This window comes from Streptomyces sp. NPDC107522, from assembly GCF_055657525.1.
In genome coordinates this window covers 171,574-228,013 of sequence record NZ_JBVKAU010000008.1, presented here as the reverse complement: position 1 = coordinate 228,013, position 56,440 = coordinate 171,574, and the positions used below count along the sequence as shown (strand labels likewise).

Annotated in this window: 48 protein-coding genes and 1 tRNA gene (2 of these 49 running past the window's edge); 20 read left to right on the top strand and 29 right to left on the bottom strand. The window is 70.4% G+C overall.

All coding sequences use genetic code 11. The features are described 5' to 3' along the window. The 6 genes in view from ACZ7L6_RS26215 to ACZ7L6_RS26190 are tightly spaced (at most 8 nt apart) and all read right to left on the bottom strand, a layout consistent with a single transcriptional unit that may run on beyond the window. Positions 1 to 1,045 carry the 5' portion of a CaiB/BaiF CoA transferase family protein gene (locus ACZ7L6_RS26215; RefSeq protein ID WP_471927874.1) on the bottom strand. 194 nt of this gene lie to the left of the window's left edge, so the window shows 1,045 of its 1,239 coding nt (coding positions 1–1,045); its start codon is at positions 1,043 to 1,045; the stop codon falls past the left edge of the window. After that, positions 1,042 to 1,935: a ribokinase gene (gene rbsK / locus ACZ7L6_RS26210; RefSeq protein WP_471927872.1), complete on the bottom strand. Its 894-nt coding sequence runs from the start codon at positions 1,933 to 1,935 to the stop codon at positions 1,042 to 1,044. The genes ACZ7L6_RS26215 and rbsK overlap by 4 nt, the downstream gene beginning before the upstream one ends. Continuing rightward, the gene (locus ACZ7L6_RS26205; RefSeq protein WP_471927870.1) at positions 1,932 to 3,419 is read right to left on the bottom strand and encodes an ADP-ribosylglycohydrolase family protein; all 1,488 of its coding nucleotides are present in this window, start codon (positions 3,417 to 3,419) and stop codon (positions 1,932 to 1,934) included. The genes rbsK and ACZ7L6_RS26205 overlap by 4 nt, the downstream gene beginning before the upstream one ends. Continuing rightward, entirely contained in the window at positions 3,407 to 4,582 is a 1,176-nt protein-coding gene (locus ACZ7L6_RS26200; RefSeq protein WP_471927868.1) for an ADP-ribosylglycohydrolase family protein, read from the bottom strand. The genes ACZ7L6_RS26205 and ACZ7L6_RS26200 overlap by 13 nt, the downstream gene beginning before the upstream one ends. Positions 4,583 to 4,590: 8 nt before the next feature. Next, positions 4,591 to 6,126 carry an ADP-ribosylglycohydrolase family protein gene (locus ACZ7L6_RS26195; RefSeq protein WP_471927866.1) on the bottom strand — a complete coding sequence of 512 codons (1,536 nt, stop codon included), beginning with the start codon at positions 6,124 to 6,126 and terminating at the stop codon, positions 4,591 to 4,593. Then, positions 6,123 to 7,190, bottom strand: a complete 1,068-nt coding sequence (locus ACZ7L6_RS26190) for an ADP-ribosylglycohydrolase family protein (protein WP_471927864.1) — start codon at positions 7,188 to 7,190, stop codon at positions 6,123 to 6,125. The genes ACZ7L6_RS26195 and ACZ7L6_RS26190 overlap by 4 nt, the downstream gene beginning before the upstream one ends. Before the next feature lie 281 nt (positions 7,191 to 7,471). Between ACZ7L6_RS26190 and ACZ7L6_RS26185 the strand changes: the two genes are divergently transcribed. The 3 genes from ACZ7L6_RS26185 (at position 7,472) to ACZ7L6_RS26175 (ending at position 14,624) form a co-directional block, all read left to right on the top strand. Beyond that, a complete protein-coding gene (locus ACZ7L6_RS26185; RefSeq protein ID WP_471927862.1) occupies positions 7,472 to 8,203 on the top strand; it encodes a VIT1/CCC1 transporter family protein in 732 nt (243 codons plus the stop codon). A gap of 372 nt (positions 8,204 to 8,575) precedes the next feature. Next, positions 8,576 to 13,168, top strand: coding sequence for a glutamate synthase large subunit (gene gltB, locus ACZ7L6_RS26180; protein ID WP_471928121.1), 4,593 nt, complete (start codon positions 8,576 to 8,578; stop codon positions 13,166 to 13,168). Continuing rightward, positions 13,161 to 14,624 (top strand): glutamate synthase subunit beta, encoded by a 1,464-nt coding sequence (locus ACZ7L6_RS26175; RefSeq protein WP_471927860.1) that lies wholly within the window; start codon positions 13,161 to 13,163, stop codon positions 14,622 to 14,624. The genes gltB and ACZ7L6_RS26175 overlap by 8 nt, the downstream gene beginning before the upstream one ends. 119 nt (positions 14,625 to 14,743) lie before the next feature. Here ACZ7L6_RS26175 and ACZ7L6_RS26170 read toward each other — a convergent pair whose 3' ends face one another. The 6 genes from ACZ7L6_RS26170 to ACZ7L6_RS26145 form a co-directional block, all read right to left on the bottom strand. Continuing rightward, positions 14,744 to 15,079 (bottom strand): YbaY family lipoprotein, encoded by a 336-nt coding sequence (locus tag ACZ7L6_RS26170; RefSeq protein ID WP_471927858.1) that lies wholly within the window; start codon positions 15,077 to 15,079, stop codon positions 14,744 to 14,746. A 14-nt stretch (positions 15,080 to 15,093) separates the two neighbouring features. Further along, positions 15,094 to 15,354, bottom strand: coding sequence for a hypothetical protein (locus ACZ7L6_RS26165; protein ID WP_031483461.1), 261 nt, complete (start codon positions 15,352 to 15,354; stop codon positions 15,094 to 15,096). Then, positions 15,351 to 15,632 carry a hypothetical protein gene (locus ACZ7L6_RS26160; protein ID WP_471927856.1) on the bottom strand — a complete coding sequence of 94 codons (282 nt, stop codon included), beginning with the start codon at positions 15,630 to 15,632 and terminating at the stop codon, positions 15,351 to 15,353. The genes ACZ7L6_RS26165 and ACZ7L6_RS26160 overlap by 4 nt, the downstream gene beginning before the upstream one ends. 25 nt (positions 15,633 to 15,657) lie before the next feature. Further along, positions 15,658 to 16,749 (bottom strand): Dot/Icm T4SS effector Zinc-dependent metalloprotease LegP, encoded by a 1,092-nt coding sequence (legP, locus tag ACZ7L6_RS26155; protein WP_471927854.1) that lies wholly within the window; start codon positions 16,747 to 16,749, stop codon positions 15,658 to 15,660. A gap of 116 nt (positions 16,750 to 16,865) precedes the next feature. Beyond that, positions 16,866 to 17,771 carry a chitosanase gene (locus tag ACZ7L6_RS26150; protein ID WP_471927852.1) on the bottom strand — a complete coding sequence of 302 codons (906 nt, stop codon included), beginning with the start codon at positions 17,769 to 17,771 and terminating at the stop codon, positions 16,866 to 16,868. Continuing rightward, positions 17,768 to 18,706, bottom strand: coding sequence for a rhomboid family intramembrane serine protease (locus tag ACZ7L6_RS26145; RefSeq protein WP_471927850.1), 939 nt, complete (start codon positions 18,704 to 18,706; stop codon positions 17,768 to 17,770). Before ACZ7L6_RS26145 ends, ACZ7L6_RS26150 begins: the two co-directional genes overlap by 4 nt. A gap of 148 nt (positions 18,707 to 18,854) precedes the next feature. Between ACZ7L6_RS26145 and ACZ7L6_RS26140 the strand changes: the two genes are divergently transcribed. Both ACZ7L6_RS26140 and qcrB read left to right on the top strand, forming a co-directional pair. After that, positions 18,855 to 19,577 (top strand): vWA domain-containing protein, encoded by a 723-nt coding sequence (locus ACZ7L6_RS26140; protein ID WP_471927848.1) that lies wholly within the window; start codon positions 18,855 to 18,857, stop codon positions 19,575 to 19,577. 131 nt (positions 19,578 to 19,708) lie between these two features. Then, the gene (gene qcrB / locus ACZ7L6_RS26135; RefSeq protein ID WP_471927846.1) at positions 19,709 to 21,355 is read left to right on the top strand and encodes a cytochrome bc1 complex cytochrome b subunit; all 1,647 of its coding nucleotides are present in this window, start codon (positions 19,709 to 19,711) and stop codon (positions 21,353 to 21,355) included. Here qcrB and ACZ7L6_RS26130 read toward each other — a convergent pair. Both ACZ7L6_RS26130 and ACZ7L6_RS26125 read right to left on the bottom strand, forming a co-directional pair. Beyond that, positions 21,333 to 22,325 (bottom strand): acyl-CoA dehydrogenase family protein, encoded by a 993-nt coding sequence (locus ACZ7L6_RS26130; RefSeq protein ID WP_471927844.1) that lies wholly within the window; start codon positions 22,323 to 22,325, stop codon positions 21,333 to 21,335. The genes qcrB and ACZ7L6_RS26130 overlap by 23 nt on opposite strands. Then, the gene (locus tag ACZ7L6_RS26125; RefSeq protein ID WP_471927842.1) at positions 22,325 to 23,464 is read right to left on the bottom strand and encodes an acyl-CoA dehydrogenase family protein; all 1,140 of its coding nucleotides are present in this window, start codon (positions 23,462 to 23,464) and stop codon (positions 22,325 to 22,327) included. Before ACZ7L6_RS26125 ends, ACZ7L6_RS26130 begins: the two co-directional genes overlap by 1 nt. A 72-nt stretch (positions 23,465 to 23,536) precedes the next feature. Here ACZ7L6_RS26125 and ACZ7L6_RS26120 point away from each other — a divergent pair, with 72 nt between their 5' ends. The 3 genes from ACZ7L6_RS26120 to ACZ7L6_RS26110 are packed head-to-tail and all read left to right on the top strand — an operon-like array spanning position 23,537 to position 26,165. After that, complete coding sequence (locus ACZ7L6_RS26120; RefSeq protein WP_471927840.1) at positions 23,537 to 24,319, top strand: SDR family oxidoreductase; 783 nt, start codon at positions 23,537 to 23,539, stop codon at positions 24,317 to 24,319. Between the two features lie 15 nt (positions 24,320 to 24,334). Next, positions 24,335 to 24,973, top strand: a complete 639-nt coding sequence (locus ACZ7L6_RS26115; protein WP_471927838.1) for a TetR/AcrR family transcriptional regulator — start codon at positions 24,335 to 24,337, stop codon at positions 24,971 to 24,973. A gap of 34 nt (positions 24,974 to 25,007) precedes the next feature. After that, positions 25,008 to 26,165, top strand: coding sequence for an acetyl-CoA C-acetyltransferase (locus tag ACZ7L6_RS26110; RefSeq protein WP_471927836.1), 1,158 nt, complete (start codon positions 25,008 to 25,010; stop codon positions 26,163 to 26,165). A 41-nt stretch (positions 26,166 to 26,206) separates the two neighbouring features. Here ACZ7L6_RS26110 and ACZ7L6_RS26105 read toward each other — a convergent pair whose 3' ends face one another. Genes ACZ7L6_RS26105 through ACZ7L6_RS26090 form a run of 4 tightly spaced genes read right to left on the bottom strand, consistent with a single transcriptional unit; the run spans position 26,207 to position 29,690 of the window. Continuing rightward, a complete protein-coding gene (locus ACZ7L6_RS26105; protein ID WP_471928119.1) occupies positions 26,207 to 27,349 on the bottom strand; it encodes an NAD(P)H-dependent flavin oxidoreductase in 1,143 nt (380 codons plus the stop codon). Beyond that, positions 27,349 to 28,092 carry a CoA-transferase subunit beta gene (locus ACZ7L6_RS26100; protein WP_471927834.1) on the bottom strand — a complete coding sequence of 248 codons (744 nt, stop codon included), beginning with the start codon at positions 28,090 to 28,092 and terminating at the stop codon, positions 27,349 to 27,351. Before ACZ7L6_RS26100 ends, ACZ7L6_RS26105 begins: the two co-directional genes overlap by 1 nt. Beyond that, entirely contained in the window at positions 28,089 to 28,925 is an 837-nt protein-coding gene (locus ACZ7L6_RS26095) for a CoA transferase subunit A (protein WP_471927832.1), read from the bottom strand. The genes ACZ7L6_RS26100 and ACZ7L6_RS26095 overlap by 4 nt, the downstream gene beginning before the upstream one ends. After that, the gene (locus ACZ7L6_RS26090; protein WP_471927830.1) at positions 28,926 to 29,690 is read right to left on the bottom strand and encodes an enoyl-CoA hydratase family protein; all 765 of its coding nucleotides are present in this window, start codon (positions 29,688 to 29,690) and stop codon (positions 28,926 to 28,928) included. 54 nt (positions 29,691 to 29,744) lie between these two features. Between ACZ7L6_RS26090 and ACZ7L6_RS26085 the strand changes: the two genes are divergently transcribed. Continuing rightward, a complete protein-coding gene (locus ACZ7L6_RS26085; RefSeq protein ID WP_471927828.1) occupies positions 29,745 to 30,485 on the top strand; it encodes an SDR family oxidoreductase in 741 nt (246 codons plus the stop codon). Position 30,486: 1 nt separating this feature from the next. Next, entirely contained in the window at positions 30,487 to 31,581 is a 1,095-nt protein-coding gene (locus tag ACZ7L6_RS26080; protein ID WP_471927826.1) for an SDR family oxidoreductase, read from the top strand. Between the two features lie 229 nt (positions 31,582 to 31,810). On the opposite strand, the gene ACZ7L6_RS26075 is transcribed toward ACZ7L6_RS26080, so the two are convergent. Next, positions 31,811 to 32,713 carry a hypothetical protein gene (locus tag ACZ7L6_RS26075; RefSeq protein WP_471927824.1) on the bottom strand — a complete coding sequence of 301 codons (903 nt, stop codon included), beginning with the start codon at positions 32,711 to 32,713 and terminating at the stop codon, positions 31,811 to 31,813. Positions 32,714 to 32,906: 193 nt separating this feature from the next. Between ACZ7L6_RS26075 and ACZ7L6_RS26070 the strand changes: the two genes are divergently transcribed. Next, entirely contained in the window at positions 32,907 to 33,698 is a 792-nt protein-coding gene (locus tag ACZ7L6_RS26070) for a S1 family peptidase (RefSeq protein WP_471927822.1), read from the top strand. A gap of 103 nt (positions 33,699 to 33,801) precedes the next feature. On the opposite strand, the gene ACZ7L6_RS26065 is transcribed toward ACZ7L6_RS26070, so the two are convergent. Further along, the gene (locus ACZ7L6_RS26065; protein ID WP_471927820.1) at positions 33,802 to 35,577 is read right to left on the bottom strand and encodes a glycoside hydrolase family 35 protein; all 1,776 of its coding nucleotides are present in this window, start codon (positions 35,575 to 35,577) and stop codon (positions 33,802 to 33,804) included. Between the two features lie 87 nt (positions 35,578 to 35,664). Between ACZ7L6_RS26065 and ACZ7L6_RS26060 the strand changes: the two genes are divergently transcribed. The 6 genes from ACZ7L6_RS26060 (at position 35,665) to ACZ7L6_RS26035 (ending at position 43,682) form a co-directional block, all read left to right on the top strand. Further along, the gene (locus ACZ7L6_RS26060; protein ID WP_471927818.1) at positions 35,665 to 36,552 is read left to right on the top strand and encodes a helix-turn-helix domain-containing protein; all 888 of its coding nucleotides are present in this window, start codon (positions 35,665 to 35,667) and stop codon (positions 36,550 to 36,552) included. A gap of 24 nt (positions 36,553 to 36,576) precedes the next feature. Further along, a complete protein-coding gene (locus tag ACZ7L6_RS26055; RefSeq protein ID WP_433038929.1) occupies positions 36,577 to 36,927 on the top strand; it encodes a chorismate mutase in 351 nt (116 codons plus the stop codon). 204 nt (positions 36,928 to 37,131) lie between these two features. Continuing rightward, positions 37,132 to 37,692, top strand: coding sequence for a response regulator (locus ACZ7L6_RS26050; RefSeq protein WP_471927816.1), 561 nt, complete (start codon positions 37,132 to 37,134; stop codon positions 37,690 to 37,692). A 195-nt stretch (positions 37,693 to 37,887) separates the two neighbouring features. Continuing rightward, positions 37,888 to 40,392 (top strand): aminopeptidase N, encoded by a 2,505-nt coding sequence (gene pepN, locus ACZ7L6_RS26045; RefSeq protein WP_471927814.1) that lies wholly within the window; start codon positions 37,888 to 37,890, stop codon positions 40,390 to 40,392. Between the two features lie 252 nt (positions 40,393 to 40,644). After that, positions 40,645 to 42,183 (top strand): pyridoxal phosphate-dependent decarboxylase family protein, encoded by a 1,539-nt coding sequence (locus tag ACZ7L6_RS26040; protein ID WP_471927812.1) that lies wholly within the window; start codon positions 40,645 to 40,647, stop codon positions 42,181 to 42,183. Positions 42,184 to 42,233: 50 nt separating this feature from the next. Next, a complete protein-coding gene (locus ACZ7L6_RS26035) occupies positions 42,234 to 43,682 on the top strand; it encodes a lysine N(6)-hydroxylase/L-ornithine N(5)-oxygenase family protein (protein ID WP_471928117.1) in 1,449 nt (482 codons plus the stop codon). A 61-nt stretch (positions 43,683 to 43,743) separates the two neighbouring features. Here the strand turns inward: ACZ7L6_RS26035 and ACZ7L6_RS26030 are convergent, their stop codons facing one another. Next, positions 43,744 to 45,558 (bottom strand): bifunctional metallophosphatase/5'-nucleotidase, encoded by a 1,815-nt coding sequence (locus tag ACZ7L6_RS26030; protein ID WP_471927810.1) that lies wholly within the window; start codon positions 45,556 to 45,558, stop codon positions 43,744 to 43,746. Positions 45,559 to 45,711: 153 nt separating this feature from the next. Between ACZ7L6_RS26030 and ACZ7L6_RS26025 the strand changes: the two genes are divergently transcribed. Together ACZ7L6_RS26025 and pyk are read left to right on the top strand one after the other, a co-directional pair. Continuing rightward, positions 45,712 to 46,425: an SIMPL domain-containing protein gene (locus tag ACZ7L6_RS26025; RefSeq protein WP_471927808.1), complete on the top strand. Its 714-nt coding sequence runs from the start codon at positions 45,712 to 45,714 to the stop codon at positions 46,423 to 46,425. Positions 46,426 to 46,580: 155 nt separating this feature from the next. Next, positions 46,581 to 48,017 carry a pyruvate kinase gene (gene pyk / locus ACZ7L6_RS26020; RefSeq protein WP_471927806.1) on the top strand — a complete coding sequence of 479 codons (1,437 nt, stop codon included), beginning with the start codon at positions 46,581 to 46,583 and terminating at the stop codon, positions 48,015 to 48,017. A gap of 42 nt (positions 48,018 to 48,059) precedes the next feature. Here the strand turns inward: pyk and ACZ7L6_RS26015 are convergent, their stop codons facing one another. Then, positions 48,060 to 48,836, bottom strand: coding sequence for a helix-turn-helix domain-containing protein (locus tag ACZ7L6_RS26015; RefSeq protein WP_471927804.1), 777 nt, complete (start codon positions 48,834 to 48,836; stop codon positions 48,060 to 48,062). 86 nt (positions 48,837 to 48,922) lie between these two features. Further along, a tRNA-Leu gene (locus tag ACZ7L6_RS26010) sits at positions 48,923 to 49,006 on the bottom strand. 103 nt (positions 49,007 to 49,109) lie between these two features. On the opposite strand from ACZ7L6_RS26010, the gene ACZ7L6_RS26005 reads away from it, so the two are divergent. Then, positions 49,110 to 49,766: an ANTAR domain-containing response regulator gene (locus ACZ7L6_RS26005; RefSeq protein WP_471927802.1), complete on the top strand. Its 657-nt coding sequence runs from the start codon at positions 49,110 to 49,112 to the stop codon at positions 49,764 to 49,766. A 70-nt stretch (positions 49,767 to 49,836) separates the two neighbouring features. On the opposite strand, the gene ACZ7L6_RS26000 is transcribed toward ACZ7L6_RS26005, so the two are convergent. The 6 genes from ACZ7L6_RS26000 to ACZ7L6_RS25975 form a co-directional block, all read right to left on the bottom strand. Next, the gene (locus tag ACZ7L6_RS26000) at positions 49,837 to 50,553 is read right to left on the bottom strand and encodes an ABC transporter ATP-binding protein (protein ID WP_062142875.1); all 717 of its coding nucleotides are present in this window, start codon (positions 50,551 to 50,553) and stop codon (positions 49,837 to 49,839) included. After that, positions 50,550 to 51,422 carry an ABC transporter ATP-binding protein gene (locus ACZ7L6_RS25995; protein WP_471927800.1) on the bottom strand — a complete coding sequence of 291 codons (873 nt, stop codon included), beginning with the start codon at positions 51,420 to 51,422 and terminating at the stop codon, positions 50,550 to 50,552. Before ACZ7L6_RS25995 ends, ACZ7L6_RS26000 begins: the two co-directional genes overlap by 4 nt. Before the next feature lie 5 nt (positions 51,423 to 51,427). Beyond that, positions 51,428 to 53,239 carry a branched-chain amino acid ABC transporter permease gene (locus ACZ7L6_RS25990; protein WP_471928115.1) on the bottom strand — a complete coding sequence of 604 codons (1,812 nt, stop codon included), beginning with the start codon at positions 53,237 to 53,239 and terminating at the stop codon, positions 51,428 to 51,430. Positions 53,240 to 53,262: 23 nt separating this feature from the next. Then, positions 53,263 to 54,192 (bottom strand): branched-chain amino acid ABC transporter permease, encoded by a 930-nt coding sequence (locus tag ACZ7L6_RS25985; protein WP_471927798.1) that lies wholly within the window; start codon positions 54,190 to 54,192, stop codon positions 53,263 to 53,265. A 114-nt stretch (positions 54,193 to 54,306) separates the two neighbouring features. After that, positions 54,307 to 55,536, bottom strand: coding sequence for a branched-chain amino acid ABC transporter substrate-binding protein (locus ACZ7L6_RS25980; RefSeq protein WP_471927796.1), 1,230 nt, complete (start codon positions 55,534 to 55,536; stop codon positions 54,307 to 54,309). 491 nt (positions 55,537 to 56,027) lie between these two features. Then, positions 56,028 to 56,440: the 3' portion of a hypothetical protein gene (locus ACZ7L6_RS25975; protein ID WP_471927794.1), read on the bottom strand. 1 nt of this gene lie beyond the right edge of the window; the window shows 413 of its 414 coding nt (coding positions 2–414); its start codon straddles the right edge of the window (only 2 of its three bases are visible, at positions 56,439 to 56,440); its stop codon occupies positions 56,028 to 56,030.

The following is a 56,440-nucleotide window of genomic DNA, read 5'->3' as shown; positions in this document are numbered from 1 at the left end:
CGAGGGCCGCGTACTGCGGGTCGGTCATCACGTCCCGGACGTCCTGGATCGGGGCCACCGCTGCCTCCGCCTTCTCGAAGGCCGCGAGGACGTCGGCGCGGGTGTGGCGGGCGATCCAGTCGCCGACCGCCCGGTCCAGGACGTCGGCGTGGCGCGCCCGGTCTGCGCCTGTCGCGAACCAGGGTTCGTCGATCAGGTCGGAGCGTCCCACGAGGTGCATCACGCGCTCGGCGATCGACTGGGCGGAGGTGGAGACGGCGACCCAGGTGCCGTCCGCGGTGCGGTAGGTGTTGCGCGGGGCGTTGTTGGCGGAGCGGTTGCCGGTGCGCTGCTGCACATAGCCCAGTTGGTCGTACCAGGTCGGCTGGGGGCCGAGGGCCAGCAGCATCGGCTCGATGAGGGACATGTCGACGACCTGGCCCTCGCCGGTGCGCTCGCGGGCGGCCAGTGCCGTCATCACCGCGTACGCCGTCGCGAGGGCCGCGATCGAGTCGGCGAGGCCGAAGGGCGGGAGCGTCGGGGGCGCGTCCGGTTCGCCGGTGAGCGCGGCGAAGCCGCTCATCGCCTCGGCGAGGGTGCCGAAGCCGGGGCGGTGGGCGTAGGGGCCGAACTGGCCGAAGCCGGTGACGCGGGTGAGGACCAGGCGGGGGTTGGCGGCGGAGAGCTCCGGCCAGCCGAGGTCCCACTTCTCCAGGGTGCCGGGGCGGAAGTTCTCGATGACGACGTCCGCGGTCGCGGCCAGGCGGAGCAGCGTGGCGCGGCCGCCGGGCTTGGAGAGGTTCAGGGTGATCGTGCGTTTGTTGCGGCCCAGGACCTTCCACCACAGGCCCACGCCGTCCTTCGACGGGCCGTGGCCGCGGGAAGGGTCCGGTTTCTCGGGGTGCTCGACCTTGACGACCTCCGCGCCGAAGTCGCCGAGCATCGTGGCGGCCAGGGGGCCGGCGAAGAGGGTGGCGAGGTCGAGTACGCGGAGGCCGGTCAGAGGAGCGGGGGGACGGGGCCGGGGGTCGGGCGCGGTGCGGGGCTCGGTGTCGGGGGCGGTCATGAGGCGTACCGTTCCTCGATCTCGGGGCGGTACGGCATCGACGCCGAGGCGCCCTCGCGCTGGACCGACAGGGCGGCCGCTGCCGCCGCCCAGGCCAGTGCCTCCCGCATCGCCCTGCCTTCGCCCAGGGCCACCGCGAGGGCGCCGACGAAGGTGTCGCCGGCGCCGGTGGTGTCGACGGGGGTGATCTGTGGGGCGGGGACGGTCAGGGGTTCGGCGCCGCGGGCGACGTACAGGCTGCCGGCGGCGCCCAGGGTGACGACCACCTCGGGCACCAGGTCGAGCAGCCCGATGGCCGCCTCGCGGGGGTCGGTGCGGCCGGTGAGGGTGGTGGCCTCGCGCTCGTTGGGGACCAACAGGTCGACGGCGACGAGGAGTTCGTCCGGCAGCGGCTGGGCGGGGGACGGGGTGAGGAACGTACGGACGCCGTGCCGGCGGGCCGCCTGGGCGCCGGCGACGACCGCGGGCAGCGGGATCTCCAGTTGGAGCAGCAGGATGTCGGCGGAGGCGATGACACCCTCGTCGCCGGGGCTCAGGTGGTCGACCGTGCCGTTCGCGCCGGGGATCACGACGATCGCGTTGCCTCCCTCGTCGTCCACGACGATGTGCGCGGTGCCGGAGGGGCCCTCGACCGTGCGGAGGTCGTCGGTGTCCACGCCGGAGTGTTCGAGGGTGGAGCGCAGGTGGGTGCCGAAGGCGTCGTTGCCGACGGCGCCGATCATCAGGACGTCGCCGCCCGCGCGGGCCGCCGCGATCGCCTGGTTGGCGCCCTTGCCGCCGGGGATCGTACGGAACTCCCGTCCCGTCACGGTCTCGCCGCGCTGTGGGGCCTTTTCGACGTAGGTGACGAGGTCCATGTTCGTACTGCCGAGCACGACGATGTCGGTCATGGGCGAGTGGCCTCCCGGTGGGTGTGTCGGTGGGCGGGTTCGTGGGTGAGTTCGTGGGTGAGCCCGGCCAGCGTGTCGAAGCCGGTGCCGTTGAAGTCGGCGACGGAGGTGGCGAGGCGGTTCTTGAGCGGGGCCGTCCAGCGGTCGGGCAGGGCGGTGGGCGTGCCGGCGAGGAGGGCGGCGATGCCGCCTGCGGTCGCGCCGTTGGAGTCGGTGTCCCAACCGCCCGATACCGCGCGGCAGATGGAGCCGGTGAAGTCGCCGTTCGCGTGGGTGAGGGCGGCGGTGATGAGGGCGGTGTTGGGGATGGCGTGGACCCAGTGGTGGGTGGGGGAGTAGGTGGCGTGGAGCGCGTCGACGATCGTGTCGAAGTCGTCGTGGGTTTTTGCCAGTTGGATGGCGTGGCGGATGGCCCGGGACAGGCGGGAGTCCGGGGGGAGCACCGTGAGGCCGGTGTTCAGGCAGGTGTGGATGGCGTGGGGGCCGGTCGCCGTGGCTGCCTGGGCGATGACCGCCGCCGTGAACATCGCCGCGTAGACGCCGTTGGCGGTGTGGGTGAGGGTGGCGTCGCGGTGGGCCTGTTCGGCTGCGGCGGCCGGGTTGCCGGGGTTGGTCCAGCCGTGGACGTCGGCGCGGATGAGGGCGCCGATCCATTCGCGGAAGGGGTTGCGGTGGCGGGCCGTGTGCGGGGGTTCGATGCCGAGGAGGAGGTTGCGGTGGGCGATGCGCTCGGCTGTGAAGGTGCGGCCGGGTGGGAGTTCGTCGAGCCAGAGGCGGGCTACGTCGGTGGTGGTGAAGGTTTTGCCGTGGCGCTGGAGCAGGAGGAGGTTGAGGAGGGGGTAGTTGAGGTCGTCGTCCTCCGGCATGCCGTCGATGTTCTCGGCGAGGGAGGTGGTGGCCGAGCGGCGGTTCCAGGGGTACTTCGCGGTGAGTTCTTCGGGGACTCCCTTGGCTGTGAAGTACGTGGTCAGGGGCCAGTTGCCGGTTGATCCGGCCAGTTGGCGGATGGCTTCGAGGGGGAGTTTCTCGACGGGTTTGCCTAGGAGGCAGCCGATTGCCCTGCCCAGCCAGGCGGCTTCGTAGTGGGCCGGAGTGGGGGCTGCTGTGGGGGTGGGGACGCTCGCCGGCGCCGGCCGGGTGCCGCCTCTCTTGCGGTCGGGTGCCGCCCCAGCGGCACGACTGCCCGCAGCTGGGGCCGGCGCCGGCCAGGATGGGCAGCTGGACTTGATCTTGGCGAGGTCGGTCGGTTCCTTGTCCTCCAACTGGCTTGGCAGGTCCGTCAGTTCGTCCAGCAAGTCCTCTGCCAGCTGGCGCAGATAGCGCGACGCCGGTTCCGGTGAAGCTCCCGCCCGCAAAGGGGCCTCGCTGCCGCCCGCCGACCTCCACCTCTGCGCGATCCTCGACGGCTCCCGGCCGTCCAGGGACGCCTGGCGGAGTTCGTGGCCCAGGAGGTCCTCCGGTTGGACCCACGTCAGTCGGAGCATCCTGGGCCTCCCAGCTCCCTGAACGCCGCCTCGTGTGCGCGGCGGCGGCGTACGTCCCGTTCGTGGATCTCCTTCGTCACCTCGGTCAGGACGCGGGGCGGTTCCCACAGGTCCAGGCGGCTGGCTTCCGCGACCGTCTTCGACCAGTCCTCGGGGACCGGTGAGCCCAGGGCGCCGGCCAGGGCGCCTGCCATCGTGGCGATCGAGTCGCAGTCGCGGCCGTAGTTCACGGCGCCGAGGACCGCTGCGCGGTAGTCGCCGTTCGCCACGACCAGCATCCCCAGCGCGACGGGGAGTTCCTCGATGGCGTGCAGGCGGGAGGGGCGGCGGGCGCCGAGGGAGGGGCGGCGGTAGTCGGGGCCCACCGTGTCGTACGGGGTCACCGCCGCACGGAGCGGGGACAGTGCCGATTCGAAGTCCGTACAGCGGGTTGCTGTCTCACAGACCGTCTCGATCGCCGCCCTCGTGCCGTCCTTCGCCAGGGACAGGCAGGCCGAGACGACCGAGTCCGGGGTCGCCCCGGGGGTGCACGCCGCCGCCACCGCCGCGGCGAAGACGCCCGCCGCCTCGCGGCCGTACGACGACTGGTGGGCGCCCGCGATGTCCAGCGCCTCGGCGTACGCGGCCCTCGGGTCGGCCGCGTTGATCAGGCCGACCGGGGCCATGTACATCGCCGCACCGCAGTTGACGATGTTGCCCACGCCCGCCTCGCGGGGGTCCACATGGCCGTAGTGGAGGCGGGTCACCAGCCATTTCTCCGCCAGGAAGACGCGGTGGAGGGGGAGGGCCTCCGCCTCCAGCTCGGGGATCCAGCGCGGGTTCGTCATCAGGTCCGGGACCAGGTGGTCGGCGATCGCGTACGCGTCGAGGTGGTCGCGGACCGTCGCGTAGACACGGACCAGCGCGTGGGTCATCAACGTGTCGTCCGTGACGTGGCCGTCGCCCTTGTGGTACGGCGCGATGGGACGGGCCGTGCGCCAGGCGTCGCCGTTCCAGGGGCCGACGATGCCGTGGACGCGGCCGCCGTGGCGCTGGAGGATCTGGTCGGGGGAGTAGCCCTCCACCGGGCCGCCGAGGGCGTCGCCGACCGCCGCGCCGACCAGGGCGCCGGTGATCCGCTCGTCGAGACGCGGGCCACTGCTTTCTTCTGCTTTGGGCGTCATGTCCCGAATCATCCTCCTGGTCGGGCCGGTTGTGCGGCTTCCAGGAGTTCGGCGAGTTCCACCAGGTCGGTGCCGGTGAGGCGGGGGAGTACGCAGCCCGAGAGGGTGCGGCAGGTGTCGCGCCAGGACGCCGGGATCGACGTACCGCCGCCGAGTGCGCCTGTGAGCGCGCCCGCCAGAGCCGGTGCCGAGTCCGCGACCCGGGAGAGGCAGGCGGCGGCGGGGACCGCCTCGGCGATACGGCCGTCCGCGGCGACCGTGAGGGCCAGGGCCACCGGGACCGTTTCGGCCGCGGCGATGCCGTAGCTGTAGACGTGGTCGACGATCTGGTGTTCCAGGAGGGGGATCAGGGCGAAGGCGCTGTCGGTCTCCCGCGCGAGCTTCAGCGCGTGGCGGGCGTTGCGGCCGATCTCCGTCTCCTCGGGGAGCTCGGCGAGTGCGGCTGTCACGCAGGCCTCGGTGTTCGCGCCGGTCAGGGCGAGGGCGAGGGCCGCCGCCATCGCTCGCGCGCCGTGGACGCCGTCGCCGTCCTGGGTGTAGCGGGCGTCGAACTCGGCGAGGTCGGCGGCGCCTTCGGGGTCGCCGGGGTGGGCTACGGCCAGGACGCAGGCCCGTACGCAGGCCGCGTCGTCGAAGTAGTGCGGGTTGTCGTGGCCGGTGGCGGGTGGGCGCAGGCCGGTGGCGAGGTTGCCGAGGCCTGCGCGGACGGAGATGCGGGCGCGCAGGGGGATGATCGCCGACTCGACCTCGGGGGCGCGGTCCGCCGCGGCGGCGACTTCGTCGGCCACGGCGGTCCAGGTGAGGTCGATGGCGGCTCGGGTGCGGCGTTCTCGGCTGAGGTCGCCGAGGGCGGAGTCGTCGCCGGCGCGGAGCACGGCCTCTGCGGCGAAGGCCGCCCATTCGGCGTCGTCGGAGGGGCCGAGGCGGAGGGGTTCGGGGGGTTGGTTGAGGGCGATGGGGACGGGGAGGGTGGTCGTCGCGTTGTGTTCGGCGAAGGTGTCGAGTTCCCGGGTGAGGCGGCGGGTCCAGTCGGGCATGCGGGCGGCGCGGTGGCGGGCGGCGGGCCAGCCGGCGGCGTCGCCTGCGGCGAGCCCCAGGAGGAGGCCGAGGACTCGTTGACCGGCCTCGGCTTCGGCCGGTTGTTTCCCATCCGCACCACCCGTGCGACTTTCGTCGTCGGGTGCGGGTGGCGCCAGTGGGGCGTTCTCGCCCTTGGCGGGTGCGGGTTGGGTGTCGGGGGTGGGCGGGTCTGGCGGGGTGTTCTCGCCGTTGTCGGGGGTGGGCAGGCCTGGCGGGGTGTTCTCGCCGTTGTCCGGTGCAGGCGGGTCTGGCGGGGTGCTCTCGCCGTTGGCGGGTGCGGGTTGGTTGTCGGGGGTGGGTGGGGTGGGTGCGGTGTCTTCGTCGGTGGAGGGTGTGGGTGGTCCCTGTGGGGGCTCCTCGCTGCCGGCGGCCGCGGGTTCGTTCGGGTGTGTGAGGGGCAGGGGATCGGCGTCCGGCGGTGCCGCCGTCGGTGTGCCCTCGTCCCACGGCGTGGGCGGCCTCATCGTCGTACCCCCTCGCGCGGTGCCGGAGCCTCACCCCGTACGAATCCCCCCACTCCCCACTTCCCGCCCTCCCCCGGCACCAGCAACTCCGCCACGTCCAGCACGTGATGCCCGGCCATCGACGGCAGGCAGCTCCCCCGCGCCGGCGCGATCGCCGCCGCCCACTCCGTCGGGATCGCCGACTCTCCCTGGGTCGCGCCGGCCAGGGCGCCCGCCACCGCCGCCGTCGTGTCCGCGTCCCGGCCCATGTTCACGGCCGTCAGTACCGCCTGGACGAAGTCGCCGTCCGCTGCCGCGTAGGCGCCGAAGGCCAGGGCGACCGCCTCGGGGGCCAGGTCGGTCCAGGGGTAGCCGCCGATGACGACCGCGGAGCGGACCGCGCGTTCGCCTCGGTGGGCCACCGCCACGGCGCGGCGCAGCGACCGGGCCGTCCAGGAGTCGTCGGGGACGACGGCCAGCGCCGAGGCCACCACCGCGATCGTCGGTGCCCCTGCCATGGCCGCCGCCACGCCCGCCGCCACCGCCTGACCGCCGTAGATGCCCTCGCCCTCGTGGCTGACCGAGCCGTCGATGGCCACCAGGCGGGCCGCCTCCGCCGGGCGGCCCGCCGCGAAGACGCCGAAGGGGGCCGCCCGCATGGCGAGGCCGTCGCTCCAGGCGTGGCGGTGCTGGGCCGAGATGGGGGCCGCGAGGCCGCGGCGGAGGTTCTCCAGCGTGCCGCGTTCGCTGAAGCCCGCGCCCCGGAAGGGGCCCTCCGCTCGGTCCGCGATCCACTCGTGCCAGGCCGTCTCCACATGGGCCGGGGTGAGGGCCGAGCCGTGGCGGGCGAGGAGGAGGCCGGAGAAGATCGCGTACTCGGTGTCGTCCGTGCCGGCTGGGCTCTCGGTGACGAATCCCGTGATGCGGCCCCAGCGGGCGCGGATCTCGGAGGGCTTCATGTTCTCCGCCGGGGCGCCCAGCGCGTCGCCCACCGCCAGGCCCAGGAGGGCGCCGCGGGCCCGTTCGCGGAGCTCGGCGGCGTCCCCGGGCGCCGGGACCGAGGGGATGCAGGCGATCGATGGCATGCGTGGCCTCTCCTCCGGGGGCTCCGCCCAGGGCGCGGAACCCTTTGCGGATGTGTCCCACCGTCGGCGGTTGACCAGAGCCCCGGAAGCCTCACTGTCACCCGGTCGGCATCTGAGCGGTAGGAGCTACGAATGAGCGTTCTAGGTAAAACCGCAGGTTAGCCCAGCCTTTCCTTGCTGGCGGGGAGGAATTTCGGGGCGTAGCTTTGGTGTTGTCCAAGAGTAGAAACTGTCTAAAGGCAGCCTTTCCTAAGCTTCCTGATCTTCCTGGGGGACCCCTGATGGCCATCATCGAGACCGAGGCGCCGCTGCACGAGGCGCACCGTGACAACCACACCCACCGGGATGTGAACGGCGGCTGGCTGCGCCCCGCCGTCTTCGGTGCCATGGACGGCCTGGTCTCCAACCTCGCTCTGATGACCGGTGTCGCGGGCGGGTCGGTCAGTCACCAGACCGTCGTGCTGAGCGGGCTCGCCGGACTTGCCGCCGGTGCCTTCTCCATGGCCGCCGGTGAGTACACCTCCGTGGCCTCGCAGCGGGAACTCGTCGAGGCCGAGCTGGACGTCGAGCGGCGGGAGCTGAGGAAGCACCCGGAGGACGAAGAGGCCGAGCTCGCGGCGCTCTATGAGGCCCGGGGGGTCGAGCCGAAGCTCGCCCGGGCCGTGGCGGCGCAGCTCTCCCGTGATCCTGAGCTGGCCCTGGAGATCCACGCCCGCGAGGAGCTCGGCATAGACCCCGGCGATCTGCCCTCGCCGCTGGTCGCGGCCGTGTCGTCGTTCGGGTCGTTCGCGCTGGGCGCCCTGCTGCCCGTTCTGCCGTATCTGCTCGGCGCGACCGCGCTGTGGCCGGCGGTACTGCTCGCGCTGGCCGGGCTGTTCCTGTGCGGTGCCGTCGTGGCCAAGGTGACTGCGCGGACCTGGTGGTTCAGCGGACTGCGCCAGCTCGCGCTCGGTGGTGCCGCGGCCGGTGTGACGTACGCCCTGGGCAGCTTCTTCGGAACGGCCGTAGGATAGTTCGGCTGGCACTTATGCGTTGGGCCGCATAAGTAGCCGTTACTCGCTGGTTTCGAATGCTTAACCACCGGGCATGAGCCGTAAGCGCTGTGGGCAATGACGCCTGTGGCGCACTCGCGGGGTGGGCGACGGCGCCCTCTCCGCCCCCTCGGACCGACGGACATCGACCTGTCCCGCTCGGTCCCCACATACTTCAAGCCATGTGCGCGGAACCCCCGCCGCAAGCCGTGGCGTCCGCATGCTGGAACGGACTATCCCGGTTCCCGAGAACCGCTCCATCATGTAACCTGCACGAAATTTTGCGATCACGCAGAGGGCCAACGTCGTCCCTCGGCACCTTGCATATGCCACATGACGACGACGGGAGAGCCGATGCGTACGCCGCGCCAGCCGTCCCAGCACTCCGCGAATGGCCAGAACTGGTCGTTCATGGATGCTCGCCCTGCTGCGCAGGGTATGTACGACCCCCGCAACGAGCACGACGCCTGTGGCGTCGGCTTCGTGGCCACCCTCACCGGCGAGGCGAGCCACGCGCTGGTCGAGCAGGCGCTGACCGTTCTGCGCAATCTCGAACACCGCGGTGCCACCGGCTCCGAGCCCGACTCGGGTGACGGCGCGGGCATCCTCTCCCAGGTGCCGGACGCCTTCTTCCGCGAGGTGGCCGGATTCGAGCTGCCCCAGGCCGGTGCCTACGCCGTCGGTATCGCCTTCCTGCCGGAGGAGGGGACGGCCGAGGCCGTCTCGCAGATCGAGACGATCGCCGGCGAGGAGGGCCTGACGGTCCTCGGCTGGCGTGAGGTGCCGGTCGCGCCCGAACTGCTCGGTGCCACCGCCCGCTCGACGATGCCGACCTTCCGGCAGATCTTCGTCACCGACGGCGCCTTGGAGGGCATCGCCCTCGACCGCAAGGCCTTTGTGCTGCGCAAGCGCGCCGAGCGCGAGGCCGGCGTCTACTTCCCGTCGCTGTCGGCCCGCACGATCGTCTACAAGGGCATGCTGACGACCGGTCAGCTGGAGCCCTTCTTCCCGGACCTGTCCGACCGCCGCTTCGCCTCCGCGATCGCGCTCGTGCACTCCCGGTTCTCCACGAACACCTTCCCGTCGTGGCCCCTCGCGCACCCGTACCGCTTCGTCGCGCACAACGGTGAGATCAACACCGTCAAGGGCAACCGCAACTGGATGGTCGCCCGCGAGTCGCAGCTGGTCTCCGACCTGTTCGGCGAGAAGGAGCTGGAGCGCATCTTCCCGGTGTGCACGCCGGACGCCTCCGACTCCGCCTCCTTCGACGAGGTGCTCGAACTCCTGCACCTGGGCGGCCGTTCGCTGCCGCACTCCGTGCTGATGATGATCCCGGAGGCGTGGGAGAACCACGACTCCATGGACCCGGCCCGGCGCGCCTTCTACCAGTACCACTCCACGATGATGGAGCCCTGGGACGGCCCGGCCTGTGTCACCTTCACCGACGGCACCCAGGTCGGCGCCGTGCTCGACCGCAACGGCCTGCGCCCCGGCCGCTACTGGGTCACCGACGACGGCCTCGTCGTCCTCGGCTCCGAGGTCGGCGTCCTGGACATCGACCCGGCCAAGGTGGTCCGCAAGGGCCGTCTGCAGCCCGGCCGCATGTTCCTCGTCGACACCGCCGAGCACCGCATCATCGAGGACGACGAGATCAAGGCGGAGCTCGCTGCCGAGGCCCCCTACGCGGAGTGGCTGGAGGCCGGCGAGATCGAGCTCTCGGACCTGCCCGAGCGCGAGCACATCGTGCACACGCACGCCTCGGTCACCCGCCGCCAGCAGACCTTCGGTTACACCGAGGAGGAGCTGCGCGTCATCCTCGCGCCGATGGCCAAGGCCGGTGCCGAGCCGATCGGTTCGATGGGCACCGACTCGCCGATCGCCGCGCTGAGCGACCGCCCGCGGCTGCTCTTCGACTACTTCACCCAGCTGTTCGCGCAGGTCACCAACCCGCCGCTGGACGCCATCCGCGAGGAGCTCGTGACCTCGCTGCGCTCCTCGCTGGGCCCGCAGGGCAACCTGCTCGACCCGACGGCCGCGTCCTGCCGCTCGGTCACCCTGCCCTTCCCGGTGATCGACAACGACGAGCTGGCCAAGCTCATCCACATCAACGCCGACGGCGACATGCCCGGCTTCAAGGCCGCGACCCTGTCCGGTCTGTACCGGGTGCACGGCGGCGGTGATGCCCTCGCCGCGCGCATCGAGGAGATCTGCGCCGAGGCCGACGCCGCCATCGAGAACGGCGCCCGCCTGATCGTCCTGTCGGACCGCCACTCCGACGCCGAGCACGCGCCGATCCCGTCGCTGCTGCTCACCGCGGCCGTCCACCACCACCTCATCCGCACCAAGCAGCGCACCCACGTGGGCCTGCTGGTCGAGGCCGGTGACGTCCGCGAGGTCCACCACGTCGCCCTGCTCATCGGCTACGGCGCCGCCGCCGTGAACCCGTACCTGGCGATGGAGTCCGTCGAGGACCTGCTGCGCGCGGGCACCTTCCTCAACGGCATGGAGCCCGAGCAGGCCATCAAGAACCTGATCTACGCCCTCGGCAAGGGCGTCCTGAAGGTCATGTCCAAGATGGGTATCTCGACCGTCGCCTCCTACCGCGGCGCCCAGGTCTTCGAGGCCGTCGGTCTCGACGAGGCCTTCGTCGAGAAGTACTTCAACGGCACGGCCACCAAGATCGGCGGCGTCGGCATCGACGTCATCGCCAAGGAGGTCGCCGCCCGCCACGCCAAGGCGTACCCGGCATCCGGCATCGCTCCCGCGCACCGCGCGCTGGAGATAGGCGGCGAGTACCAGTGGCGCCGTGAGGGTGAGCCGCACCTGTTCGACCCGGAGACGGTCTTCCGCCTCCAGCACTCCACGCGCACCGGTCGCTACGACATCTTCAAGAAGTACACCGAGCGCGTGAACGAGCAGTCCGAGCGGCTCATGACGCTCCGCGGGCTCTTCGGCTTCAAGTCCGACCGGCAGCCGATCTCCATCGACGAGGTCGAGCCGGCCAGCGAGATCGTCAAGCGCTTCTCCACCGGCGCCATGTCGTACGGCTCCATCTCCAAGGAGGCGCACGAGACCCTCGCCATCGCCATGAACCAGCTGGGCGGCAAGTCCAACACCGGTGAGGGCGGCGAGGACCCGGAGCGTCTGTACGACCCGGCGCGCCGGTCGAGCATCAAGCAGGTCGCGTCCGGCCGCTTCGGTGTCACGTCCGAGTACCTGGTCAACGCGGACGACATCCAGATCAAGATGGCCCAGGGTGCCAAGCCCGGCGAGGGCGGCCAGCTGCCCGGCCACAAGGTCTACCCGTGGGTCGCGAAGACGCGTCACTCGACGCCGGGTGTCGGTCTGATCTCCCCGCCGCCGCACCACGACATCTACTCCATCGAGGACCTGGCCCAGCTGATCCACGACCTGAAGAACGCGAACCCGCAGGCGCGGATTCACGTGAAGCTGGTCTCGGAGGTCGGCGTCGGCACGGTCGCCGCGGGTGTGTCCAAGGCGCACGCGGACGTGGTGCTCATCTCCGGCCACGACGGCGGTACGGGCGCCTCCCCGCTGACCTCGCTGAAGCACGCCGGCGGCCCCTGGGAGCTCGGTCTCGCCGAGACCCAGCAGACCCTGCTGCTCAACGGCCTGCGCGACCGCATCGTCGTGCAGACCGACGGCCAGCTGAAGACCGGCCGTGACGTCGTCATCGCCGCGCTGCTCGGCGCCGAGGAGTTCGGTTTCGCGACCGCGCCGCTCGTCGTCTCCGGCTGCGTCATGATGCGCGTCTGCCACCTGGACACCTGCCCGGTCGGCATCGCCACGCAGAACCCGACCCTCAGGGACCGGTTCTCCGGCAAGGCCGAGTACGTCGTGAACTTCTTCCAGTACATCGCCGAAGAGGTCCGCGAGATCCTCGCCGAGCTGGGCTTCCGCTCCATCGAGGAGGCCGTCGGCCACGCCGAGGCGCTGGACGTCACGCGTGCCGTCGACCACTGGAAGGCGCAGGGCCTGGACCTGGCCCCGCTGTTCCACGTGCCCGAGCTGCCCGAGGGCGCGGTGCGCCACCAGCTGATCGAGCAGGACCACGGCCTGGAGAAGGCGCTCGACAACGAGCTGATCAAGCTCGCCGCCGACGCCCTGGCCGCGGACTCCGCGACCGACGCCCAGCCGGTGCGCGCCCAGGTCTCCATCCGCAACATCAACCGCACGGTCGGCACCATGCTCGGCCACGAGGTGACGAAGAAGTTCGGTGGCGCGGGCCTGCCCGACGACACCATCGACATCACCTTCACGGGCTCCGCCGGCCAGTCCTTCGGCGCTTTCCTGCCGCGCGGTGTCACGCTGCGCCTGGAGGGCGACGCCAACGACTACGTCGGCAAGGGCCTCTCCGGTGGCCGGGTGATCGTCCGTCCCGACCGGGGCGCCGACCACCTCGCCGAGTACTCGACGATCGCGGGCAACACCATCGCGTACGGCGCGACCGGCGGCGAGCTGTTCCTGCGCGGTCGTACGGGCGAGCGGTTCTGCGTCCGCAACTCCGGTGCCACGGTTGTCTCCGAGGGCGTGGGCGACCACGGCTGCGAGTACATGACCGGCGGTCACGCGGTGGTCCTCGGTGAGACGGGCCGTAACTTCGCGGCCGGTATGTCCGGTGGCGTCGCGTACGTGATCGACCTGGACCGCGACAACGTCAACGTCGGCAACGTGAACGCCGTCGAGGCGCTGACCGACGACGACAAGCAGTGGCTGCACGACGTCGTGCGCCGCCACCAGGAGGAGACGGGCTCCACCGTCGCCGAGAAGCTGCTGGCCGAGTGGGACACCGCCGTGGACCGCTTCAGCAAGATCATCCCCAGCACGTACAAGGCAGTGCTCGCCGCCAAGGACGCCGCCGAGCGAGCCGGTCTCTCCGAGACCGAGACCCACGAGAAGATGATGGAGGCGGCGATCAATGGCTGACCCGAAGGGCTTCCTGAACCACGGCCGTGAGGTCGCCAAGACCCGTCCCGTCAGCGAGCGCGTCAAGGACTGGAACGAGGTCTACGTCCCGGGCTCCCTGCTGCCGATCATCAGCAAGCAGGCCAGCCGGTGCATGGACTGCGGCATCCCGTTCTGCCACAACGGCTGTCCGCTGGGGAACCTGATCCCCGAGTGGAACGACTACGCCTACCGCGAGGACTGGGCGGCCGCCTCCGAGCGTCTGCACGCGACCAACAACTTCCCGGAGTTCACCGGTCGCCTCTGCCCGGCGCCGTGCGAGTCGGCGTGTGTGCTCGGCATCAACCAGCCGGCCGTCACCATCAAGAACGTCGAGGTCTCGATCATCGACAAGGCGTGGGAGACCGGGGACGTCGCCCCGCAGATCCCGGAGCGCCTGTCCGGCAAGACGGTCGCGGTCGTCGGCTCGGGCCCGGCGGGTCTCGCCGCCGCCCAGCAGCTGACCCGGGCCGGTCACACCGTCGCCGTCTACGAGCGCGCGGACCGCATCGGAGGCCTTCTCCGGTACGGCATCCCCGAGTTCAAGATGGAGAAGCGGCACATCAACCGCCGTATCGAGCAGATGCGCGCGGAGGGCACCCGCTTCCGTACCGGTATCGAGATCGGCCGCGACCTCAAGGCGACCGACCTGAAGAAGCGGTACGACGCGGTAGTCCTGGCCGTCGGTGCCACGACCGCCCGCGACCTGCCGGTGCCGGGCCGTGAGCTCAAGGGCATCTACCAGGCCATGGAGTACCTGCCGCTGGCCAACAAGGTCCAGGAGGGCGACTTCGTGGCGCCCCCCATCTCGGCCGAGGGCAAGCACGTCGTGGTCATCGGCGGTGGCGACACCGGCGCGGACTGCGTGGGCACCGCCCACCGCCAGGGCGCGGCCTCGGTGACGCAGCTGGAGATCATGCCCCGCCCGAACGACGAGCGGAACAACGTCTCCCAGCCGTGGCCGACCTTCCCGATGCTCTACAAGGTCACGTCCGCGCACGAGGAGGGCGGCGAGCGGGTCTACTCCGTCTCCACCACCCACTTCGAGGGCGACGAGGACGGCAACGTCCAGTGGCTGCACCTCACCGAGGTCGAGTTCATCGACGGCAAGCTGACCCCGAAGCCGGGCACGGAGCGCAAGATCCCCGCCCAGCTCGTGACGCTGGCGATGGGCTTCACCGGCACCGACCGCGAGAACGGCCTGGTCGAGCAGTTCGGCCTGGACCTCGACGAGCGCGGCAACATCGCCCGCGACGCCGACTTCCAGACCAACGTGCCGGGCGTGTTCGTCGCCGGTGACGCGGGCCGCGGCCAGTCGCTCATCGTGTGGGCGATCGCGGAGGGCCGCTCGGCCGCCCGGGGCTGCGACCGGTTCCTGACCGGCGCGAGCGAGCTGCCGGCCCCGATCCGGCCGACCGACCGCGCGCTGATGGTCTGACGGCCGCACCACAGGTGACCTGACGGTCACTCAAGAACGTCCCGTACAAAGGCGTACGGAACACTGACGGCGCCTGCCCACAGTCCCCGACCGGACAATGGGCAGGCGCCGTCGCTTTCTCAGATGGCGCGCAGCCGCACGGTCACCGGAGCGGGTTCCTCCGGCACCGGCAGCGACTCCACGGTCAGGGCGTCCCCGCTCTCCACGACCCCACTGCCGGACCGGTCGAGATGGGCGTCCACCACGACCCGCTGCCGTGGTCCCCAGCCTGCCGACAACTCGAAGCTCACACTGACCGTGCCCTGTCCGTCGTACGAGACGTCCTGCACCGTCCCCGCGAGTTCCCGTGCGGGAGCGTCGGCCACCGTCACATCGAGCACCCGCACCCGGAGCACCGCCTGTTCGAAGGCGCCGAGGTCGGGGGTGAGGAGCACCCGCCCGGAGACAGTGGCCATGTCACGCCCGATTGCTAGGAATTGAGCACGGCGTACCGCGCCTCGATGTCGACCGGACCGCCCGTGAGGTTGCGGATCTCGATGAAGTACTTGATCAGGTTGCTGGCCTGACGGTCCACCTGGACCTTCCACTCCACCTGGGCGTTCCCGTCCACCATGGGCCACGTCGGCACGACCGTCCAGTCGACCCGCCACGCCTCCGGCCAGCTGTGCGTGAACCACCGGCGGCTGGTGTTCGCCGGTACCTGTCCGCGGAACTGCACTCCCAGAATCACGACTCTCCCCCTTCTTTCGGGGCCTCGGGTGCGACCCCTCCGTCCTGCAGATTCTCGGCGGCCGGGACGCCCGCGACGCCCCCGCCGTCCTGTGCCGCGCCCAGCGGCGCGTACCCGGCGCCCGCGAACTCGGGCCCCCCGATACCACTGCCGGTCCCGGTGACGACCGCGCCCGCCGGCGCGCCCGGCGCCCCGCTCAGGCTCGGTGCCGGACCGGCGTCGACCGCGTCGGCCCAGCCTGTGGGCGTGGACTCGCCCTGCATTCCCATCGGTTGCATGGTTCCCCCTGTTGCTCGGACCCCGTCAGGTCGCGTTGGCGCCCCAGCCCAGCACGTCGTAACGGGCCTGGATGTCGACCGGACCGCCGGTCAGATTGCGGATGTTGAGGAAGTACTTGAGCAGTCCACCTGACTGCCGGGTCACCTGGACCCACGACTCGATCTGCGCCTCGCCGTCCACCACGGGCGCGGTCGGCACGACCGTCCAGTGCACGTACCAGTGCGCCGGCCAGCTGTGCGTGAACCAGCGTCCGATCTGCCCGGCCGCGACCCGTCCGGTGAACTGCACACCGGAGAACCGCGCCGGCGACTCCAGGTTCGCGTACATGGTGCGTACGGCGAGACAGTCGCCCGGGCTGAGGCCCGCCCGCTGGCCGATCTCGACGTTCTGCCGGGGCACGATGGTGTCCTGGCCGTTGTTGGAGAACGCCCAGCGCGGATAGTGCATGATCGAGTGGTAGTCGTACGCGCCGACGTCGTCGCCGTCGGTGATGTGCTGGTTGAAGTTGTGGGCCATGCCCTGCTGGATGTTGGCCCAGTTGATGGTGACGAACTGGTCCCGGTCCTCCCGGCTCTGCTCGTGCCAGAGCCCGACGGCGTGCCCGATCTCATGGATGGCGGCGCCGAGTTCGCACCCCTGGCCCAGCGTGATCTGCTGGACGTTGCCCCGCCGGCCCACGGCCGAACTGCAGCCGCCGCCGGGGACGAAGCGGATGAAGTCCGGGTGCTGCGCCGCGTTCTGGGCCGTGCGCTGCACGAAACGGATGCGGGTGTTGCGCTGCCAGTGGTCGATCGCGCCGGTCACCCGGGCCTGGTCGGGCAACGTGGGATCGATCTCGTACGGCACGAGGCCGTTCGCCCAGCGGAACTGCTGGCCGGGGAGGATGACCCCGTTCTCCTCGAGCGCCACCGCGTGCTCGGCGGTGACCTGCTTGGACTCGATGAGGTCGAGGATGATGTCGCCCTCGAACACGGGCCGTCCCTCGACCTCGGTGTACTGCACCGCCTTCGGCCCCTTGCCCGCCAGTTGGACGAGGCCTGCCTGCACCTCCGGTCCGACCTGGTAGGGCCCGAACCCCGAACCGGCGGCGGCCGGTTCGGCCGTATCGGTTGCCATGGCGTCCCCCTTGTTTGACGTTGTTCCCCCTTGGGGTGATTAACGTCGATGAGACGCCATCTTTCGTCAATGGAGGGCGGAGGCGGCTTTTGTCTCGTACGTCTGGCCCAGGGCGACTAGGGCACCTTGTACGTCTCCCCGTACACCTGCCACACCAGGGGCGTGGCGAGCTCGAAGTTGCCGTCGTAGAGGAAGCGGCGCTGGCCGGTGTCGATGCGGGTGGTGTCGATGCCCTTCCTCTTCTCCCGCATGGCCTTCTTGCGGATGTCGAGGAAGATGTCCAGGTACGCCTTCTCCGAGCCGCCCTCGGAGGGGGTGTTCGCCTCGCGCAGGGCGCGTTCGCGCAGGCCGTAGAAGCTGGTGGCGTTGGTGCCGGGGCCGTGGAAGACCATCGCGTCGTAGTAGACGAACTGGCCCAGCGTGCCCAGGCCGTCGAGCTTGGCGAGGCGGACCGCGGGGTTGAAGTACACGCGGTCGCGTTCGGTGTCCTGCGCCTCGCGGAAGGCGGCGACCTTCGCCTCGGCCTTCCAGGCGGCGGTGAAACCGGGGTCGAGGCCCTCGTGGGAGTCGGTGCCGTCGACCTTGCGCAGGGCGGGCAGGTACTTCGCGAGGCCGTTGTCCGGGTGGGCCTTGGTGTAGTTCTCGACCAGGGTGAGCATGTCGTGGGTGCCGGAGCAGAAGCCGATGATGCCGGCCGTGTAGCCCTGGCCGTCGCCGATGTCCTCGATGTAGCCGTAGGCGCCGCGCCAGTCGAGGGTCGAGTTCTCGGCGCTGGCCACGATCTGCTGCGCCAGCTCCTTCTTGGGCGGCGCGGCGAGCCCCGGCGGCAGGCTCGCGATCAGCTTGTCGTCCTCGGCCCGTTCCTGCTCGGCCCGGCTCTTGGCGTCCTGGCGGGCCAGCTGCTCGGCGGAGACGGGTGGCTTCGCCGGGCTCTCGGCGGAGTCCGTGGGGGCGAGGAAGTAGGCCGCCGCCGTGATGACCACGGGGACGGCGGCGAAGAGCAGGAGGCCTCGGCGTCTCACTGGGCGACACCTCCGCCGGTCAGTTCGGAGACCTTGGCGAACGCGAGCACCGCCAGCACCACCAGCACGCCCACGCAGGCGATCACCTGGATCACGGCTTGGCGCGGCCCGCGCGGGGCGTATGCGTAGGCGAGCGTCACCGCACCTCCCGTCAGCAGGCCGCCGAGGTGGCCCTGCCAGGACGTGAGTCCGGCGGACAGCAGCAGCCACAGGAGCAGGAACGCCATGAAGCGGTTGACGGAGCGCATGTCGGCGCCGACCCGGCGGGCGAGGACGTAGTAGGCGGCGCCGAGACCGAAGATCGCGCCCGACGCACCGACGGACTCCGCGTTCACGTCGGTGAGCAGCAGCTCCAACACCGAACCGCCCAGCGTCGCCAGCAGGTAGAGCGCGAGGTACCGGGCCCGGCCCAGCATGGGCTCCACGACCCGGCCGAGTTGCCACAGCGAGAGCATGTTCATCACGATGTGCAGCAGCCCGAATGTGCCCTCGGTCGGCGGCGAGTGGAGGAAACCGCTGGTCAGCAGCCGGTCCCACTGCCCGGCGACGACGCCCTCGGCGTGGTAGTCCGACGGGTACCCGGGCTCGTAGACGTAGTAGCCGCCGTCCGGTCCGACCAGCCGGGCGCTCAGCATGGCGAACCGGTCCAGGATCTCGGGGCGCACCACCTCGGCCACGTAAGCGAGGACGTTCAGCCCGATGAGCACGGAGGTCACGAGCGGCGTCGCCGAGATCCGGCCCCCGACGATCGTCCGGGCCTGCCGCACCGACCGCGCGCCCTCCTTCACGCACTCCACGCACTGGTGGCCGACGGCCGCCTCCCGCATGCAGTCCGGGCAGATGTACCTCTCGCAGCGGGTGCAGCGGACGTGGGACTCCACCTTGGGATGGCGGTAGCAGGTGGTGACGGTGGACTCGGTGGACTCGGGTTCCACGGCAGCCGGCTCCTCGAAGGGACTGGACGGACGGTGAGCCGGTGGGGACGGCGGCGAACAAAATAGCGAACAGCTGTGGAGGGAGGGATGGGCGGGGCCCATGGTGCCGTAATCTCGGCCACCGGCAGAAGCACGAGGGGGACACCATATGGCCGCGATCAGTCTCAGCAAGGTGGAGGAGACCGCGCCCGCGCTGGTCAGCCTGTACAAGAGCGCCGGGGTGTCGCTTCGCAAGCACGGGCTGGACGGAGTGCGGGCCGCGGTCTACCTGGTGGTCGACTACTCCGGGTCGATGAAGCCGTACTACAAGGACGGCAGCGTGCAGGCGCTCGCCGACCGGGTGCTCGGGCTGTCGGCGCACTTCGACGACGACGGGACGGTGCCGGTGGTGTTCTTCTCCACCGACGTCGACGCCGAGACCGAGATCGCGCTGGCCGACCACCGGGGGCGGATCGAGCGGATCGTGGCCGGGCTCGGCCACATGGGCAAGACCAGCTACCACCTGGCGATGGACGCCGTCATCGACCACTACCTGGACAGCGGGTCGAAGGACCCCGCCCTGGTGGTCTTCCAGACCGACGGCGGGCCGATCAACAAGCTCGCCGCGGAGCGATACCTGTGCAAGGCGGCACGGCTGCCGCTGTTCTGGCAGTTCATCGGGTTCGGGGATCCTACGAGCAGGCAGTTCGAGTACCTGCGCAAGCTCGACGAGCTGTCCGTGCCGGACAAGCGGGTCGTCGACAACGCCGGGTTCTTCCACGCCGGTGCGGAGCCGCGGAAGGTGTCCGACGCCGAGTTGTACGACCGCCTGGTCGGCGAGTTCCCGCAGTGGCTGGCGGCGGCCCGGGCGCAGGGGATCGTCCGGGGGTAGCCGCACATCCGGGCTCGTGGCAGTCGTCCCGCAAGGCTCGCGGAAGTGGCTCACCCGGGTGCCCGCACCGTTGGCTCAGCCGGTACGGCCGTGTCACCCTGTGGTTGATCCGACGGGGAGGCGACGAACGTATGGACGGCGCACGATCGGGGAACGACGGGGCAGCGGCCGCGCGCAGGGAGGCTCCCGGCAAGGGCGAGAAGATCGCCGTCTGGGCCGACGGGCGGCTCGGCATCTTCGCGCTGGCCAAGGCCAACATGCGCAAGGTCTTCCCGGACCACTGGTCCTTCATGCTGGGCGAGGTCTGCCTCTACAGCTTCCTCATCCTCATCCTGACCGGCGTCTACCTCACCCTGTTCTTCGACCCGAGCACCAACGAGGTCGTCTACAACGGCACCTACGAGCCGCTCAACGGCGTCCTGATGACCAGGGCATACGAGTCCACCCTCGACATCAGCTTCGACGTGCGCGGCGGGCTGCTCATCCGGCAGATCCACCACTGGGCGGCGCTGGTCTTCGTCACCGGCATGCTCGTGCACATGATGCGGGTGTTCTTCACCGGCGCCTTCCGCAAGCCGCGCGAGCTCAACTGGGTGTTCGGCTGGACCCTGCTGATGCTCGGCATCATCACCGGCCTGACCGGCTACTCCCTCCCCGACGACCTGCTCTCCGGCACGGGCCTGCGCTTCGCCCACGGCGCGATCCTGTCCATCCCGATCGTGGGGACGTACATCGCTTTCTTCCTCTTCGGCGGGGAGTTCCCGGGGGAGGACTTCATCGCGCGGCTCTATCCGATCCACATCCTGCTGCTGCCCGGGATCATGCTCGGCCTGGTGGTCGCCCATCTGATCCTGGTCTTCTACCACAAGCACACGCAGTACCCGGGCCCCGGCCGCGACCAGAAGACGGTCGTCGGCATGCCCTTCCTGCCGGTGTACATGGCCAAGGCGGGCGGCTTCTTCTTCCTCGTCTTCGGCGTGCTGACGATCATGGGCGGCATCGCCAGCATCAACCCCGTGTGGGCGTTCGGGCCCTACCGCCCCGACATGGTGACCACGGGCGCCCAGCCCGACTGGTACCTGGGCTTCTCCGAGGGCCTGATCCGGGTGATGCCGGGATGGGAGATCAGCGCCTGGGGCCACACCCTGGTACCGGGCGTCTTCATCCCCTTCTCGCTCTTCCCGCTGATCCTGCTCGCGATCGGCCTGTACCCCTTCCTGGAAGCGTGGATCACCGGCGACAGACGCGAGCACCACATCCTGGACCGGCCGCGGAACATGCCCGTGCGCACGGGTCTCGGCGCGGCCTGGCTGAGCCTGTACGCGGTGCTGCTGATCGGCGGCGGCAACGACATCGTGGCCACGCATCTGCATCTGTCCATCAACGTGATCACCTGGTTCGTGCGGATCGCGGTCTTCGTCGTGCCGGTCGTCACCTTCGTGGTGACCAAGCGCGTCTGTCTCGGGCTGCAGCGCCGGGACCGGAACAAGGTGCTGCACGGCAGGGAGACGGGCACCATCAAACGGCTCCCGCACGGCGAGTTCATCGAGGTCCACGAACCTCTCTCGCAGGCGGCGCTGTTCACCCTCACCCAGCACGAGCAGCCTCCGCCGTACGAGGTCGGGCCGCGTGTCGACGCGAATGGCGTCCGGCGCCGCATCGCCCCGTCGCAGCGGGTGCGGGCCAGGCTGGCGCAGGCCATGTTCGGGCCTCGGACCCGGATCGCCAAGCCGACGGTGGAGGAGTACCGCGAACTCACCAGCGGCGATCACCACTGAGCACGTCGGCTCTGCACACCTCCGGGCTGCCCCAGGCGGTGCGCAAGGCCCGGGCCTTGGTCAGCCACAGGGACAGGTCGTACTCCGCCGTGTAGCCGATCGCGCCGTGCAGCTGGAGCGCCGTACGGGCGGTGGCGTACGCGGCCTCGCAGGCCGTGACCTTGGCGGCGGCTATATCGGCGGGGGCCATGGTGAGCGCGGCCCCGAAGAGGAGGGGCCGGGCGAACTCCAGGGCGACCTTCGCGTCGGCCAGCCGGTGCTTGACCACCTGGAAGGAGCCTATGGGGGCGCCGAACTGGGTGCGCTGCTCGACGTAGGCCACCGTCCTGTCGAGGAGCGCGAGTCCGACGCCGAGGGCCTGGGCGGCGGTGGCGAGGCGGGCCATGAGGAGGGCGGGGATGAGGGGTGGGTCGGTGGCGAGGATTTCACCGCCGTGCGGAGTGCGGAAGAGGCGGCGGGCGGGGTCCAGGGACGGGCGTGGAGGGCCGGGTGGCGGAGTGAGCCACAGCTCCGTCGGCAGACTGGGTGATAGGGCCCGGGCAGGCGTCAACACGGCTAGCCGGACGTCCGCCGCATCCGCATCCAACGCGAACTCCGCATCCGCCAGGGTGACGATCGCTTCGCCGCCCGCCACTGACGGAAGCAGCCGTTTCGCCGGGCCGGGGTCCGGCAACCCGGCGAGCAGTACGGCTGCCGATACCGTCTCCACCAGCGGTCCCGGCACCGCATGCCGCCCCAACTCCACAAAGGCGAGGGCAAGTTCCACGGGCCGGGTGCCCAACCCCTCGTACGCTTCCGGAACCGCCAGCGCGAACACCCCCGCCCCGGCGATACGGGACCACAGCGCACGGCCTCTCGCATGCTCGCCCCGGCTCCACTCCCGTACGGCCGCCGGCGTGTCCGCCGCCGTCAGCATCGCGTCCAGCGAACCGGCGAAGGCCCGCTGCTCGGCGTCGAGGAGGAACCTCATCAGCGCCGCCCTTTCGGCAGGCCGAGCAGGCGCTCGGCGATGATGTCGCGCTGGATCTCGTTCGTGCCCGCGTAGATGGGGCCGGCGAGGGAGAAGACGTACCGCTCGGACCAGTCGGTGTCCGCCAACTCGCCCTCGCTTCCCAGGAGATCGAGGGCCGTCTCGTGCAGGGCGATGTCGTACTCCGACCAGAAGACCTTGTTCAGGCTGGACTCCGGGCCGATCGACTCGCCGTCGAGGAAGCGGGAGGCGGCGGCGTAGGTGAAGAGCTGGTAGGCGCGGGCGCCGATCAGGGCGTCGGCCACGCGGTTCCTCGTGTCCTGCGGACTGCCCCGGTCCTGCCACAGGTGCAGCAGACGGTCAGCGCTCGCGAGGAAACGGCCGGGGGAGCGGAGCATCAGACCGCGTTCGTTGCCCGCCGTCGACATCGCGATCCGCCAGCCCTGACCCGGTTCGCCGATCACGTCCTCGTCCGGCACGAAGACCTCGTCCAGGAACAGCTCGGCGAAGGCGGGCTTGCCGTCGAGGCGGGCGATGGGGCGGACCGTGACGCCGGGGGCGCGCAGGTCGAACATCAGGTAGGTCAGGCCCTGGTGGGCTTTCGGGGCGTCCGGGTCGCTGCGGAACAGGCCGAACGCGCGGTCGGCGAAGGCGGCCCGGGACGACCAGGTCTTCTGGCCGCTCAGCAGCCAGCCGCCGTCCGCGCGTACCGCCCTGGACCTCAGGGAGGCCAGGTCCGAGCCCGCCTCCGGCTCCGACCAGGCCTGCGCCCAGATCACCTCGCCGGTGGCCATCGGCGGCAGCACGCGCGCGCGTTGCTCCTGTGTCCCGTGCTCGAAGAGGGTCGGGGCGAGGAGGCTGATGCCGTTCTGGTTGACGCGTCCCGGTGAGCCCGCCGCGTAGTACTCCTCCTCGAACAGCAGCCACTGGACCAGCGTGGCGTCGCGGCCGCCGTACGCCGCCGGCCAGTTCACCACCGGCCAGCGGTCCGCGGCGAGTTCGGCCTCCCAGGCACGGTGCGCCGCGAAGCCCTCCTCGGTCTCCAGGGAGGGAAGCGGATCGGGCGGCACATGCGCGTCCAGCCAGGCGCGGGCCTCGGCGCGGAACGCCTCGTCGGCGGCGGAGTGGGTGAGGTCCACGGTCGCCCTCCTTCCCAGACGGGTCCCTGAACGGTCTTCCCTAACAAGTGTTTGGTAGGTTAGCGTGCTGCCATGACAAACGTCGAGGCGCCGACGTACGTTCCCGGGCACGGGCTGCTCGCCGGACGCACCGCCGTCATCACCGCGGCGGCCGGCGCGGGCATCGGCGGCGCGACCGCGCGCCGCCTGCTGGAGGAGGGCGCCAGCGTGCTGATCAGCGATGCGCACGCGCGGCGGCTGAAGGAGTACGAGGCGGAGCTGGCCCGGGACTTCGAGGGCGCGGTGACGTCCGCGGTGTGCGACGTCACCGATGAGACACAGGTACAGGCGCTGTTCGACACCGCCGTACAGGAGCACGGCCGACTCGACGTGGTCGTCAACAACGCGGGTCTCGGCGGGACTTCACCACTCGTCGACATGACCGACGGACAGTGGTCGAAGGTGCTCGACGTGACCTTGAACGGCACCTTCAGATGCACCCGCGCCGCCCTCCGCCGGATGCGGGACACCGGCGGCGTGATCGTCAACAACGCCTCCGTCGTCGGCTGGCGTGCCCAGGCCGGGCAGGCGCACTACGCGGCCGCGAAGGCGGGGGTGATGGCGCTGACCCGGTGCGCGGCGGTGGAGGCCGCCGAGTACGGGGTGCGGGTGAACGCCGTGGCGCCGAGCCTGGCCATGCACCCCCACCTGGCCAAGGTGACGACCCCGGAACTACTGGAGGAACTCACCGCCCGCGAGGCCTTCGGACGGTACGCCGAGCCCTGGGAGGTGGCCAACGTGATCGTCTTCCTGGCCTCGCCCTACTCGTCGTACCTGACCGGCGAGGTCGTCTCCGTCAGCAGCCGGCACCCGTAGCACCACAATGGAACCGTGCCGACCAAGAAGAAGCCCCAGGTGACCGCCGCCGGAAAGCCCGCGACCGCCGCGGCTCAGGCCGCCCGGCGCCGCGAACTCCTCGACACCGCCGCCGAGGTCTTCGCCGAGCAGGGCTACAACGCCACGACCGTACGCAAGATCGCGGACCACGCGGGCATGCTCGCGGGCAGCCTCTACTACCACTTCGACTCCAAGGAGTCGATGCTGGAGGAGATCCTGCGGACCTTCCTCGACGAGCTCTGGGGCGGCTACGACGCCGTCCTGGGCGCCGAGCTGGGACCTCGCGAGACCCTCGAAGCCCTGGTCACCGAGTCGTTCCGGGAGATCGACCGGCACCGCGCCGCCGTCGCGATCTACCAGAAGGAGAACAAGCAGCTGGTGGCGCAGGAACGGTTCGCGTTCCTCGCCGAGTCGCAGCGCAGGTTCGAGAAGGCCTGGCTGTCCACGCTGGAGCGCGGGGTCGCGGCCGGGGTGTTCCGGTCCGACCTCGACGTCCGGCTCACCTACCGGTTCGTGCGGGACACGGTGTGGGTCGCCGCGTCCTGGTACCGGCCCGGGGGACAGCACAGCCCGGAGGAGATCGCCCGGCAGTACCTGTCGATGGTGCTGGACGGGATCGCCGTACGTGAATAGTCGTTGATGTGCCCTTATCTGCGAGGGAGTTGCCATGGCCGAGGCCTACATCGTCGAAGCGGTCCGTACGCCCGTGGGGCGGCGCGGAGGAGGGCTCAGCGAGGTCCATCCGGCCGATCTGGGCGCGCATGTGCTGCGGGAGCTCGTCTCGCGGGCGGGCGTGGATCCGGCCGCCGTCGAGGACGTCGTCTTCGGCTGCCTGGACGCCGTGGGGCCGCAGGCCGGGGACATCGCGCGGACCTGCTGGCTGGCGGCCGGGCTGCCCGAGGAGGTGCCGGGCGTGACCGTGGACCGGCAGTGCGGGTCCTCGCAGCAGGCCGTGCACTTCGCGGCGCAGGGCGTGCTGTCCGGCACCCAGGACCTGGTGGTCGCGGGCGGCGTGCAGAACATGTCGATGATCCCCATCGCCTTCGCCACCCGGCAGGCCGCCGAGCCGCTGGGGCTGACGGCGGGTCCCTTCGCGGGCAGCGAGGGCTGGCGGACTCGGTACGGGGAGAAGCCGGTGAACCAGTTCGTCGGCGCCGAGATGATCGCCGCGAAGTGGGGGATCAGCCGGCAGGACCAGGAGGAGTTCGCGCTGCGTTCGCACCGGCGGGCGCTGCGGGCGATCGACGAGGGACGCTTCGAGCGGGAAGTCGTGCCCTACGGTCAGGTCGCCGTCGACGAGGGGCCGCGCCGGGACACCTCCCTGGAGAAGATGGCCGGGCTCAAGCCGGTCATCGACGGCGGCACGATCACCGCCGCCTGTTCCTCGCAGGTCTCCGACGGCGCGGCGGCGATGTTGCTGGCCTCGGAGCGGGCCGTGCGCGAGCATGGGCTCACGCCCCGGGCCCGGGTGCACCACCTCTCGGTGCGCGGTGAGGATCCCATCCGCATGCTCACCGCGCCGATCCCCGCCACCGCCCACGCCCTGAAGAAGACCGGCCTGTCGATCGACGCCATCGATCTCGTCGAGATCAACGAGGCGTTCGCGCCGGTGGTGCTGGCCTGGCTGAAGGAGACCGGTACGGATCCGGAGAAGGTCAACGTCAACGGGGGTGCGATTGCTCTGGGGCATCCGCTGGGGGCGACCGGTGTGAAGCTGATGACGACGCTTCTGCACGAACTGGAGCGCACGGGTGGGCGGTTCGGGTTGCAGACGATGTGTGAGGGTGGGGGACAGGCCAACGTGACGATCATCGAACGGCTGTAGGTCGGGCGTTCCGCTGGGCGCGTGCGACTACGAAAATGCCGCTATGTGTCGTCGGTCGTCTGCGGCTCGATCGCGGCTGGTCGCGCCCACGCGGCGGAGCCGCTGTCGATACAGCCCCGCGCCCCTGAGGGCGCTGTCAAGAGGCCCGTCAGGCGGTTCTGCGTCTCCTCTGCCTCCTTCATGATCCTGTCCACCAGCTCCGCGCACGACGGCAGGTCGTCGATCACCCCGGCGACCTGCCCGGACGCCATCACTCCGAGATCCGTACGGCCGTCCACCATCGCCGACTTGAGCAGCATCGGGGTGTTGGCCGCGAGCAGCACCTGGCTCCACGACAGGTCCTTGCCGTGCCGCAGGGCGAAGCCGTCGCGGACCAGTTGCGACCAGGTCAGTCCGGACAGCCTCCGGAAGCCCGCCGCCCGCCGCAGGGCGTGGAACAGCGCGCTCACGCGGCCGGCGTGCTCCAGCTCGCCCACCAGTTCCGTACGCAGCATGCGGTGGGGCAGGCCGTCCACGGCCCGCGTGACCGTGACATCCCGTACGGTCGCCGCCAGATACCGCTCCTTCACCGCATCCGGCACCGTCGAGTCGGAGGTGAGCAGGAACCGCGTGCCCATGGCGACGCCCGCCGCCCCGTAGGCGAGCGCCGCGACCAGCCCCCGCCCGTCGAAGAAGCCGCCCGCCGCCACGACCGGTATCTCCACGGCGTCGACGACCTGCGGCAGCAGCACCGTCGTCGCCACCTCGCCGGTGTGCCCGCCGCCCTCCCCGCCCTGCACGATCACCGCGTCCGCGCCCCACGCCGCGACCTTCTCGGCGTGCCGACGGGCGCCGATCGAGGGGATGACGACCACGCCCGCCTCCTTGAGCTCGGCGATCAGCTCCCGGGAGGGCGCGAGGGCGAAGGAGGCGACCCGCACACCCTCGTCGACGATGACGCGGACCCGGTCGCCGGCGTCCGAGGCGTCCGCCCGCAGATTCACCCCGAACGGCGCGTCCGTACGGGACCTGACCTCGCGTATCGCCTCACGCAGCCGGTCGACCGTCATCGTCGCGGAGGCCAGGATGCCCAGCGCGCCCGCGTTCGCCGTCGCCGAGACCAGCCGTGGGCCCGCCACCCAGCCCATCCCCGTCTGCACGATCGGGTGGCGGACCCCGACCAGCCGGGTCAGCGCCGTCTCCATCACGCACCGACCTCCCTCGCCCGCGTGTTCTCCGGGTCGAGCACCTCGCGGATGAGCCGCAGCTCCTCGGCCGTGGGTTCGCGGGTCGGCGGCACCTCCTCGGGGACGGCCAGCTCGAAGGAGGTCGCCTCCCGGACCTGCTCCGGTGTGACGCCCGGGTGGAGTGAGGCGAGCCGCATCGAGTGGTCGGGTGTGGCGAAGTCGAAGACGCCGAGGTCGGAGACGACACGGGGGATGCGGTGGTAGGGGGCGTCGCCCGCGTGGTCGTAGCCGACTCCGCAGACCATGTCGACCTTCTCGACGAACACCCGTCGGGAGTGCCTGGGGATCCAGTAACTGGTCGGGTTGTTGAGGGTGTTGACCGGCGCGCCCCGCACCCCGAGCAGCTGCCGCTTCGGCCGCTCCCAGTCGCCGATGCAGGAGATGTTCTGGTTGCCGAACCGGTCGATCTGGCTCGCGCCCATCATCACGTGCCGCCGGCCGCCGGTGACCAGGGCGAGGTGCTGCCGGTACGGCAGCCAGCCCTCGGTCGTCCCGTCCGGGCGGACGAGCATCGCCTCGCCGTCGGTCAGCAGCAGGTCCGGTGCGAAGGTGAGCCGTGCCAGCCGGGCCCCCACGGACGGGATCAGACCCATCGGGCTCGCCAGGGTCTCACCCGCACCGCGCCAGGCGTCGGCACAGGCGATCACGCAGTAGTCGGCGCGGGTGGGTGGGGGAAGGGGTGCGCGGGTGTTGTCCGTCATGACCGCTCCCTGACCGCCGACTGGTACCTCTGTTCGTCCCCGCCGAGGAACCGTGCCGCGAAATCCGGCCAGGGCGTCGTCGCGTACGTCTTCTGGAAGGCCTCGTCCCGGCCGTAGTCGGGGGCACAGGACGTGAAGTGCGATCCGTTCGGCGCCTCGACGACCCCCGTCACCGTGTGCCGCTTGATCAGCAGCGACTGCGGCGCCGCCTCCTTCGTCAACTCGGCCGTGTCGACGATCCGTTCGCACGAGACATACGCCGTGTCCGCGGCCTCGCAGAAGAGGTCGTCGAAATAGGGGTCGGGGCCCAGGTACTGACCGTTGCCCTGCCGGTCCGCACGGTTGACGTGGACCAGGGCCGCGTCCAGACGCAGGGCGGGCATGGCCACGAACGTCTCCCCGTCGTCGTACGGCGACGTCACCGTCCGCAGGCCGGGGTTGACCCGCATGACGTCCGAACCGATCCCCGCCCGCACCGGCAGGAACGGCAGCCGGTTCGCCGCGGCGTGCAGGCCCCACATGAACATGGCCTCGTCGATCTCCATGAGCTCGAAGGCGCCGCGTTCGCGGGCCGCGCGGTAGTGCGGTTCCAAGGGGATCGAATCGAGGGTGACGAAGGCCGTGACCAGCTTGCGGACACGTCCGGCGGCGGCGAGCATGCCGACGTCGGGGCCGCCGTACGAGACGATCGTGAGGTCGGTGACGTCGGAGCGCAGCAGTGCGCGCACCAGGGCCATCGGCTTGCGGCGCGAGCCCCAGCCGCCGATGCCCAGGGTCATGCCGCTGTGCAGCCGGGACACGACCTCCTCCGCGGTCGTCGTCTTGTCGCTCACTCAGCCACCGTCCCTTCCGAACCTGTCACGGACCCGGTCGGCCACCCCGCTCAGGTTGGCCTCGAAGGTGAAGCCCTGCTCGAAGCGGTAGCTGCGGCGCACGTCGACCGGATCGATGCCGTTGATCGCGGCCTTGGCCAGCCGCAGCAGCTGCCCGTCCTTCGCGGCGATCTCGTGGGCCAACTCGAGCGCGGCGGCGGGCAGGTGCTCGCGCGGCACGACCCGCCACACCGAGCCGTGCGCATGCAGCTCGGCCGCGGTCGCCGTGCGCGAGGTGTAGTACAGCGCGCGCATCAGATGCTGGGGGACCAGCCGGGCCAGATGGGTGGCCGCGCCCAGCGCTCCCCGGTCCAGCTCGGGCAGCCCGAACGTGGCGTCCTCGCTCGCCACGATCGCGTCCGCGTTGCCCACCAGGCCGATACCGCCGCCCAGACAGTGGCCGTGCACGGCCGCCACGACGGGTACCGCGCAGTCGTACACCGCGGCGAAGGCCTCCGCGCAGGCGTGGTTGGCGCCGATCAGTGCGCTGTGCCCGTCCTTCTGTATCTCCTTGATGTCCACGCCCGCGTTGAACCCGCGCCCCTCGGCCATGAGGACGACACACCGGATCTCCGGGTCACGGCCCGCCGCCCGCACGGCGTCGGCCAGGGCGAACCAGCCCGCCACCGGCAGCGCGTTCACCGGCGGAAAGTCGACCGTGACGACGGCGATTCGTTTTCCTGTTCCTTCAGGCCCCTTTTCCGGGGACGAGGTGGAGACACCCATGGCCGCATCAGCTACCTTTCCACCAAACGTTTGTTAGGTGAAGGGTAGCCGGGCATGGGGCTGGACGGGAAGGTCGTGGTCGTCACAGGCGGCACGCGGGGTGTCGGTGCGGGCATCGCGCGAGCCTTCGCCGAGGCCGGCGCGGACGTCGTGGTCTGTGCGCGCAGGCCACCCGAAGTCCCGCTCGCCGGGGCCGAGTTCAGGCCGCTGGATCTCCGCGACCCGGAAGCCGTACGGTCCTTCTTCGCGGCCCTGCCCCGTCTCGACGTCCTCGTCAACAACGCGGGTGGCACTCCGTACCGACGGTTGACGGACACGGGTGCCGATCGGCACGCGCGCGTGATCGAGCTGAACCTCGTCGCGCCGATGACGGCGTCCCTGGCCGCGTACGAGCACCTGAAGCGGGCGCGGGGTTCCATTGTGATGATCGGCAGCGTCAGTGGCGGCCGTCCGTCGCCCGGGTCGGCGGCGTACGGGGCGGCCAAGGCCGGGCTGGAGAGCCTGGCCCGCTCGATGGCGGTGGAGTGGGCGCCGGACGTCCGCGTCAACACGCTGGTCGTCGGCATGGTCCGCACAGAGCAGTCGTTTCTCCACTACGGGGGCGAGGACGGCATCGCGGCCGTCTCCCGCACCGTCCCGCTCGGCCGCCTCGCCGAACCCGCCGACGTAGGCGCCGTCGCCGTCTTCCTCGCCTCCGACGCCGCCGCCTACATCAGCGGAGCGAGCCTGCTCGTGCACGGCGGGGGCGAGCTGCCCGCGTTCCTGGACGCCGCGACGGTCAACAAGGAGGCATGACATGAGCCGGATCTGTGAGGGACGGGTCGTCGTCGTCACCGGCGGGGGCCGGGGGCTCGGACGCGCGCATGCGCTCGCGTTCGCGGCGGAGGGGGCGAGGGTCGTGGTGAACGACCTGGGGGTGGGGCTGGACGGCACGTCGGGGGTGGAGGGTTCGGTTCGGCGCGTGGATTCGGGTGGCCTGGGTGGGTGGAAGGCCGACGACCGGTTGGGCGGGGAAGTGGCTGGCGACCGGGAGGGTGGGCAGGTGGCCGATGGCAGCCGTGCTGGACGGGTGGCAGGGGAGAGCCTGGGCCGGGAGGTGGGTGCCGACCGTCAGGCTGGGCAGTTGGCCATCGGCAGCCCCGCCCAGCAGGTTGTCGACGAGATCCGTGCGGCGGGCGGTGAGGCGATCGCGCACGGTGGTGACGTCGCGACTAGTGCCGGGGCGGCATCCCTGGTGGCGGCCGCGCTGGAGACGTACGGCCGTCTCGACACCCTCGTCAACAACGCCGGCTTCCTGCGCGACCGGATGCTGGTCAACCTCGACGAGGACGACTGGGACGCCGTCGTACGCGTCCACCTCAAGGGGCACTTCCTTCCCCTCAAGCATGCGGCCGCGCACTGGCGAGCGGAGGCGAAGGCGGGGCGTACGCCGAGCGCCCGGATCGTCAACACGAGCAGCGGGGCGGGGCTGTTGGGCTCGCTCGGGCAGGGAAACTACAGCGCCGCGAAGGCGGGCATCGTCGGCCTGACCCTGGTGGCGGCGGCCGAGTTGTCCCGCTACGGCGTCCAGGTCAACGCGATCGCCCCTGCGGCCCGTACCCGCATGACGGAACGCACCTTCGCGGAGTCGATGGCGGTCCCCGAAGCCGGCTTCGACGCCATGGCCCCGGAGAACGTCTCCCCGTTGGTCGTCTGGCTGGGTTCGGCGGCGAGCGCCGGGGTGACGGGCAGGGTCTTCGAGGCGGAGGGCGGGCGGATCACGGTCATGGAGGGGTGGGGGGCGGGGCCGAGTACGGACAAGGGGGCGCGGTGGACGCCGGAGGAGGCGGGGGAGGCGGCGCTGAAGCTGTTGGGGGAGGCGGAGGTGCCGGGGGCGGTGTACGGCGCGTGAGGGGTTTTCGCCCCCCGCCGCCCCTACCCATTCCCATCCCCCAGGGGCTCCGCCCCTTGGACCCCGCCAGGGGGCTCCGCCCCCTGGACCCCCGCTCCTCAAACGCCGGAGGGGCTGACTTACCAGCCCGTCCGGCGTTTGAGGACGAGGCCCCTTCAGGGCCGAAGCGGGGGTCTGGGGGCGGCAGCCCCCAGGGACGGGACGGGTAGGGGCGGCGGGAGCGAAGAACCTACGTGTCGCACTCCAGCACCGTCCGGCACAACCCGCACCGCGCCCGCACCCTCCCCCGCACGGGCACCCGAATCCGCTGCTGACACGTAGGACACGGAAACGACACCCGCAACGGCCCCCGCCCATCCGGCGTGAACGCATACGGCACCCCCGGCCGAGCCCCGGCCCCGGCACCGTAGTGCTCCTGTGCATGCCGCCGATCCCGGGCGTACCGCCGCCGCCCCGCCCACCCCGCCGCCGTCAACGGAGGCTGCTGCTCATCGCGGCGAGCCTCGGCAAGGCCCTTCTCATATGCCGTGTAGGCCTGGGGGCTGGTGAACCACACCGACGGATCCTCGGCGAACACCAGCGCCCGCTTGGCGAGGACGTAACCGAACTCCTCCGGCGTGAGATATCCCAGTTTCTGCGAGGACGCCGCGTCCTCCCGGTACGCGTCGAGCAGCAGCCAGCCCGCACCCAGATATGTCGTCGCCGTGTCCGTGAGGATCTCGTTGTCGCGCGTGCCGGGGAAGGACAGCCCGAGGCGGTGCAGATAGACGTGCATCACCTCGTGCGCGAGCGCCGCCCCGATGTCCCGGCGGTGCGTGCGGAAGCGGTCGTTCAGCTCGACGAAGTACTCGGGGCCCGCGGCGAGTTCGACGTTCGCCGCGTGCGTCATCTCCCGGAAGCTGACGATCAGGCGGGCATCCGGCAGGTGGTAGTGCCGCACCAGCTCGCGGGCCACCCGCTGCGCCCCCAGATACAGATCGTCCGTGTCGCAGAACGCCACGTCGACCGGCGCCACGCTGGTCGCGAACGTCTGGATGGTGTCGTACGACAGCCGCCGGTAGAGCGCGGTGATGGAGGCCCGCACCGTCTCCAGGTGTGGGAAGCCGTGCTGGACCGGTCCGCCGTTCGCCACGGCCGTACCCCCAAGACGCCTTGAACCCGATTCCACTCTACGGGGATGTGAGGGGATTTTCCCTGGTGAGGTTCCACGCCGGGGACGTGAGATCCGTCCTTGTCAAGCATGCCACCCGATCTTCATACTGCGGGCCGCTCAACACGCCATGAAAGGACGTATGTTGACCCACAGCTCGCCGAAAAGAAGCGGCATGACCCTGGCCAAGAGAGGCGCGGCTGTCGGTGCCGTCGCCCTCGCGGTCGCCTCCCTCCAGCCCCTCAGCGCGAACGCCGCGTCCACCAGTACCAACCCGAGCGGCGCGTCGACCCGCGTCGTCGGTGGAACGCCCGCCGCGCAGGCCGAGTTCCCGTTCATGGTCCATCTCTCCATGGGCTGCGGCGGGGCGCTCTACAAGAAGGACGTCGTCCTGACGGCCGCCCACTGCATGGACGGCTCCGGCAACAACACCAGCATCACCGTCACCGCTGGTGTCAACGACCTCAACTCCTCCGCCGCGATCAAGGTCAAGTCGACCAAGGTCAAGGTGGCCCCGGGCTACGACGGCAGCGGCAAGGACTGGGCGCTGATCAAGCTCGCCCGGCCCATCGACAAGCCGACGCTGAAGATCGCCACCACGGACCGCTACAACCGCGGCATGTTCACGATCGCCGGGTGGGGCGACACCCAGGAGGGAGCCGGCACGGGCACGACCAAGCTCCGTAAGGCCACCGTTCCCTTCGTCGCCGACCGCACCTGCAAGCGCCATTACGGAAACCGGCTGGTGTCGAAGGAGGAACTGTGCGCCGGCTGGCAACGCGGCGGCATCGACACCTGCCAGGGCGACTCCGGCGGCCCCATGTTCCGCAAGGACGACGCGAACAAGTGGATCCAGGTCGGCATAGTCAGCTGGGGCGACGGCTGCGCCCGCGCCGGTGTGCCCGGCGTCTACACGGAGGTCAGCACCTTCGCGAAGGACATAGCCCGCGCGGCGAACGCCCTGTAGGCAGCCGCCGCAGCAAGCGGGCATCAGGGAGTGCACTCGCTGGTGCATCGGTGGTCCATCACCGATGCACCAGTGGTGCCTCAGTGGTGGGCATCTGCGTGCGTCAGAGGGCCCGGAGCACCGGGGCACCCGCCTCGCCGGACCCGGCCCGAGCCGTCTCCGCCAGTTCCAGCACCCACACCTCGTTGACCCCTTCCCGCAGCACCGGCCCCGGGACGTACAGCGACCCCTGTGGGCCCGCGGACCAGTAACGGCCGAGATTGAAGCCGTTGATCCACACGAACCCGCGGGTCAGGCCCGGCAGCTCCAGACGGGCGTCACCGGCGCCCCGCACCGTGACGGTGCCCCGGTACAACCCCGGGGCACCGTCCTCGGGAAGCTCCCGCGCCGGCACCGCCCGGACCCGCTGGACGTCGTCCAGCGCCTCCAGCCGCAGCCCACGCGCGCGTACGTCGTGCAGATACTGCCGCTCGTGCAGCACGCCCCCGGTGATCCCCTTGGCCTCGCCCAGCCGCGGCCCGTAGTTGACCCGGCCCAGGGACTCCACCCACAGCTCCACGCGCGCGTACCCGGCGACGGGCTCCTTGAGGCAGGCGTCGTCCTCGGTGACCACCCCGGCCCGCTCCCCGTCGACGTACACCACGGCAAGATCCCGCAGCCCCCGCACCGTCAGCGGATACGGCTGCCGCGGCCCCGGCACCGTCACCTCGTACCGCACCAGGCCGCGCTCGACGCCCAGTTCCTCGAAGGTGGGCGGGACGGGAGCGGACACCTCCGGGCCGCCCAGCGTCTCCAGTACGTCGCCCAGGGGCGCCCAGTCGGTCAGGACCGCCTCGGCCGTCGCTCCCAACGACGGGGGCGCGGGCGGGACTTCGGGCAGCGGGCCGTCGGCGTACTCGGCGAGGACCTCGCGGAAGGCCCAGAACTTCTCGGTGGGGCGGCCGTACTCGTCGATCGGGGCGTCGTAGTCGTACGACGTCACGTCGGGCTCCAGCGGGCCGTCGTGCAGCGCGCCGCCGCCCCGGTTGGCGCCCGCCCAGCCTCCGAAGCTGGTGCCGCCGTGCGCCATGTACAGGTTGACCGAGGCTCCGCACTCCAGGATCTCCCGCAGGGCCGCCGCCGCGTCCCCGGGATCCCGTACGACGTGCTCGCCGCCCCAGTGGTCGAACCAGCCGCACCAGAACTCCATGCACATCAGCGGACCGTCGGGGCGGTGCCGGCGCAGCGTCTCGAAGGCCACGCGCGCGTGGGAGCCGAAGTTCACCGTGGCGAGGACCCCGGGGATCGTTCCGCCGGAGAGCATGTGGTCCTCGGGGCCGTCCGAGGTGAACAGCGGGACCGTGACGCCCTTGGTCCGCAGCAGATCGGCCAGCCATCGCAGGTACGCCGCGTCGGAACCGTAACTGCCGTACTCGTTCTCGACCTGGACCATGATCACCGGGCCGCCGCGGTCGAGCTGCCGGGGCACGATCTCGCGCAGGAGGTAGTGGTACCAGCGCTGCACACGGTGCAGGAACTGCTCGTCACGCGTCCGCACGCGCGTGCCGAACCTGGCCGTCAGCCAGTACGGCAGCCCGCCGTTCTCCCACTCGGCGCAGATGTACGGCCCCGGCCGCACGATCGCCCACAGCCCCGCCTCCCGGGCCGCGTCGAGGAACCGGCCCAGAGCCCGCACGTCCCGGTGGTGGCCCGGCGCCGGCCCGTGCAGGTTCCACGGCACGTACGTCTCCACGCAGTTGAGGCCCATCGCCCGCAGCATCGCCAGCCGGTGTCCCCACTGCGCCTCGTGCACCCGGAAGTAGTGCAGCGCGCCGGACAGCAGCCGCACCGGCCGCCCGTCCTGCAGGAAATCCGTGTCCCCCACCGTGAACTCGCTCATGCGCCCCACCCTCACCTCTGGCGGTGATCACGTCCATGGACAAAGATCGGCGCTGCTTGGACCGAAGCGACGCAGAGGGGACCGCGGATGTACCACACCTGGATGCGGTTCTTCACGCCCGGCCCCGCCCACCACCGGCTCGGCCTGGTCTGCCTCGGAGTCGGCCTGCAGTACGGCGCCCTGCCCACCGTCGGACCCAGGGTCCTGGACCACCATGTCGCCGTCGTGATCAGCACGGGCGGTGGCTGGTACGCCGACCCCCGCGGCCGCCGTACGGCCGTCACCGCCCCCGCGCTGCTGTGGCTGACCCCGGGCGTGCCGCACCACTACGCGCCCGACCCCGGCACCGGCTGGGACGAGGGCTTTGTCGACTTCGCCGGGCCCGCCACGGCGACGTACACCGAACTCGGCTACATCGAACCCGACCGCCCGGTCGTGCCCCTGTCGGACGCCTCGGGTCCCCGCGCCGTCATCGGCCGCATGGCACGCGCCGCCCGCCGCGACAACCCCCTGCTGGAGGTCGAGACCGGCGCCGCCGTCCACGAACTCCTCGTGGCCCTGCGCCGCGCCCGCGCCGACCTCGCGCCCGACGGCGACCAGGTCCTCAAGGCACTGGCACGCGACGCGTGCCTGCCCCTCACGGTCGCCGACCACGCCGCCCGGCACGGCATGACCCTCGTCGAACTGCGCACCACCGTGCGCCGCGGCGCCGGGTGCAGCCCCAAGGACTACCTGCTCGGCATCCGCCTGGGCCGCGCCAAGGAACTCCTCGCCGCCACCGAGCTGCCCGTCGCCGCCGTCGCCCGCCGCGTCGGCTACGACGACCCCGCCTACTTCTCCCGCCTGTTCACCCGCCGCGTCGGCATGGCCCCCGTCCGCTTCCGCGCCCAGCAGGGCCGCACCGTCCCCGGCGGCTGGTCCCAGCAGGTCCCCGACCCCGACGACCCACCCGTGATCGAACGAACGACCACATGACGGGGCCCCGTAGGCTGGGCCCTCATGACCACCAGCAATCCGTCCCCCGGCGATGTCGACCCCGCCGTCCGTGAGGAGCTCGCCCGGCTGCGCGACAGCATCGACAACATCGACGCGGCCGTCGTCCACATGCTCGCCGAGCGCTTCAAGTGCACCCAGCAGGTCGGCCACCTCAAGGCCAAGCACCAGCTCCCGCCCGCCGACCCGGCCCGCGAGGCCCGGCAGATCGCCCGCCTGCGCACCCTCGCCGAGAACGCCAAGCTGGACCCTGCATTTGCGGAAAAGTTCCTCAATTTCATCATCGCCGAAGTGATCAGGCACCACGAGAGCATCGCCGAGGACACGATCAACGGCGTTGCGCCCACGGCGAACTGAGCCGGACCCGTCGCCGGATTCAGCCTGGCCGGGCGGACGGACGACGCGAATGCGACCACAGCACCCCGACAGGCCCTCCCGAGGGAGTGACACGGCGGCCCGCGCCGGGCATGCTGCGCTGTGCACTCCAAGTCAGCTGACACGCACTCCCCGTCAGCGCCCCCGGACATACCCTGGATGTCCACGCGGGAGGGACGTCGGGCCATGCCGTCGGATGCCAAGATCCTCATCGTCGACGACCACGAGGACACGCTGTACGCGCTGGAGAGCGCCCTGGCCCCGCTGGGCTACCGGCTCGCCCGTGCCACCAGCGGAGACGAGGCGCTCAAGCAGGTGCTCCGCGGCCAGGTCGGCCTGCTGCTCCTGGACGTCCGGATGCCCGGCGTCAGCGGCCTGGAGGTCGTGCGCTACATGCGGCGGGTGGAACAGACCCAGCACATACCGGTCATCCTGCTCACCGGCTTCGGCGCGGACCAGGAGCTGATGTCCACCGCGTTCGGACTCGGCGTCGCCGACCTGGTCCTGAAGCCCATCGACCCCTGGTCGCTGCGCACCAAGGTCCGCTACCTGTACGACTCCTACCGGCGCCACCGCGCACTGGAGCACGAGATCCGCGAGTTGCGCGCCCTCGTCAAGGACGACCCCGGGGCCGAGGACGCCGGAGCCGGGCATCCCGGACCGCGCCCCGCCCTGCCCCACCCCGACGCCCGCGTCCCGCCGCAGCGCGACAGCCCGGCGGTTACGCCGACCACGGACCGGACATGACGCCTATCACCGACCGGACATGACGCCGGCTACCGACCGGAGATGACGCCGGCCCGCAGACCGGAGATGACGCCGACCGCAGATCGGAGATGACGCCGACCGTAGGCCGGACCTGACCGCAACCCCGGACCGGACATACCGCACGTACCGATCCGCCCCTGTGCCTTGTCAGCGGCATCAGGCAGCATGTCCTGCATGTCCGTACTCACGCGCGACGAAGCGCAGACCCGTGCCCAGCTCCTCGACGTCCATCGCTACACGATCGAACTCGACCTGACCACCGGGGACGAGACCTTCGACTCCCGCACCGTCATCCGGTTCACCACGCGCGCGGACCACACGGACACGGACACGTTCGTCGAGATCAAGCCGGCCGAGCTGCGCTCCGTCACGCTGGACGGACACCCCCTCGACCCGGAGACCCTGGACGAGAACCGGCTGCCCCTGAAGAACCTCACCGCCGGCGAGCACGAACTGCGCGTCGAGGCGGCCATGCGCTACTCCCGCACCGGCGAGGGCATGCACCGCTTCACCGACCCCACCGACGGCGAGACCTACGTCTACACCCAGCTGTTCATGGAGGACGTCCAGCGCGTCTTCGCCGCCTTCGACCAGCCGGACCTCAAGGCCGTCTTCGACCTCACCGTCACGGCCCCCGAGGGCTGGACCGTCCTCGCCAACGGCATCACCGAACACCTCGGTGACGGCCGCTGGCAGGCCGCGCCCACCCCGCTGATCTCCACCTACCTCGTCGCCGTCGCCGCCGGCCCCTGGCACTCCGTGCGCACCGAACACCGCGGCCTGCCCTTCGGCCTGCACTGCCGCCGCTCGCTCGCCCCCTACCTCGACACGGACGCCGACGAACTCCTCGACGTCACGCGCGCGTGCTTCGACCGCTACCACGAGAAGTTCGACGAGCCGTACCCCTTCGACTCCTACGACCAGGCGTTCGTCCCCGAGTTCAACGCCGGCGCCATGGAGAACCCCGGACTGGTCACCTTCCGTGACGAGTTCGTCTACCGCTCCGCCGTCACCGACACCGAGCGCCAGACCCGCGCCATGGTCATCGCCCACGAGATGGCCCACATGTGGTTCGGCGACCTGGTCACCCTGCGCTGGTGGGACGACATCTGGCTGAACGAGTCCTTCGCCGAGTACATGGGCTACCAGACCTGCGCCGAAGCCACCCGCTTCAGCGACACCTGGACCGACTTCGGCGTCGCCCGCAAGGCCTGGGGCTACGACGCCGACCAGCGCCCCTCCACCCACCCCGTCGCCCCCGAAGCGGTCCACGACACCGCCACGGCCCTGCTCAACTTCGACGGCATCTCCTACGCCAAGGGCGCCTCCGCACTGCGCCAGCTGGTGGCCTGGCTCGGCGAGAAGGACTTCCTCGCCGGCATCAACACCCACTTCGCCCGCCACAAGTTCTCCAACGCCACCCTCGCCGACTTCATCGACTCCCTCGCCTCCGCCACCGAACGCGACGTCCACGCCTGGGCCGACACCTGGCTGCGCACCACCGGCGTCGACACCCTCACCCCGGCCGTCACCCCCGGCGAGAACGGCACGTACAGCCTCACCGTCGACCGCGTCGGCAGCCGCCCCCACCGCGTCGCCGTCGGCCTGTACGACCTGGACCTCGGCGACAACGACGGCCACCTCGTCCTGCGTGACCGCCTCCACCTCGACGTCCCGCACCCGGCTCCGCAGCCCATCGGCAAGCGCCCGGCGCTGCTGCTGCTCAACGACGGCGACCTGACCTACGCCAAGGTGCGCTTCGACCCCGAGTCCTTCGAGACCGTCCGCAAGAGCCTCGCCGGACTGCCCGAACCGCTCACCCGCGCGGTCGTCTGGAACGCCCTGCGCGACGCCGTCCGCGACGGCGAACTGGCCGCCACCGCCTACCTGGAGACGGCCCGCACCCACCTGCCGCACGAGACCGACCTCGCCATCGTCCAGGGCGTCCTGGCCTTCGCCACCGTCCAGGTCGCCGACCGCTACCTCACCCCGCAGGAGCGCCCCGCCGCCCTGGCCACCCTCTCCTCCCTCTGCCGCGACCTCATCCGCCGCACCGAGGACGGCGACAACCCCGGCCTGCGCCTGATCGCCGTACGCCACTTCATCGACGTCGCCGCCCACCCCGACACCATCGCCGCCTGGCTCGCCGACGGCACCGTGCCCGGCGGACCCGAACTCGACCCCGAGCTGCGCTGGCGCGTCCTCGGCCGGCTCGCCGTCCTCGGCGCCGTCGACGAGGCCGCCATCGCTGCCGAGCTGGACCGCGACCCGAGCGCCACCGGCCAGGAGGGTGCCGCCCGCTGCCGGGCCGCGCTGCCCGACGAGGAGGCCAAGGCGAAGGCCTGGGCCGCCATGTTCGCCACCGACGACAGCACCGACCTGTCCAACTACCTCTTCACCGCCACCGCCCAGGGCTTCTGGCAGCCCGAACAGGCCGACCTCGTACGGCAGTACGTGCCCCGCTACTACCCCGACGCGGTCGCCGTCGCCGCCCGCAGGGGCCCCGCCATCGCCGAAGCCGCCGGCCGCTACGCCTTCCCGGCGCACGCCGTCGACACCGACACCCTGCGGCTGGGCGAGGAGTGCCTGCGCGAAGGCGAGCCGATCCCGGCGCTCCGACGCAAGCTGGTCGACCAACTCGACGACCTGGCACGGGCGTTGCGGGTGCGCGAGGGCTAGGCGGGCTGGTCGCAATGACGTAGGGGGCCGGTCCCGGTGGCATAGGGGACTGGTCGCTGTGCGGTAGGGGCCGCTGCATCCTCTGACGGATGCGGCGGCCCCTACCCCGCCATCCTCCGCGCGCCGCCCCGACACGCTTTCCCCGCACGCAAGTACCCCCTTTCGGGTTCCGATCGTTGGGCTTTTCGGGCGTCATCACGCATCCGGGTACAAGCTGGAAGTCCCTCTTGCCCCAGCGCCCGGGAGGACAGGATGAGCACGCCGTCGTCGCTCGCTTCAGGCCCCGAAGGACCCCACGCCCTACGGCCGTTGCTCGACACCGTGCTCGACGCGCTGAGCGAGGGCACCCGGGCCCGCGGAGGCCCCCTGCCCTCGGGCGGCCCGGACGCGGTCGCCGCGCGCGTACGGGCCGCGATCGGCGACGTCCTCCCGGACCGGGGTGACCCGAACGCCCTCCACACCGTCGTCCGCACCCTCACCGAGACCACCGCCGACCCCGCGGACCCCCTCTGCACCGCCCACCTCCACTGCCCACCCCTGGCCGCAGCCACCGCAGCCGACCTCGCGGCCTCCGCCCTCAACCCGTCGCTGGACTCCTGGGACCAGGCGCCGGGCGCATCGGAGCTGGAGGCGTTGGTGACGGGGGCGCTGGCGAGGGAGGTCTTTCCAGCCCGTCCGGCGTTCGAGGACGAGGCCCTTTCGGGGCCGACGGGGGTCCAGGGGGCGGAGCCCCCTGGCGGGGTGGAAGGGGAAGAGCCCCCTGGCGGGGTCGAAGGGGCGGAGCCCCTTCAGGATGGGACGGGTAGGGGCGGCGGGGGCGAGAAAACCACCGCGCAGCCGGACGCCCTCGTCACCACCGGCGGCACCGAATCCAACCACCTCGCCCTCCTCCTCGCCCGAGAAGCCCACGGCACCGGCATCCGACTCGTACACGGCGCGAACGCCCATCACTCGCTGCCCCGCGCCGCATGGCTGCTGGGTCTGCCGGAGCCCGTCGTCGTCCCCGCCCCGGCCGGCACCCTCGACCCCGCCGCCCTCGACGAGGCCCTCACCGACCTGCCCGGCCCACGAGGCTCCCTCCTGGTCGCCGCCACCGCCGGCACCACCGACGCCGGCCTCATCGACCCCCTCCCCGAGATCGCCGCCCTGTGCGCCACCCACGGCGCCCGGCTCCACATCGACGCCGCCTACGGCGGAGCGCTCCTCTTCAGCGACCGCTACCGCGACCGCCTCACCGGCCTGGAAGCCGCCCACACCGTCACGCTGGACCTGCACAAACTCGGCTGGCAGCCCGTCGCCGCAGGACTCCTCGCGGTCCGGCACCCGGCCGACCTCGCCGTGCTCCACCACCGCGCCGACTACCTCAACGCCGACGACGACACCGAGGCGGGCCTGCCCGACCTGCTCGGCCGCTCCCTGCGCACCAGCCGCAGGCCCGACGCCCTGAAGATCGCCGTCACCCTCAAGACCCTCGGCCGCACCGGCCTCGGCCGACTGGTCGAGCAAGTCTGCGACAACGCCCGCGAGTTCGCCGCCCTCGTCAACGACCACCCCGGCTTCGAGCTCTACGACCGGCCCACCCTCAGCACGGTCCTGTTCCGGCCCGCACACGCGACCGACGACACCGTCGCCGCCGTACGCCGCAGGCTCCTCACCGACGGCCGCGCCGTCCTCGGCCGGGCCCGCATAGACGGGCGCCTGTGGCTGAAGGCGACCCTCCTCAACCCCCGCACGCGCCCGGACGACCTGGCCGCCCTCCTGAAACTGGTGGAAGGAAACACCCCCGGATGAGTCCGCAGTCGAACCCCCCTGCCGATATGCACCTCAACCAGCCGGCCGGCATGCAGCCCAACCCACTGGCCGACGTGCACCCCAAACCCCCACAGCACGACCCCGACACCCCCCGCGACCTCGTCGGCATCGGCATCGGCCCCTTCAACCTCTCCCTCGCCGCCCTCGCCCAGCCCCTCGTCGGCCTCGACGCCGTCTTCTACGAGCGGCGCCCCGCCTTCTCCTGGCACCCCGGCCTGCTCATCGACGGCTCCCGCATCCAGGTCCCCTTCCTCGCCGACCTGGTGACGCTCGCCGACCCCGCCAGCCCCTGGTCCTTCCTGAACTACCTCAAGGCCCGCGACCGGCTCTTCCCCTTCTACTTCGCCGAGCGCTTCCACATCCAGCGCGCCGAGTACGACGCCTACTGCCGCTGGGTCTGCGAGAACCTCCCCGCACTGCGCTTCGGCCACCAGGTCGACGCCGTCCGCTTCAACCCCGAACGCGACGTCTTCGAGGTCGACTTCACCCAGCTCGGCCCGGACGGTGAGGGCGAGGCGCTCGGCCGTACGTACACCCGGAACGTCGTGCTGGGCATCGGCACCGAGCCGTACGTCCCCGACCCGCTCAGACCGCTCGTCGACGCACCCGCCGTCCCCGTCATCCACGCCGCCGACTACCTCGACCACCGCGAGAGACTGCTCGCCGCCGAGCACATCACCGTCATCGGGTCGGGACAGTCCGGCGCCGAGGTCTTCCTGGACCTGCTCCGCAGCCGCCCCGTCGGCCGCGAGCGGCTCCACTGGCTCGGCCGGACCGAGGCGTTCGCGCCCATGGAGTACTCCAAGCTCGGCCTGGAGCACTTCACCCCCGACTACACCCGCTACTTCCACGCCCTCGCCGAACCGGTCCGCGACCGGCTCGGCGCATCGCAGTGGCAGCTCCACAAGGGCATCGACGCCGACACCCTGGCCGCGATCCACGACGAGCTCTACCGCCGCACCCTGCACGGCGGCTGGCCCGACACCGTCATCACCCCCGGCGTCCTGGTGCGCACGGCGGGCCGTATCGCCACCACCAAGGTCGAGCTCCACCTGGAGCACATCCAGCAGAACACCCGCTCACGCCTGACCACGGACGCGGTCGTCCTGGCCACCGGCTACCGCGAACGGTCCCTCGACTGCCTGCTCGCCGGCCTCGACCCCTACCTGCGCCGGGACAGCCAGGAACGCCCCCGCGTCGACGACCAGTACCGCCTGGTCATGGACCCCTCGGTCACCGGCTCCGGGTGCCACGTCTACGTCCAGAACGCCGAACGCCACACCCACGGCATCGGCACCCCCGACCTCGGCCTCGCGGCCTGGCGCAGCGCGGGCATCCTCAACTCCCTCACCGGCGAGCAGACTTACCGCCTGCCCACCCGCACGGCCTTCACCACCTTCGGCCTGCAACAGAAGGAGCCCCGGATTCCGTCCGCGCGCCGGCCGAAGGTACTGACACCCCTCATGGACGGGATCTGAGGCTCCCCACAAGCACCCCTACGGGCCCCAGAACCCCTACGGCCCCAGAACCCCTACGGGCCTAGAACACCGGCGTACCGTTCCGCGTGAGCTTCCAGTCCACCGACGCGAACTCCTTGGGGTCCAGCACACCCTTCGCGGTCACCCACTCCGCGATCCGGGTGCGGATCTCCGTCGACTCCGACCACAGCTCCTGTGCCGACGCCACATGCGGGAACGCGCCGCCGCCGTTGGCCCGGTAGTTGTTCACGGCGAACACGAACTGCTGGGCGTCGTCCAGCGCGGCACCGTTGTAGGACAGGTTCTTGATCCGCGAACCGGCCGCCTGGGCGATGTCGATCTCGTACGACAGCCCCGACACGTAGTCGTAGTTGTAGTCGGGGCGGTTGTTCGCGTTCGTCAGCTTCTCGACGTCGACCGCGGCGTCCGGCGCCGTCTGCACGAAGTACTCCGCGGAGTACTCCAGGTACGCCTTGATCTGCGCGCCCGTCATCAGCTTCGCGACCAGCGTGTTGTCGTACACGTACAGGCTCGACAGATCCCGGATCGTCACGTCCCCGGCCGGGATCTCCGAGGTGCGGGAGAAGGGAGAGGCCTGCGCGATGACGGGCAGCGAGGCGTACTGCGTGCTCGCCAGCGCCGCCTTGACCACGTCCTCCTGGACCTTGGTGATCAGGTCGATGATCGGGGCGTCCTTGTAGCGCGCCTCGACCGTCGTCAGCGTCTCGGTGGCCGTGCCGACGACCTGGTTGACGTACTCCACGACGATGTCGTGGTCGTCCTTCAGCAGCTTGGTGATCTTCGGGTCGTCCGCGACCGTCTTGGAGTCGCGCACCGTCGCCTTCACCGACTCGACCGTCCAACGGCCCTTTTCGAAGACCAGCTCGAAGTCGAACAGAGTCAGTCGCTGCGCGTAGCACAGCGGTTCCGACAGCACGACCGTCCTGCCCGTCTTCTCGTTCGTGACCAGCAGCTCCGCGATCTCCGTGTGCGCGTGCCCGACCAGGATCGCGTCGATGCCCGGCACCTTCTGGGCCACCAGCGCCGACGAGTTCTCGATGTACGGCAGCTGGTCACCGTACGACGACGTGCCGGACGAACCGGAGTGCGCCGACACGACCACGACGTCCGCACCCATCGAGCGCAGCTTCGGCACCCACTTCGCGGCCTGCTCCTCCAGCCCCGGGAACACCATCTTGCCCTCGACGTAGGCCTTGTCCCAGATCGCGATACCCGGGTTGGTCAGACCGAGCACCGCGACCTTCACCGGCGGGGCTCCGGGCACACGGAACTTCTTGATGAAGTACGGCGGGAAGGCGGGCTTCAGCGTCTTGGCGTCCAGCGCGTTCGCACCCAGCAGCGGGAAGTCGCACTGCTCCTCGAACTTGCGCAGCGTCTCGATGCCGTAGTTGAACTCGTGGTTGCCGAGGGCCACCGCGTCGTACCCGATCGCGTTCATCGCCGCCGCCATCGGGTGGATCGGACCGCCCTGAGCGGTGATCGGGTCGACCTTCGCGTAGTAGTACGTCAGCGGGGTGCCCTGGATCGTGTCGCCCGCGTCGATGAGCAGCGTGTTGCAGCGGCCCTTCTCGGCGCGGACCTGGCTCACCAGCGTCGAGACGCGCGCCAGACCCTTCGCGTTGCCCTTGGCGTCCGAGTACTCCGCGTCCTTGAAGTAGTCCCAGTTGAAGATGTTGCCGTGCAGATCGGTCGTGCCCATCACCGTCAGCGAGTACCGCTTCGCGGGCTTCTTCGCCGTCGCCGCCGTGGTCGCCTCCGCGGCCTGCGCCGCCGGAGCCGCCGCCGCGCCGGCGATCGCCACCCCCGCTCCGGTGACGGCGGACTTCTTCAGGAACTTCCGGCGGTTCAACGGCATGAGTGGTTCTCCCCGGGGATGGTCAACAACGCGCGTAGATTCTGACGCGCGTAGATTCTGACCTGGTCATGGCGAGTGGCAACAGACCCCGCAGGTTGCGATCTGATGACCTGCCCGGTCCGTAACCCAGCAAGCGATGACAGAGTGGGACGTATGACCGCCCCCTCAGAGGAACTTCAGCCCCCGGTGCCCTACGGCACCCCCACCGCTCCGCGCATCGCCGTCCGCGGCGAGGCCCACCTGGAGGTCGATCCCGAGATCGCCCGCATCGGCGTCGCCGTCGCCGCCCGCGGCAAGGACCGCCGCGCCGCCCTCGACGACCTCACCCGCCGCAACGCCACCGTCCTGGACCTCATCAAGACGTACGGCGACGCGGTGGAGCGTCTGGAGACCGGCTCCTTCTCCATCACCCCGGAACTGAAGGAGAAGGGCCGCGGCGAGCGGATCCACGCCTATCACGGCCGCGTCCACGTCACGGCCGAGCTCACCGACTTCACCGCCCTCGGCGAACTCACCACGCGGCTTGCCGACTTGGACCTCACCCGGGTGGACGGCCCGTGGTGGGCCCTGCGCCCCGACTCACCGGCCTACCGGGAGGCCCGGCAGCAGGCGGTGCGGGAAGCGGTCCAGCGGGCGCGGGAGTACGCGGAGGCGCTCGGTGCCTCGCTCGCCGCCCTGGTCGAACTCGCCGACATCGGCGCGGAGAACCCCCAGCCCGTCGCACCCGCCCCCGCGGGCCGTATACGCTCCATGGCGTACGGAGCAGCGGAGGACGCCGCGGCCGCCCCCCTCGACCTCGAACCCCAGCGGCAGCACGTCTACGCCCAAGTGAACGCGCGCTTCACCATGACGCCGCCGCAGCTGTGAACCGCCCCGGCGGAATACTTCGGGGGATGCTTCGAACGCTCATCGGAGCATCCCGCCGCACAATTCAACACTTGTCAATAACCCTTCATGTAAAGGTTGTTGGGTGGTCACGCCCGGCCAATTCTCTACCCGCCGGTAAGTCATAGAGTCGAAACATGCGCCGAGCGAAAATCGTCTGCACCCTGGGTCCTGCCACCGACTCGTACGACCAGATAAAGGCACTGGTCGACGCCGGAATGGACGTCGCCCGATTCAACCTCAGCCACGGCAGTTACGCCGACCACGAGGAGCGCTACCAGCACGTCCGGAAGGCCTCCGACGAGACCGGCCGCAGCGTCGGCGTCCTCGCCGACCTTCAAGGCCCGAAGATCCGCCTCGGCCGCTTCACCGAAGGACCCGTACTCCTTGAACGCGGGGACACCTTCACCATCAGCGTCGAAGAGGGAGTCCAGGGCGACCGGGAGACCTGCGGAACCACGTACACCGGCCTCGCCGGTGACGTCACCCCGGGCGAACGCGTCCTCGTCGACGACGGCAAGGTCTGCCTGGAGGTCACGTCGGTCGACGGCCCGCGCGTCCACACCACCGTGGTCGAGGGCGGCATGGTCTCCGACAACAAGGGCCTGAACCTGCCGGGCGTCGCGGTCTCCGTCCCCGCCCTCTCCGAGAAGGACGAGGCGGACCTGCGCTGGGCGCTGCGCACCGGCTTCGACGTCATCGCGCTGTCGTTCGTGAGGAGCGGCCGGGACATCGAGGACGTGCAAAGGATCATGGACGAGGAGGGCCGCCGCCTCCCCGTCATCGCCAAGGTGGAGAAGCCGCAGGCGGTCGAGGCGATCGACGACATCGTGGCCGCGTTCGACGGCATCATGGTGGCGCGCGGGGACCTCGGCGTCGAAATGCCGCTGGAACAGGTGCCCATCGTCCAGAAGCGCGCGATCAAGCTGGCGAAGCGCAACGCCAAGCCGGTGATCGTGGCGACGCAGATGCTCGACTCGATGATCGACAACTCGCGCCCGACGAGGGCGGAGGCGAGCGATGTCGCCAACGCGGTCATCGACGGCACCGACGCGGTGATGCTGTCCGGCGAGACCAGCGTCGGCAAGTACCCCATCGAGACGGTCCGGACGATGGCGAAGATCGTCGAGGCGGCCGAGGAAGACCTCCTGGCGAAGGGCCTCCCGCCCCTGACGGAGCGCAACAAGCCCCGCACCCAGGGCGGCGCGGTGGCCCGCGCGGCGGCCGAGATCGGCGACTTCCTGGGCGCCCGGTTCCTCGTCGCCTTCACCCAGTCCGGCGACACCGCCCGCCGCCTCTCCCGCTACCGCTCCCCGATCCCGCTGCTGGCGTTCACGCCGGAGCCGGCGACGCGGTCGCAGCTGAATCTGACGTGGGGAGTGGAGACGTTCCTCGGGCCGCACGTGAACTCGACGGACGCGATGGTCGACCAGGTGGACGAGCTGCTTCTGAAGTACGGCCGCTGCAAGAAGGGCGACACGGTCGTCATCACGGCGGGCTCGCCGCCTGGGGTGTCGGGCTCGACGAACATGGTGCGGGTGCATCACATCGGGGAGGACGACAGTCCCAAGTAGCAGGCGGAGGGCCCCTCTTGAGGAGGGGCCCTTTGTGGTGCGTCAGTGCTTGGGGCCTACGTGGGTGTCCATGAGGGCTACGGAGGCTTTGCGGGCGATGGAGATGTTGCGTGGGTTCGCATGCCGCCAATCGACGCCAACGTGGTTCAGGGTCTCGGTGAAGAGGCGGATGATGTCGCCCGACAGGTTGGTGAAGAAGTACCTGGGGTACTCATAGCGCTTCCGCTCACCCGCAACGAGGCGAGTCGCCCAGTTGGTGATGCGGCAGCCGTCGGAGTGGATGAGGCTGCGGATGAACTCCCAGGGGTGGGCGTTGACGATCGCCTGCTGCCAGGGCTCGAGAGTGATGGCACGCTCGTGCTTCTTGCCGTGGCCGTGCTGGGGGAACATACAGCGCAGGTGGTTGGAGGAGAGCTTCACGTCGTGGCAGCCCTCCTTGGGCGAACGGCACACGGCGTTGTTGGGGAAGACCGCGCGCATGGCTTGCTCGCACTTGTCCATCAGGCCGGGCCAAGCGTTGTCGCAGGTGATGACGAGGCTTGGGGTTCTGCTTCCGGACCACTGGACGATGTAGCCGTCCCCAAGGTAGAGGCCGAGCAGGTAGGAGTAGGCGGCTTGATCGAGGGGGCGGTCGTCACATCGGGGGCATTTCGGAGGCTTCCTACCAGGGCACTCACCCCGCTTCGACCGGTCCAAGTGAAGCCACTTGCCGATCGTCCCGGCGGGAACATTGAGTTGACGGGCGACGTCTGCGTTCCTTGCGCCGTTGCGCAGCAGTGTCAGCGCCTTCTGTCGAACCTGGGTGTCGTGAAAGTTCATGCGGACACTCTGCGTCACTGATCGTAACCGTGGGCACGAAAAAGCGGATGTTCACGAGAACGTGAGCATCCGCTTCTTCCTGAAGGTGCCCGGTGTGGGATTCGAACCCACATGCCCAAAGGGCACGGCATTTTGAGTGCCGCGAGTCTGACCAGTTCCTCCAACCGGGCAAGCTGGTGAGCTGCCAGAGAGTGTACCGGGTCATCGCAGCTCCCCGCCTCTAGGTAGGCTGCTTACGCAGCAGCACTGCCCGGCCCGCAACAAGGAGCCCCCGTGACCGCCCCCGAGTCGCCCCAGCCCGTAGACGCGCCCGACGACGACAAGTCGCACGTGCCTCCGCTGACGACCCGTGTCGTCATTGCCGAGGACGAGGCGCTGATCCGGCTCGATCTCAAAGAGATGCTCGAAGAAGAGGGGTACACCGTCGTCGGCGAGGCCGGTGACGGTGAGCAGGCCGTCGAGCTGGCCCGTGAGCACAAGCCCGACCTCGTCATCCTCGATGTGAAGATGCCGAAGCTGGACGGTATTTCGGCGGCGGAGAAGATCGCCGAGGAGAGCATCGCCCCGGTCCTGATGCTGACGGCGTTCTCCCAGCGGGACCTGGTCGAGCGGGCCCGTGACGCCGGTGCGATGGCGTACCTCGTCAAGCCGTTCAGCAAGAGCGACGTCGTGCCGGCGATCGAGATGGCCGTATCGCGGTTCACCGAGCTGAAGGAGCTGGAGAAGGAGGTCGCCGACCTCAGCCAGCGCCTGGAGACGCGCAAGCTGGTCGACCGGGCGAAGTCCGTCCTCCAGACCGAGTACGGGCTGACCGAGCCCGCCGCGTTCCGGTGGATCCAGAAGACCTCCATGGACCGCCGGATGTCGATGCAGCAGGTGGCCGAGGCCGTCATCCAGGACGCCGAGGAGAAGAAGGCGGCCAAGGGCTGACGCCCAGCAGCGCATGAGTGAGGCCCGCGCCCCCGGAAGGGGACGCGGGCCTCACCGTGTGTGTGCGGGGTCAGTCCTCGCCGAGGTACGCCTTGCGCACCGACTCGTCGTGCAGCAGGTCCTGCCCGGTGCCGGAGAGGACGATCTTGCCGACCTCCATGACATGGCCGTGGTCGGCCAGGGAGAGCGCGGCCTGGGCGTTCTGCTCGATGAGCAGGATGGTGGTGCCCTGGGACTTCAGCTCCTGGATGGTTGACATGATCTTCTGCATCATGATCGGGGAGAGGCCCATGGAGGGCTCGTCGAGCATGAGCAGCTTCGGCCGGGACATCAGCGCCCGTCCCATGGCGAGCATCTGCTGCTCACCGCCGGAGAGGGTGCCCGCGGCCTGCTTGCGGCGCTCTCCGAGGATGGGGAAGAGGTCGTATGCGCGCTGGATGTCCTTCTCGATGCCTTCCTTGTCGTTGCGGAGGAAGGCGCCGAGGCGGAGGTTGTCCTCGATCGTCATGCGCGGGAAGATGTGCCGCCCCTCGGGGGAGTGGGCGAGCCCCAGCGAGACGACCTTGTGGGCGGGGATCTTCTTCAGCGACTTGCCGTCGAACTTGATCTCGCCGGACAGCGGCTGGAGGAGACCCGACAGGGTCCGCAGGGTGGTGGTCTTGCCGGCGCCGTTGGTGCCGATGAGGGTGACGACCTCGCCCGCGTTCACCTTGAACGAGATGCCCTTGACGGCCTCGATCTTGCCGTAAGCGACCCTGAGGTCCTCGACCTCGAGCAGTGCGGTCACTTGTCGTCCCCTTCCGTGGTGCTCTGCGCGTCGGCCTCCGCAGCCTCGACTTCGGCGGCTTCCGCCTCGCCCGGCGCGCCCTCGAAGGGCGTGCCGAGGTAGGCGGCGATGACGCGCTCGTCGGCCTGGACGACCTCGGCGGGGCCCTCGACGATCTTCTCGCCCTGGACCAGCACGGCGACCCGGTCGCAGAGGTTCATGATGAACCGGATGTCGTGCTCGATGACGAGGACGGCGATGCCCTTGTCCCGGATGGCGAAGATCAGCTCCTCGGCCGCCCGGGTCTCCTGCGGGTTCATACCGGCGGTCGGCTCGTCGAGGAGGAGCAGACCGGGCTCGCTCGCGAGCGCCCGGGCGATCTCCAGCTTGCGCTGCTCGCCGTAGGGCAGGTTGCGGGCGAGGTGGTCGGCCTTGGCGGCGAGGCCGGTGAACTCCAGGAGCTCCATGGCCCGCGCGCGGGACTCTTCCTCGGCCTTCTTGAAGCCGGGCAGGCGCAGGAGGGCCGACCAGAGGCCTTCCTTGGTGCGGGTGTGCCGTCCGACCAGCACGTTCTCCAGAACGGTCATGTTGGCGAAGAGCCGGATGTTCTGGAACGTACGGGCGATGCCGGCCTGGGTGACCAGGTGAGGCTTGGGCGGCAGGACGGTGCCCTTGTAGGCGACCTTGCCCTCGGTCGGCACGTACAGGCCGGTGAGGCAGTTGAAGAAGGTCGTCTTGCCGGCGCCGTTGGGGCCGATGAGGCCGACGATCTCACCGGTGTTCACGGTGAGGTCCACGTCGCGTACGGCGGTGAGGCCGCCGAAGCGCATGGTGACGCCGCTGGCGTCGAGCACCGTGGTGCTGGTGGGTGCTGTCGTGGTGGTGGTCATGGCGGTCACGCCCCTGCCTTGGCGACGCCGGTCGCGCCCTCGGGCAGCGACTTGTCCTCCGGTACGTCGAGCTGTCCGGTCTCGTGGAATTCGAGCTGCTTCCTGCGGTCGGCGACCAGGCCCTCGGGGCGGAAGCGCATCAGCAGCATCAGCGCGACGCCGAAGAGGAGCAGCTGGTACTCCGCCATGAACTGGAGCTTGGCCGGGATGAGGTAGAGCAGCGCGGCGCCGATCAGCGGGCCGCTGATGGTGCCCATGCCGCCGAGGATGACGGCGGCGAGCAGGAAGGCCGAGTTCGGCGGTACGGAGCCGGCGAACTGGTACTGCTCGGGGGTGACGCTGTACGACACGTGTGCCTGGACCGTACCCGCGAGACCGGCGAGGGAGGCGCCGAGCGCGAAGGCGAGGAGCTTCAGGCGGAAGCCGTTGATGCCCATCGCGGTGGCGGCGGTCTCGTCCTCGCGGATGGCGACCCAGGCGCGGCCGATGCGGGACTCCGCGGAGCGGCGGAAGACCAGGACGACGATCGCCGTGCACAGCAGCATCAGCAGGTAGTAGTTGCCGGAACGGGTGAGCTCGGTGCCCAGGACGTCGTGCGGCAGCCCGAGGTTGAACCCGAAGATCTCCAGGTCCGGGATGTTCGGGATGCCGTTGGAGCCGTTGGTGACGTCCGGTCCGCTGTTGCCGTTCAGGTTGTTCATGGTGATGCGGAAGATCTCACCGAAGCCGAGCGTCACGATGGCGAGGTAGTCGCCGCGCAGTCGCAGGGTGGGGGCACCGATCACCACGCCGAAGATCAGCGAGGCGGCGGCACCGGTGAGGACCGCTGCCCAGAACGGGAACTCGACGCCGATGCTCGACTGCGGGGAGCCGGAGACCAGGGCGGCGGCGTAGGCGCCGACGCCGAGGAAGGCGACGTATCCGAGGTCGAGGAGGCCGGCGAGGCCGACGACGACGTTGAGGCCCAGAGCGACCGTGGCGAAGATCAGGATGTTCGCGCCGATGAGGGCGAACTGGTCGTTGGTCTGGGTGAAGGGGAAGCAGATCGCCGCCACGAAGGCCGCCGCCATGGCCACGTTGCGGTGCTTGGCGGTGAGTGCCGAGAGCCGCTTGAGGAGACCGGCGCGGGTGACGGCGGTGAAGCCGAAGGCCGTGATGATCAGGAAGCCGATGAACAACTCGGAGTACTCGGTGCCGATGCCGTACGCGAAGACGTACAGGCCGACGCCGAAGCCGGCGGCGATGATCAGGATCTCGGCCCAGGAGGGCAGGTCCTTGGCGCGGCCGGGCTCGGGGGCGCTGAGGGAGTGGCGGATCCGGCCCCAGAGGTTCGGGGTCGGGTCCTGGGCGCCGTAGGGCTGGTCGACCGGGAGGCCGAGGGCGCCGATCACGGCGATGAGCGCGCCGATGCCGGAGACCCAGGCGCCGGGCTCCAGGTTGACCAGGCCGCCGAGCTCCTGGCTGATCGCGCCCATGGCGTAGCCCGTGGTGCCGAACACACCGAGGGCGGCGAGCAGGACGGGGCTGTTCTTGCCGCCGGGGGTGAGCCAGCCCAGGCCGCGGATGCCGTAGCCGGAGAGGGCGAACAGCAGCGTGAGCAGGGCTCCCACGAGCGTGAGCACCTGCAGGCCGCCGGGGTAGCCGGTGACGGTGAGGTTGCCCGGGAACTCGTCGGTCCACGTCCACGCGAGGAAGGTGCCGACGAGGGCGAGGGCGGAGCCGGCGACGGTCAGCGCGCGTGCCGCGGCGTGCGGCAGCGGGATGATCGGGGTGGCCGGAGCGGTGGACACCTTGGTGGTGTCGGTGGTCTTGTCCATGGGGGTCTCGGTGGTCATGGGTATCACGCCCGATCCGCGACGCGTTCGCCGAGCAGACCCTGTGGCCTGAACAGCAGGACGAGGATGAGCAGGCTGAACGCCCATACGTCCTTCCAGGCGCCGCCGCCGAAGAGGTCCATGCCGGGGATGTCACCGATGTAGCCGGTGGCGAGGGACTCGGCGACGCCGAGGACCACACCGCCGAGCATGGCGCCGTAGATGTTGCCGATGCCGCCGAGCACGGCGGCGGTGAAGGCCTTGAGGCCCATCAGGAAGCCCATGCGGAAGCCGACCTGACCGTTCTTCAGGCCGTAGGCGACCGCGGCGATGGCGGCGAACGCGGCACCGATGGCGAACGCCATGACGATGATGCGGTCGGTGTTGATGCCCATCAGCTTCGCCGTGTCGGGGTCCTGGGCGGTGGCCTGCATACCGCGGCCGGAGCGCGTCTTGGTGACGAACAGGCCGAGGGCGAGCATGCACAGCGGGGCGGCGATCAGGACGAAGAGGTCGCCGCGCTGGACGTTGGCGCCCAGGATGTCGACGGGGCCGCCTTCGAACTGCGGGAAGGGCTGGTCCTTCTTCGCGTCCGGGTACCACATCCACACGGCCTGCTGGAGAACGATGGACAGGCCGATGGCGGTGATGAGGGGTGCCAGCCGTGGCGCTGTGCGCAGTGGCCGGTAGGCGAAGCGTTCCGCCGCGGTGGCGACGGCGACGGAGACGATGACGCCCGCGAGGATCATGAGGGGGATCGCGGCGCCGAGGGCGAAGCCTTCGGGGAGTACCAACCAGACGGTGAGGGCCCCGAAGCCCCCGACCATGAATATCTCGCCGTGGGCGAAGTTGATGAGCTGGACGATGCCGTAGACCATCGTGTAGCCGATCGCGATGAGTCCGTACATCGCGCCGAGGATGAGTCCATTGGCCAGCTGTTGCGGCAGTTCGTTCACCGCAGGGCCTCCGTGGAGTGGTTCGGATATGGCGCCGCGCGGGAGCGCTGGTGGGCGTTCCCGCGCGGCCTGGATCAATGTGTGATGGGGGAGGTTTCTCTACTCGTCCTCTGCTCAGCCCAGCTTGGGTTCGCCGCTGAACTCCGGCACCCACGCGTTGTTCTTGACCTTGTAGGCGGTCATCGTGTGGTTGGTGGTGTCACCGAACTCGTCGAAGGAGATGGCGCCGGTGACGCCGTCGAACTTGACCTTGGCCATGGCGTCCAGGACCGCCTTGCGGCCGTCGGACGGGAGCTTGCCGTCGTTGCCCTCGACCGCCAGCTTGACGGCCTCGATGATGGCCCAGGTGGCGTCGTAGGTGAGGCCGCCGTAGGCCTCGTAGTCGTCCTCGTAGCCCGCGGCCTCGTAGTTCTTGATGAACGTCTTGGCGGAGTCGAGCTTCTCGACGGGCTCGCCCACGGAGGTGGCGAGGTCGCCCTCGGCCTTCTTGTTGAGCTTCGGGAACTCGCCGGAGTAGATGCCGTCGCCGCCCATGAGCGGGATGTTCTGGCCGCTGTCCTTGAGCTGCTGGCTCAGGGGGGCCGCGGCCGGGTACTCGCCGCCGTAGTAGAGGGCTTCGGCGCCGGTCTTCTTGATCTTGGCGACCACGGCGTTGAAGTCACGGTCGTCGGGGTTGATGTGGTCGCTGCCGACGATCTTGCCGCCGAACTTGGTGAAGTTCGTCTTGAAGGAGGCGGCGAGGCCCGCGCCGTAGGTCTTCTGGTCGTCGATCAGGTAGACCTTCTTGATCTTCGCCTGGTTGTACAGGTAGTCGGCGGCGAAGGCGCCCTGGATCTCGTCCGTGGTGGCGGTGCGGAAGAAGGTCTTGAACTGGCGGACCGAGTTGCCGGTCTTCCAGCCGTCGCCCTGGGTGAGCTCGGTGCCGGTGTTGGCCGGGGAGATCTGGGTCAGGCCGGCGTCGTTGAACGGCTTCTGCATCTGCTGGGAGACGCTGGAGTTCAGCGGGCCGACGACGCCGAGGACGTCCTTGTTGCTGATGAACTTCTGGGCGTTCTGCTGGCCGACGGAGGGCTGCGCCTGGTCGTCGAGGGACTCGATCTTGAACTCGACGCCCTTGACGAACTCGTCCTTGTTGGCCGTCTTGGCGGCGAGGTCGGCGGAGTTCTTCATGCCGAGGCCGAGTGCGGACAGGTCGCCGGTCAGCGGGGCGTCGAGGCCGATCACCACAGTGGTCTTGTCGCCGTTGCTGCTGTTGCCGCCCTCGTCACGCGACCCACAAGCCGTGAGTGTCAGCGATCCCGCCGCGAGCACGGCGGTTATTGCGATGATCGAACGTTGACGCACGAATCAGGTCCTTTCCCTGGCACGGCGGCTCCCCGTGGAACGCGCCGAGTCGAGCGCTGGGCCGAAGTGGCTTCGAATCCGGTGGCTCGGTGACTGGCGGTGACTCTAAGCGCGTGAAGGGAACATGGAGGAGGGCCTGACGAAGGCTGTGACGCTCTTGTTATGACACGGGGTAACACAGAGCGGTACTCGGTGGGGGGAAGAGCGGATTTCCGGCCGATTCGCCCTGTCCGCATAGTGAGAACTCGCAGCGTTCGCGCGTAGCTCCTTCACGAGTGTTCACCGGTTTTGGTGATTACCCGGGTCGTTGCTGAAGGCTACCTGAGGGCCTCTGTGGACTCGCGGGAAGGGTGCGTCTCTCGGGAGAAGCATGGGCCTGTATTGCAGCCGTATTACGCAGAGTTACAGGCGCGAAAGGCGTTCGGCGTTCTCGGATCCTTTTCATGTATGGGGCACGAATATGGGGTGTGAAAGCGGAATTGGGCATGGCCTCACTCGGCACCCCATGGCCCTCCGGTCGGCTCGCCGTTTCGGTACCGCTTGTCGCACAACTCGCGCGCCCTGCGGTCGATCAGCCGGTCGGCCGCCTGTGCGTCCGCGCGCCTGCGTTCCGCCCGGGCGGCGTCCACGACCTTGCGGAGGATCTCGTACTGGCCGTCGGACAGGCCCATCGACTGGTAGTCGCCGTACGTGTCACCGGTCAGCGCCCGGCGCGACCAGTAGCCGATGATCTGCGTGCACAGCTGTGCGGGCGGAGTCGCCGACGGGGAGGGCGAGTCGGCGCTCGCCCGGGTCTCGCTCGCTTCGTCCCGAGCGCCCGGCCGGCCGCACCCGGCCGCCAAGCCGGCGGCCAGCAGCGCCAGTCCGAGCGCCGCCCCCGTCCGCCGGGCTCCTCCCGTCGTCA

Excerpts from the sequence above, each read along its gene's own strand:
- ACZ7L6_RS26200 (WP_471927868.1), bottom strand. The coding sequence starts at position 4,582 with ATGACGCCCAAAGCAGAAGAAAGCAGTGGCCCGCGTCTCGACGAGCGG.
- ACZ7L6_RS26085 (WP_471927828.1), top strand. The coding sequence starts at position 29,745 with ATGGGGCTGGACGGGAAGGTCGTGGTCGTCACAGGCGGCACGCGGGGT.
- ACZ7L6_RS26070 (WP_471927822.1), top strand. The coding sequence starts at position 32,907 with ATGACCCTGGCCAAGAGAGGCGCGGCTGTCGGTGCCGTCGCCCTCGCG.
- ACZ7L6_RS26205 (WP_471927870.1), bottom strand. The coding sequence starts at position 3,419 with ATGCTCCGACTGACGTGGGTCCAACCGGAGGACCTCCTGGGCCACGAA.
- ACZ7L6_RS26140 (WP_471927848.1), top strand. The coding sequence starts at position 18,855 with ATGGCCGCGATCAGTCTCAGCAAGGTGGAGGAGACCGCGCCCGCGCTG.
- ACZ7L6_RS26040 (WP_471927812.1), top strand. The coding sequence starts at position 40,645 with ATGAGCACGCCGTCGTCGCTCGCTTCAGGCCCCGAAGGACCCCACGCC.
- ACZ7L6_RS26025 (WP_471927808.1), top strand. The coding sequence starts at position 45,712 with ATGACCGCCCCCTCAGAGGAACTTCAGCCCCCGGTGCCCTACGGCACC.
- rbsK (WP_471927872.1), bottom strand. The coding sequence starts at position 1,935 with ATGACCGACATCGTCGTGCTCGGCAGTACGAACATGGACCTCGTCACC.
- legP (WP_471927854.1), bottom strand. The coding sequence starts at position 16,749 with ATGGCAACCGATACGGCCGAACCGGCCGCCGCCGGTTCGGGGTTCGGG.
- ACZ7L6_RS26190 (WP_471927864.1), bottom strand. The coding sequence starts at position 7,190 with ATGCCATCGATCGCCTGCATCCCCTCGGTCCCGGCGCCCGGGGACGCC.
- ACZ7L6_RS26065 (WP_471927820.1), bottom strand. The coding sequence starts at position 35,577 with ATGAGCGAGTTCACGGTGGGGGACACGGATTTCCTGCAGGACGGGCGG.
- ACZ7L6_RS26050 (WP_471927816.1), top strand. The coding sequence starts at position 37,132 with ATGCCGTCGGATGCCAAGATCCTCATCGTCGACGACCACGAGGACACG.
- ACZ7L6_RS26055 (WP_433038929.1), top strand. The coding sequence starts at position 36,577 with ATGACCACCAGCAATCCGTCCCCCGGCGATGTCGACCCCGCCGTCCGT.
- ACZ7L6_RS26130 (WP_471927844.1), bottom strand. The coding sequence starts at position 22,325 with ATGAGGTTCCTCCTCGACGCCGAGCAGCGGGCCTTCGCCGGTTCGCTG.
- ACZ7L6_RS26015 (WP_471927804.1), bottom strand. The coding sequence starts at position 48,836 with ATGAACTTTCACGACACCCAGGTTCGACAGAAGGCGCTGACACTGCTG.
- ACZ7L6_RS26035 (WP_471928117.1), top strand. The coding sequence starts at position 42,234 with ATGCAGCCCAACCCACTGGCCGACGTGCACCCCAAACCCCCACAGCAC.
- ACZ7L6_RS25990 (WP_471928115.1), bottom strand. The coding sequence starts at position 53,239 with ATGGACAAGACCACCGACACCACCAAGGTGTCCACCGCTCCGGCCACC.
- ACZ7L6_RS26170 (WP_471927858.1), bottom strand. The coding sequence starts at position 15,079 with ATGGCCACTGTCTCCGGGCGGGTGCTCCTCACCCCCGACCTCGGCGCC.
- ACZ7L6_RS26185 (WP_471927862.1), top strand. The coding sequence starts at position 7,472 with ATGGCCATCATCGAGACCGAGGCGCCGCTGCACGAGGCGCACCGTGAC.
- ACZ7L6_RS26195 (WP_471927866.1), bottom strand. The coding sequence starts at position 6,126 with ATGAGGCCGCCCACGCCGTGGGACGAGGGCACACCGACGGCGGCACCG.
- ACZ7L6_RS26175 (WP_471927860.1), top strand. The coding sequence starts at position 13,161 with ATGGCTGACCCGAAGGGCTTCCTGAACCACGGCCGTGAGGTCGCCAAG.
- ACZ7L6_RS26060 (WP_471927818.1), top strand. The coding sequence starts at position 35,665 with ATGTACCACACCTGGATGCGGTTCTTCACGCCCGGCCCCGCCCACCAC.
- ACZ7L6_RS26105 (WP_471928119.1), bottom strand. The coding sequence starts at position 27,349 with ATGGAGACGGCGCTGACCCGGCTGGTCGGGGTCCGCCACCCGATCGTG.
- gltB (WP_471928121.1), top strand. The coding sequence starts at position 8,576 with ATGCGTACGCCGCGCCAGCCGTCCCAGCACTCCGCGAATGGCCAGAAC.
- pepN (WP_471927814.1), top strand. The coding sequence starts at position 37,888 with ATGTCCGTACTCACGCGCGACGAAGCGCAGACCCGTGCCCAGCTCCTC.
- ACZ7L6_RS26090 (WP_471927830.1), bottom strand. The coding sequence starts at position 29,690 with ATGGGTGTCTCCACCTCGTCCCCGGAAAAGGGGCCTGAAGGAACAGGA.
- ACZ7L6_RS26160 (WP_471927856.1), bottom strand. The coding sequence starts at position 15,632 with ATGCAACCGATGGGAATGCAGGGCGAGTCCACGCCCACAGGCTGGGCC.
- qcrB (WP_471927846.1), top strand. The coding sequence starts at position 19,709 with ATGGACGGCGCACGATCGGGGAACGACGGGGCAGCGGCCGCGCGCAGG.
- ACZ7L6_RS25995 (WP_471927800.1), bottom strand. The coding sequence starts at position 51,422 with ATGACCACCACCACGACAGCACCCACCAGCACCACGGTGCTCGACGCC.
- ACZ7L6_RS26120 (WP_471927840.1), top strand. The coding sequence starts at position 23,537 with ATGACAAACGTCGAGGCGCCGACGTACGTTCCCGGGCACGGGCTGCTC.
- ACZ7L6_RS26080 (WP_471927826.1), top strand. The coding sequence starts at position 30,487 with ATGAGCCGGATCTGTGAGGGACGGGTCGTCGTCGTCACCGGCGGGGGC.
- ACZ7L6_RS26030 (WP_471927810.1), bottom strand. The coding sequence starts at position 45,558 with ATGCCGTTGAACCGCCGGAAGTTCCTGAAGAAGTCCGCCGTCACCGGA.
- ACZ7L6_RS26110 (WP_471927836.1), top strand. The coding sequence starts at position 25,008 with ATGGCCGAGGCCTACATCGTCGAAGCGGTCCGTACGCCCGTGGGGCGG.
- pyk (WP_471927806.1), top strand. The coding sequence starts at position 46,581 with ATGCGCCGAGCGAAAATCGTCTGCACCCTGGGTCCTGCCACCGACTCG.
- ACZ7L6_RS26100 (WP_471927834.1), bottom strand. The coding sequence starts at position 28,092 with ATGACGGACAACACCCGCGCACCCCTTCCCCCACCCACCCGCGCCGAC.